This window comes from Microcystis aeruginosa NIES-843 (assembly GCF_000010625.1).
Classification (GTDB): Bacteria; Cyanobacteriota; Cyanobacteriia; order Cyanobacteriales; family Microcystaceae; genus Microcystis; species Microcystis aeruginosa.
In genome coordinates this window covers 3,657,672-3,715,342 of the sequence record NC_010296.1, presented here as the reverse complement: position 1 = coordinate 3,715,342, position 57,671 = coordinate 3,657,672, and the positions used below count along the sequence as shown (strand labels likewise).

Annotated in this window: 54 protein-coding genes, 1 tRNA gene and 7 pseudogenes (1 of these 62 only partly in view); 34 read left to right on the top strand and 28 right to left on the bottom strand. The window is 42.7% G+C overall.

Annotated elements, in window-relative coordinates; all coding sequences use genetic code 11:
- Window positions 1–95: 95 nt before the first annotated feature.
- From MAE_RS17515 to MAE_RS17480, 9 genes and pseudogenes are all read left to right on the top strand, one after another.
- The gene (locus MAE_RS17515) at window positions 96–341 is read left to right on the top strand and encodes a UPF0175 family protein (protein WP_002770883.1); all 246 of its coding nucleotides are present in this window, start codon (window positions 96–98) and stop codon (window positions 339–341) included.
- Window positions 338–823 (top strand): annotated as a pseudogene (locus MAE_RS32535) (DUF3368 domain-containing protein). The gene MAE_RS17515 and the pseudogene MAE_RS32535 overlap by 4 nt, the downstream one beginning before the upstream one ends.
- A 242-nt stretch (window positions 824–1,065) precedes the next feature.
- Window positions 1,066–1,928, top strand: a pseudogene (locus MAE_RS30230) (IS5 family transposase).
- A gap of 46 nt (window positions 1,929–1,974) precedes the next feature.
- Window positions 1,975–2,406 carry a DUF5615 family PIN-like protein gene (locus MAE_RS17500; protein WP_012266754.1) on the top strand — a complete coding sequence of 144 codons (432 nt, stop codon included), beginning with the start codon at window positions 1,975–1,977 and terminating at the stop codon, window positions 2,404–2,406.
- A 30-nt stretch (window positions 2,407–2,436) separates the two neighbouring features.
- A complete protein-coding gene (locus MAE_RS17495; RefSeq protein WP_002795799.1) occupies window positions 2,437–2,652 on the top strand; it encodes a hypothetical protein in 216 nt (71 codons plus the stop codon).
- A complete protein-coding gene (locus tag MAE_RS17490) occupies window positions 2,645–3,073 on the top strand; it encodes an aspartyl protease family protein (protein WP_002795800.1) in 429 nt (142 codons plus the stop codon). The genes MAE_RS17495 and MAE_RS17490 overlap by 8 nt, the downstream gene beginning before the upstream one ends.
- A 604-nt stretch (window positions 3,074–3,677) precedes the next feature.
- A complete protein-coding gene (locus tag MAE_RS17485) occupies window positions 3,678–3,986 on the top strand; it encodes a DUF2442 domain-containing protein (protein ID WP_002795801.1) in 309 nt (102 codons plus the stop codon).
- A gap of 288 nt (window positions 3,987–4,274) precedes the next feature.
- Window positions 4,275–4,403 carry a hypothetical protein gene (locus MAE_RS35810; RefSeq protein ID WP_269453929.1) on the top strand — a complete coding sequence of 43 codons (129 nt, stop codon included), beginning with the start codon at window positions 4,275–4,277 and terminating at the stop codon, window positions 4,401–4,403.
- Between the two features lie 7 nt (window positions 4,404–4,410).
- The gene (locus MAE_RS17480; protein ID WP_012266751.1) at window positions 4,411–4,818 is read left to right on the top strand and encodes a PIN domain-containing protein; all 408 of its coding nucleotides are present in this window, start codon (window positions 4,411–4,413) and stop codon (window positions 4,816–4,818) included.
- 155 nt (window positions 4,819–4,973) lie between these two features.
- On the opposite strand, the gene bioF is transcribed toward MAE_RS17480, so the two are convergent.
- Window positions 4,974–6,131, bottom strand: a complete 1,158-nt coding sequence (bioF, locus tag MAE_RS17475; RefSeq protein ID WP_002747137.1) for an 8-amino-7-oxononanoate synthase — start codon at window positions 6,129–6,131, stop codon at window positions 4,974–4,976.
- A gap of 90 nt (window positions 6,132–6,221) precedes the next feature.
- Here bioF and MAE_RS17470 point away from each other — a divergent pair, with 90 nt between their 5' ends.
- Window positions 6,222–7,409 (top strand): RNA-guided endonuclease InsQ/TnpB family protein, encoded by a 1,188-nt coding sequence (locus tag MAE_RS17470; RefSeq protein WP_012266750.1) that lies wholly within the window; start codon window positions 6,222–6,224, stop codon window positions 7,407–7,409.
- Between the two features lie 109 nt (window positions 7,410–7,518).
- Here MAE_RS17470 and MAE_RS17465 read toward each other — a convergent pair whose 3' ends face one another.
- Complete coding sequence (locus tag MAE_RS17465; RefSeq protein WP_012266749.1) at window positions 7,519–7,878, bottom strand: DUF6464 family protein; 360 nt, start codon at window positions 7,876–7,878, stop codon at window positions 7,519–7,521.
- Window positions 7,879–8,292: 414 nt separating this feature from the next.
- Here MAE_RS17465 and MAE_RS17460 point away from each other — a divergent pair, with 414 nt between their 5' ends.
- Together MAE_RS17460 and MAE_RS17455 are read left to right on the top strand one after the other, a co-directional pair.
- Window positions 8,293–8,841 carry an RDD family protein gene (locus MAE_RS17460; protein ID WP_012266748.1) on the top strand — a complete coding sequence of 183 codons (549 nt, stop codon included), beginning with the start codon at window positions 8,293–8,295 and terminating at the stop codon, window positions 8,839–8,841.
- Between the two features lie 207 nt (window positions 8,842–9,048).
- On the top strand, window positions 9,049–9,324 hold the full coding sequence (locus tag MAE_RS17455) for a hypothetical protein (protein WP_002795807.1): 276 nt from the start codon (window positions 9,049–9,051) through the stop codon (window positions 9,322–9,324).
- A gap of 602 nt (window positions 9,325–9,926) precedes the next feature.
- Here MAE_RS17455 and MAE_RS17450 read toward each other — a convergent pair.
- The 3 genes from MAE_RS17450 to MAE_RS17440 all read right to left on the bottom strand — a co-directional run bounded on the left by MAE_RS17450 (window position 9,927) and on the right by MAE_RS17440 (window position 11,366).
- Window positions 9,927–10,000: transfer RNA gene (locus MAE_RS17450), tRNA-Arg, on the bottom strand.
- A gap of 104 nt (window positions 10,001–10,104) precedes the next feature.
- Entirely contained in the window at window positions 10,105–10,281 is a 177-nt protein-coding gene (locus MAE_RS34160; RefSeq protein ID WP_012266744.1) for a hypothetical protein, read from the bottom strand.
- Between the two features lie 98 nt (window positions 10,282–10,379).
- Complete coding sequence (locus MAE_RS17440) at window positions 10,380–11,366, bottom strand: IS30-like element ISMae39 family transposase (RefSeq protein WP_012266743.1); 987 nt, start codon at window positions 11,364–11,366, stop codon at window positions 10,380–10,382.
- A gap of 87 nt (window positions 11,367–11,453) precedes the next feature.
- Here MAE_RS17440 and MAE_RS30215 point away from each other — a divergent pair, with 87 nt between their 5' ends.
- Together MAE_RS30215 and MAE_RS17430 are read left to right on the top strand one after the other, a co-directional pair.
- The gene (locus MAE_RS30215) at window positions 11,454–12,293 is read left to right on the top strand and encodes an IS630-like element ISMae21 family transposase (protein ID WP_080507013.1); all 840 of its coding nucleotides are present in this window, start codon (window positions 11,454–11,456) and stop codon (window positions 12,291–12,293) included.
- Window positions 12,294–12,549: 256 nt separating this feature from the next.
- Complete coding sequence (locus MAE_RS17430) at window positions 12,550–15,075, top strand: mannose-1-phosphate guanyltransferase (protein ID WP_012266741.1); 2,526 nt, start codon at window positions 12,550–12,552, stop codon at window positions 15,073–15,075.
- 79 nt (window positions 15,076–15,154) lie between these two features.
- On the opposite strand, the gene MAE_RS17425 is transcribed toward MAE_RS17430, so the two are convergent.
- Entirely contained in the window at window positions 15,155–16,537 is a 1,383-nt protein-coding gene (locus tag MAE_RS17425; RefSeq protein ID WP_012266740.1) for a flavin monoamine oxidase family protein, read from the bottom strand.
- A gap of 109 nt (window positions 16,538–16,646) precedes the next feature.
- Here MAE_RS17425 and MAE_RS17420 point away from each other — a divergent pair, with 109 nt between their 5' ends.
- Entirely contained in the window at window positions 16,647–17,495 is an 849-nt protein-coding gene (locus tag MAE_RS17420; RefSeq protein WP_012266739.1) for a M28 family metallopeptidase, read from the top strand.
- Between the two features lie 234 nt (window positions 17,496–17,729).
- Here MAE_RS17420 and MAE_RS17415 read toward each other — a convergent pair whose 3' ends face one another.
- The 4 genes from MAE_RS17415 to MAE_RS17400 form a co-directional block, all read right to left on the bottom strand.
- Window positions 17,730–18,146: a putative toxin-antitoxin system toxin component, PIN family gene (locus tag MAE_RS17415; RefSeq protein ID WP_012266738.1), complete on the bottom strand. Its 417-nt coding sequence runs from the start codon at window positions 18,144–18,146 to the stop codon at window positions 17,730–17,732.
- A complete protein-coding gene (locus MAE_RS17410; RefSeq protein WP_002799399.1) occupies window positions 18,136–18,372 on the bottom strand; it encodes a hypothetical protein in 237 nt (78 codons plus the stop codon). Before MAE_RS17410 ends, MAE_RS17415 begins: the two co-directional genes overlap by 11 nt.
- 451 nt (window positions 18,373–18,823) lie before the next feature.
- On the bottom strand, window positions 18,824–19,516 hold the full coding sequence (locus MAE_RS17405) for a helix-turn-helix domain-containing protein (protein WP_002795810.1): 693 nt from the start codon (window positions 19,514–19,516) through the stop codon (window positions 18,824–18,826).
- Between the two features lie 13 nt (window positions 19,517–19,529).
- Window positions 19,530–19,811, bottom strand: coding sequence for a ParB N-terminal domain-containing protein (locus tag MAE_RS17400; protein WP_041804185.1), 282 nt, complete (start codon window positions 19,809–19,811; stop codon window positions 19,530–19,532).
- A gap of 115 nt (window positions 19,812–19,926) precedes the next feature.
- Here MAE_RS17400 and MAE_RS17395 point away from each other — a divergent pair.
- Window positions 19,927–21,213 (top strand): annotated as a pseudogene (locus MAE_RS17395) (SWIM zinc finger family protein); the annotation flags it as partial.
- Between the two features lie 26 nt (window positions 21,214–21,239).
- On the opposite strand, the gene MAE_RS17390 reads toward MAE_RS17395, so the two are convergent.
- On the bottom strand, window positions 21,240–22,454 hold the full coding sequence (locus tag MAE_RS17390; RefSeq protein ID WP_012266735.1) for an ISL3-like element ISMae36 family transposase: 1,215 nt from the start codon (window positions 22,452–22,454) through the stop codon (window positions 21,240–21,242).
- A gap of 456 nt (window positions 22,455–22,910) precedes the next feature.
- Between MAE_RS17390 and MAE_RS17385 the strand changes: the two are divergent.
- The 3 genes and pseudogenes from MAE_RS17385 to MAE_RS30210 all read left to right on the top strand — a co-directional run.
- A pseudogene (locus tag MAE_RS17385) lies at window positions 22,911–23,315 on the top strand (hypothetical protein); the annotation flags it as partial.
- Between the two features lie 173 nt (window positions 23,316–23,488).
- A complete protein-coding gene (locus tag MAE_RS17380; RefSeq protein ID WP_012266733.1) occupies window positions 23,489–25,600 on the top strand; it encodes a TIGR00300 family protein in 2,112 nt (703 codons plus the stop codon).
- Window positions 25,601–26,276: 676 nt separating this feature from the next.
- Window positions 26,277–27,027 (top strand): annotated as a pseudogene (locus MAE_RS30210) (IS1 family transposase).
- A gap of 424 nt (window positions 27,028–27,451) precedes the next feature.
- Here the strand turns inward: MAE_RS30210 and MAE_RS32505 are convergent.
- A complete protein-coding gene (locus MAE_RS32505) occupies window positions 27,452–27,595 on the bottom strand; it encodes a hypothetical protein (RefSeq protein WP_231859644.1) in 144 nt (47 codons plus the stop codon).
- A 294-nt stretch (window positions 27,596–27,889) separates the two neighbouring features.
- On the opposite strand from MAE_RS32505, the gene MAE_RS17365 reads away from it, so the two are divergent.
- The 5 genes and pseudogenes from MAE_RS17365 to MAE_RS17350 all read left to right on the top strand — a co-directional run bounded on the left by MAE_RS17365 (window position 27,890) and on the right by MAE_RS17350 (window position 29,520).
- Window positions 27,890–28,111, top strand: coding sequence for a hypothetical protein (locus tag MAE_RS17365; RefSeq protein WP_002775979.1), 222 nt, complete (start codon window positions 27,890–27,892; stop codon window positions 28,109–28,111).
- Window positions 28,108–28,521 carry a type II toxin-antitoxin system VapC family toxin gene (locus tag MAE_RS17360; RefSeq protein WP_002780221.1) on the top strand — a complete coding sequence of 138 codons (414 nt, stop codon included), beginning with the start codon at window positions 28,108–28,110 and terminating at the stop codon, window positions 28,519–28,521. The genes MAE_RS17365 and MAE_RS17360 overlap by 4 nt, the downstream gene beginning before the upstream one ends.
- A pseudogene (locus MAE_RS36155) lies at window positions 28,500–28,671 on the top strand (tetratricopeptide repeat protein). Before MAE_RS17360 ends, MAE_RS36155 begins: the two are co-directional and overlap by 22 nt.
- A 331-nt stretch (window positions 28,672–29,002) precedes the next feature.
- Window positions 29,003–29,266: a type II toxin-antitoxin system Phd/YefM family antitoxin gene (locus MAE_RS17355; protein ID WP_002762167.1), complete on the top strand. Its 264-nt coding sequence runs from the start codon at window positions 29,003–29,005 to the stop codon at window positions 29,264–29,266.
- Complete coding sequence (locus MAE_RS17350) at window positions 29,266–29,520, top strand: type II toxin-antitoxin system RelE family toxin (RefSeq protein WP_012266729.1); 255 nt, start codon at window positions 29,266–29,268, stop codon at window positions 29,518–29,520. Before MAE_RS17355 ends, MAE_RS17350 begins: the two co-directional genes overlap by 1 nt.
- A gap of 219 nt (window positions 29,521–29,739) precedes the next feature.
- Here the strand turns inward: MAE_RS17350 and MAE_RS17345 are convergent, their stop codons facing one another.
- From MAE_RS17345 to MAE_RS17330, 4 genes are all read right to left on the bottom strand, one after another.
- On the bottom strand, window positions 29,740–29,964 hold the full coding sequence (locus tag MAE_RS17345) for a type II toxin-antitoxin system HicA family toxin (protein ID WP_012266728.1): 225 nt from the start codon (window positions 29,962–29,964) through the stop codon (window positions 29,740–29,742).
- Complete coding sequence (locus tag MAE_RS17340) at window positions 29,964–30,176, bottom strand: type II toxin-antitoxin system HicB family antitoxin (RefSeq protein ID WP_012266727.1); 213 nt, start codon at window positions 30,174–30,176, stop codon at window positions 29,964–29,966. Before MAE_RS17340 ends, MAE_RS17345 begins: the two co-directional genes overlap by 1 nt.
- A 366-nt stretch (window positions 30,177–30,542) precedes the next feature.
- Window positions 30,543–31,736, bottom strand: coding sequence for a Coenzyme F420 hydrogenase/dehydrogenase, beta subunit C-terminal domain (locus MAE_RS17335; protein WP_012266726.1), 1,194 nt, complete (start codon window positions 31,734–31,736; stop codon window positions 30,543–30,545).
- A gap of 115 nt (window positions 31,737–31,851) precedes the next feature.
- Entirely contained in the window at window positions 31,852–32,769 is a 918-nt protein-coding gene (locus tag MAE_RS17330) for a histone deacetylase family protein (RefSeq protein WP_012266725.1), read from the bottom strand.
- 160 nt (window positions 32,770–32,929) lie between these two features.
- Between MAE_RS17330 and MAE_RS17325 the strand changes: the two genes are divergently transcribed.
- Window positions 32,930–33,799: an alpha/beta fold hydrolase gene (locus MAE_RS17325; RefSeq protein WP_002797166.1), complete on the top strand. Its 870-nt coding sequence runs from the start codon at window positions 32,930–32,932 to the stop codon at window positions 33,797–33,799.
- A gap of 79 nt (window positions 33,800–33,878) precedes the next feature.
- Window positions 33,879–34,817, top strand: coding sequence for a glycosyltransferase family 2 protein (locus tag MAE_RS17320; protein WP_012266724.1), 939 nt, complete (start codon window positions 33,879–33,881; stop codon window positions 34,815–34,817).
- A gap of 64 nt (window positions 34,818–34,881) precedes the next feature.
- On the opposite strand, the gene MAE_RS30185 is transcribed toward MAE_RS17320, so the two are convergent.
- The 3 genes from MAE_RS30185 to MAE_RS17310 all read right to left on the bottom strand — a co-directional run bounded on the left by MAE_RS30185 (window position 34,882) and on the right by MAE_RS17310 (window position 38,128).
- Window positions 34,882–35,154 (bottom strand): hypothetical protein, encoded by a 273-nt coding sequence (locus MAE_RS30185; RefSeq protein WP_002797164.1) that lies wholly within the window; start codon window positions 35,152–35,154, stop codon window positions 34,882–34,884.
- On the bottom strand, window positions 35,093–36,517 hold the full coding sequence (locus MAE_RS17315; RefSeq protein WP_002797163.1) for an ammonium transporter: 1,425 nt from the start codon (window positions 36,515–36,517) through the stop codon (window positions 35,093–35,095). Before MAE_RS17315 ends, MAE_RS30185 begins: the two co-directional genes overlap by 62 nt.
- A gap of 174 nt (window positions 36,518–36,691) precedes the next feature.
- Window positions 36,692–38,128, bottom strand: coding sequence for an ammonium transporter (locus MAE_RS17310; protein ID WP_012266723.1), 1,437 nt, complete (start codon window positions 38,126–38,128; stop codon window positions 36,692–36,694).
- A 470-nt stretch (window positions 38,129–38,598) separates the two neighbouring features.
- Here MAE_RS17310 and ribD point away from each other — a divergent pair, with 470 nt between their 5' ends.
- The 4 genes from ribD (at window position 38,599) to MAE_RS17290 (ending at window position 44,179) form a co-directional block, all read left to right on the top strand.
- Window positions 38,599–39,696: a bifunctional diaminohydroxyphosphoribosylaminopyrimidine deaminase/5-amino-6-(5-phosphoribosylamino)uracil reductase RibD gene (ribD, locus tag MAE_RS17305; protein ID WP_012266722.1), complete on the top strand. Its 1,098-nt coding sequence runs from the start codon at window positions 38,599–38,601 to the stop codon at window positions 39,694–39,696.
- A gap of 259 nt (window positions 39,697–39,955) precedes the next feature.
- Window positions 39,956–41,929, top strand: a complete 1,974-nt coding sequence (gene htpG / locus MAE_RS17300) for a molecular chaperone HtpG (protein WP_012266721.1) — start codon at window positions 39,956–39,958, stop codon at window positions 41,927–41,929.
- 336 nt (window positions 41,930–42,265) lie between these two features.
- A complete protein-coding gene (locus MAE_RS17295; protein WP_012266720.1) occupies window positions 42,266–43,768 on the top strand; it encodes a DEAD/DEAH box helicase in 1,503 nt (500 codons plus the stop codon).
- Between the two features lie 60 nt (window positions 43,769–43,828).
- Window positions 43,829–44,179: a 4a-hydroxytetrahydrobiopterin dehydratase gene (locus tag MAE_RS17290; RefSeq protein WP_002744294.1), complete on the top strand. Its 351-nt coding sequence runs from the start codon at window positions 43,829–43,831 to the stop codon at window positions 44,177–44,179.
- Here the strand turns inward: MAE_RS17290 and MAE_RS17285 are convergent.
- Window positions 44,176–45,054, bottom strand: a complete 879-nt coding sequence (locus tag MAE_RS17285; protein WP_012266719.1) for an NAD(P)-dependent oxidoreductase — start codon at window positions 45,052–45,054, stop codon at window positions 44,176–44,178. The genes MAE_RS17290 and MAE_RS17285 overlap by 4 nt on opposite strands.
- On the opposite strand from MAE_RS17285, the gene MAE_RS35805 reads away from it, so the two are divergent.
- The gene (locus MAE_RS35805; RefSeq protein WP_269453928.1) at window positions 45,046–45,171 is read left to right on the top strand and encodes a hypothetical protein; all 126 of its coding nucleotides are present in this window, start codon (window positions 45,046–45,048) and stop codon (window positions 45,169–45,171) included. The two genes, MAE_RS17285 and MAE_RS35805, sit on opposite strands and share 9 nt — an antisense overlap.
- Window positions 45,172–45,240: 69 nt before the next feature.
- Here MAE_RS35805 and MAE_RS17280 read toward each other — a convergent pair whose 3' ends face one another.
- Window positions 45,241–47,205: a BRCT domain-containing protein gene (locus MAE_RS17280; protein ID WP_012266718.1), complete on the bottom strand. Its 1,965-nt coding sequence runs from the start codon at window positions 47,203–47,205 to the stop codon at window positions 45,241–45,243.
- Window positions 47,206–47,677: 472 nt separating this feature from the next.
- Between MAE_RS17280 and MAE_RS17270 the strand changes: the two genes are divergently transcribed.
- Entirely contained in the window at window positions 47,678–48,322 is a 645-nt protein-coding gene (locus tag MAE_RS17270; protein ID WP_041804184.1) for a DUF3782 domain-containing protein, read from the top strand.
- 105 nt (window positions 48,323–48,427) lie between these two features.
- Entirely contained in the window at window positions 48,428–48,577 is a 150-nt protein-coding gene (locus tag MAE_RS33855; RefSeq protein WP_162467768.1) for a hypothetical protein, read from the top strand.
- 134 nt (window positions 48,578–48,711) lie between these two features.
- Here MAE_RS33855 and MAE_RS17265 read toward each other — a convergent pair.
- From MAE_RS17265 to MAE_RS17235, 7 genes and pseudogenes are all read right to left on the bottom strand, one after another.
- Window positions 48,712–51,051 (bottom strand): annotated as a pseudogene (locus MAE_RS17265) (GUN4 domain-containing protein); the annotation flags it as partial.
- 237 nt (window positions 51,052–51,288) lie between these two features.
- Entirely contained in the window at window positions 51,289–52,146 is an 858-nt protein-coding gene (locus MAE_RS17260) for an IS5-like element ISMae4 family transposase (protein WP_012266714.1), read from the bottom strand.
- 108 nt (window positions 52,147–52,254) lie between these two features.
- Window positions 52,255–52,830 (bottom strand): hypothetical protein, encoded by a 576-nt coding sequence (locus MAE_RS17255; protein WP_012266713.1) that lies wholly within the window; start codon window positions 52,828–52,830, stop codon window positions 52,255–52,257.
- Entirely contained in the window at window positions 52,827–53,147 is a 321-nt protein-coding gene (locus MAE_RS17250; RefSeq protein WP_012266712.1) for a hypothetical protein, read from the bottom strand. The genes MAE_RS17255 and MAE_RS17250 overlap by 4 nt, the downstream gene beginning before the upstream one ends.
- Before the next feature lie 228 nt (window positions 53,148–53,375).
- Window positions 53,376–54,098 carry a restriction endonuclease subunit S gene (locus MAE_RS17245; RefSeq protein WP_002762203.1) on the bottom strand — a complete coding sequence of 241 codons (723 nt, stop codon included), beginning with the start codon at window positions 54,096–54,098 and terminating at the stop codon, window positions 53,376–53,378.
- A complete protein-coding gene (locus tag MAE_RS17240) occupies window positions 54,095–55,861 on the bottom strand; it encodes an N-6 DNA methylase (protein ID WP_012266711.1) in 1,767 nt (588 codons plus the stop codon). Before MAE_RS17240 ends, MAE_RS17245 begins: the two co-directional genes overlap by 4 nt.
- A 211-nt stretch (window positions 55,862–56,072) precedes the next feature.
- On the bottom strand, window positions 56,073–56,303 hold the full coding sequence (locus MAE_RS17235; protein ID WP_002762207.1) for a type II toxin-antitoxin system CcdA family antitoxin: 231 nt from the start codon (window positions 56,301–56,303) through the stop codon (window positions 56,073–56,075).
- A gap of 333 nt (window positions 56,304–56,636) precedes the next feature.
- Between MAE_RS17235 and lepA the strand changes: the two genes are divergently transcribed.
- Window positions 56,637–57,671, top strand: partial view of a translation elongation factor 4 gene (gene lepA / locus MAE_RS17230; RefSeq protein WP_002762209.1) — the 5' portion only. Its footprint extends 777 nt past the window's final position; the window shows 1,035 of its 1,812 coding nt (coding positions 1–1,035); it begins with the start codon at window positions 56,637–56,639; the stop codon falls past the right edge of the window.

The following is a 57,671-nucleotide window of genomic DNA, read 5'->3' as shown; positions in this document are numbered from 1 at the left end:
GATTGGAGAAATCATAAACCTCCCTCAAGGCACTAGACACAAGCGAGCTATCATAAAACCATCGCTGATTTGACAATCGCCAACCCCTAAAAATTATGAGCGTAGTTATTCCTAATGACATACTGACCGCATCAGGACTCTCCGAAGACGAGCTAAAACTAGAAATCGCCATCATGCTCTTTAAACAAGACAAAATCAGCATTGGCAAAGCCCGTCATCTTGCAGGCATGAACCTCCTCCAATTTCAACACGAACTTAATCTAAGAGAGATTTGTGTCCATTATGACCTTGAAGAATTAGAAGAAGATATCCAAACCTTACAAAAACTAGGCAGACTATGATCGTCGTGAGTGACACCTCACCCATTACCAACCTAGCCGCCGTTAACCAGTTAACCCTTTTGCATCAACTCTATGGAACAATTATCATTCCTCAAGCCGTTTATGACGAAATGGCGAGTTTAGGCTACGCCGTACCTGGCACGATTGAAATCATGACCTTATCTTGGATAGAAACACGGCCCGTCACCCAGCAAAACCAAGTTAATCAACTACTCAATAAATTAGACCGAGGAGAATCAGAAGGGATTATTTTAGCGCTATAATTAGGCGCAGATATATTAATTTTGGATGAAAGAAAAGGACGCAAAGTTGCACGATCTCTTGGGCTAAATATTACTGGAATATTGGGCGTTTTACTCGAAGCCAAGCAAAAAGAATTGATTATGAATATTAAACCTATTGTTGCTCAGCTAATCTTAAAAGCAGAATTCCGAATTAGCGAAACACTCTACAGAAAGGTTTTGACAATTGCGGGAGAATGATTCTATTGCAATATTTCAACCCATTTTACAAAGATTCTGGCTCTTCTGGTTTTCGTGTGTTAATTTTTGTTATGAATTAAAGCAAGCAAACAGTGCGATCGCCGATCTTGTAGGGTGCGTTCCCTAATGTGGCTCCCACTGCTTCACCGATCGATTTTTGGGGGAACGCACCATGCACATTAGATCTCTTGCATAAGTCTAGACAAAATAGGATAAAATAGTCCAAGAGTTAAGATTGAAAGATGACTTACGAACAAGTAAAAACTTTAAAGCCAACAGAGTTCAAACGCTTGTGTGGCGTGTATCCAGATACATTTAAGGATATGGTAACAGTCCTAAAGGCAGAAAAAGTTTGGCAAAAAAAGACAGTAGACCTAGCAAATTGAGTACGGAAGACCAACTACTAATAACACTAGAATATTGGCGAGAATATCGCACCTATTTTCATCTGGGAAATAGTTGGGGTATTAACGAATCAACGGCGTATAGAATTGTTAGGAAAGTCGAGAATATTCTCATCAAATCAGGTCTGTTTAATCTACTGGGAAAAAAAGCCCTATTAGAAAGTAATAGTGAAATAGAAGTAATAGTGGTGGATGTGTCAGAACAGGAGATAGAAAGACCCAAAAAAAACAGAAATCATGCTATAGTGGCAAGCAGGGATACCACACATTAAAGTCGCAAGTCGTTGCCGATCTCGCGCAGCGAGCGCGTTGCGACCAAAAAAGCGAGCAGGTAATCTGTGTCCGTTGTGAGAAAGGAAGAGTCCATGATTTTCGACTGTGGAAAGAGAGCAAAATAAGGTTAAATAAGGAATAGAAATATTAGGGGATAAAGGCTATCAAGGAATTCAGAAAATCCATCAAAACAGTCAAATTCCTCATAAAAAAAGAAAAAAGAAAAACTAAGTAAAGAGCAAAAAAAAGACAATCGTCAGTTATCACAACGGCGCATAGTTATAGAACATATTCATCGTCGTCTCAAAATATTTCGGATACTTTCATCAAGATACAGAAATCGCAGACGGCGATTTGGTCTGAGATTGAATTTGATTGCTGGTATCTACAATTACGAACTTCGTTACCGACAAAAGGATATATCTTGATTACTTTTGCAAGAGATCTAAAGTCTATGCTATTCCTGCTTAACTGATGCGTTTTCTAGCGAACGAAAATTTCCCCCTTGATGCGGTTGAAGCCCTACGACAAAAGGTCCATGATGTCCTGTGGATTAGGGTGGAATCCCCCGGAATCTCGGACCGGGAAGTTTTAAGTCGCGCCCAGGCAGAAAATCGTATTCTCTTGACATTTGATCAAGATTTTGGAGAACTCGCCTTTCGTTCAAGGTTGCCGGCCAGCGTTGGTATTATTTTGTTTAGAATAAGAGTACCTTCTGGATCTGTAGTCGCTGAGAAAGTTGCCAAGGTTATCTCATTGCGGGATGACTGGTATGGACACTTTACAGTTATTGAAGAAGACAAAATTAGAATGAGAGACTTAACGGTGCGATCGCCGATATTGTATCGTGTATGCTCAGCGAGCACGTCACTGCATCGGGTTGGGGCGATTAGAATAAAAGGGTAAACCTAGCTTGACAAGAGCATTTCATTTTATATGGTTTCATCAGAATTAATCTCGGCATTGAGAGAACTGGGTCGTTCAGATAAGTTTTATATCATGCAGCTCCTGATTTCAGAACTAGCCCAACAGGAGACAGATTTGATTAAACAGGGTCAGGCTTACCCAGTGTGGTCGCCCTATGATGCGGTTGAGGCAGCAGATACGATGTTAAAAGTGCTACAGGCTACCAAAGCTCAAGACCATGGGTAACGCTGAGCGATATCCATTTGTTTCTGGTGACGCGGCATTAGGTGAAGCCAGTTTTCGTCCGCATTTGCCTTTTACTCTGTTTTACAGACAAGCTTCTGTCACAGCATCCGGTCTATTGGACACTGGAGCAAGTGTAAACGTACTACCATATTCAGTAGGAGTCGAGCTTGGGTACGAATGGGATCGGCAAACAACAGCACTGAGTTTGACAGGAAATTTGGCTCAATATGAGGCGCGTGTCGTACTTGCTCAAGCGGTCGTTGGGCAATTTGATCCCGTGCAACTGGTATTTGCCTGGACACAAGCTACCAACGTGCCGCTTATCTTGGGGCAGGTGAACTTCTTTATGGAGTTTGATGTCTGCTTCTACCGTTCACAGCTAGAGTTTGCAGTTAGCCCCAAAGCTCCTGTTTCGGGATAGGTTGGTTGCTCTTGCCAGCCAGCTAACACTGCGTGGCAGCGGACGGGCGAAAGCCGCTTGTGTTGAGTTCGAGGGGATCTGCCGCCGCTGCACTTTACCGTTATGCCGCTTCATCTTTTGGCGGAGGTAGTGCGATGCCGAAGGCACTGCGTAGCAGTACGCTGATCTTGTAGCTTGGGTTGACGGCTGTTACCCAATTCCCTCAAAACCAAGATTAAATGCAGTAGGATAGACGTGGGATAGATTTTCTCTTATTGCCGTGAGCGAAACCCTCTATATTGAAACCAGTATTTTGGGTCATCTAACCGCAAGACCAACAGAAAACCTGATTCTTGCCGCCAACATTAAGTAGGTGGGTGGAATTAAATATAAGATGAACGTAGGTTGGGTTGAAGCATGAAACCCAACTCCCGATTATGTTACGCTACCGCCAACCCATCCTACAAATAATTGTGCCTCCCTACTTAAGATTACACAAGACTGGTGGGATGAGTATAGTAGTTCATTAGTTCTGTATGTTTCGGAAAAGGATTTAACCGCACCGAAATTAACCGCATTCAAAAACTTGTTCAAGAAAACCAAGAACAATTACTAGCAGGCTGGAATGACTTTTTTAACGAATGAAGTATTTGAAACATTGGCTATTCAGCAATTGGCCATCACAGATGACACACTCAGTGTAGATTTGTCTGATGGGCGCACTATATCTGTTCCCCTGGCATGGTATCCTCGGCTCCTGCATGGCTCAACTGAGAAGCGCAATGATTATCGCTTGCTCGCTGGTGGCAGTGGAATCCATTGGAATCAACTAGATGAAGACATTAGCACTAAAAACTTGATTCTTGGCCAACCATCAGGGGAAAGTCAAAAATCCTTGAAGCGTTGGTTAAATAATCGAGTAGCGACTGTCTAAGAAATCACTGCAGCCGACCTGTGTTATATTATTTTTGGATTAGCCAAAATCAATAGCGGCGGGTGAGTTCGGGCGTTACGCGGCAAGTCCTCGGTTAGGACAGTGGCTTGAAGTTGCTTGCGGGGCATTCATCGAAAATTTGGGTCTGAAACCCCGTCGTTCTACGACGGCTTTACTGTTAAATATTAGAACATTTACGAAATATATGCGGTTCTTCGGTTTGTGTTATGCAATGGACGGGAGTTATAAGGGATGAAACCATTATATAGAAAGACATTGCTTCGATTTTTGCCAATTGTTTTCAATCTAGAACGAGCTAATCAATTAAGTCTCTTGCCAGATAAGGATTTAGCCGATTTATGCCCCCTGATCGAACCATACCAAGTAACGAAGAACCAACTATATTATTGTCCTTGAGTAAAAAATGCAAGTTGTAGCCGTGCAAAGTATAATTTACGTCAATGATTCGCGTTATCCTAGTAAGCAGGCAATCGCAGCTTCTCTAGTAGCTAATCTGACAGAGGGAGTTTTAATTTGGCAGGTTGCCTGCGAATATTTAGCGGCAAGCCGCAAACTTGAGCCATTTGGGTATGACAGAGCGCAAGCCTATCAGTACATTCGAGATTTGCAACAGGTTTGGTACACAGCTTTGCCAACTTGGGCTGTGATTAATCGTGCTGAGGACTTGATCAGGCGTTTTAGTTTGTCTCATTGGGATTCGATGGTGGTTGCTGCTTGTTTGGAAGCAAACGTCGAAACTCTCTATACAGAAGACTTTGGGTATTCAGACATTGATGGGCTGAAAATTGTCAATCCTTTCAAGAGTCCCTAAACCCGCCGCAGCATAACAAGGCGCTGGAGCGGACGGTCGGGAGCTCCCAGTGGTGATGCTAAGGTTGTCTGCCGCCGCTGCACTTTACCGTTCCCCACTTCCCCAAACCCCACTTCCCCACACCCTGCTCCCTGCTCCCAGAAAAAACTTTTTCCCTATGTGGGGAAAGACTCGCCAATAGACTGGACAAGAACCTCTAGATGGGCGAGGCTATGGGTGGCCATGGCAGTAAACCGCAGACGACTGGTGGGAACGGTAGGAGGACGAATGGCGGGGGCAAAAATCCCTTTTTCTAGCAGTTTTTGCGATAATTCTAGGGCTTGACCCGGATTGGCTACCGGTAAACATAAAATCGCCGCTTCTGAAGGCAATATATTAAGATTATTTAATTTACTCTTGACAAAATTAATATTTTGGTGTAAGCGTTGGCGACGTTCCGGTTCCAGACGAATAATCTCTAAAGCCATTCTAGCAGCGGCGGTGTCGGCGGGGGATAAACCGGTAGTATAAATCCAGGTGGCGGCGCGATTGCGGATAAAATCGATAATTTTGGCGTTTCCGGTCACATATCCCCCTAAACTGCCCAAAGCTTTACTCAGGGTTCCCATCTGAATTAATTCCCGTCCCTGACAACCACAATATTCCACGCAACCTGTGCCATTTTCCCCCATAACCCCGGTAGCGTGGGCCTCATCCACCAAAACCATGCAATTATAAATCTCGGCTAGAGCGAGAATTCCCGCCAGGGGACAGATATCCCCATCCATACTAAACACTGTATCAGTGAGCAGTAAACAATGACGATAGTGATGACGGTGGGCTAATAACTGATTTTCTAAGTCTTCGAGACTATTGTGCCGGTATTCTTTCACCGTGGCACCGCTTAACTTGGCTCCATTTTTGAGGCTAGAGTGATTGTATTGATCGCCTAAAATCAGGTCTTTCTGCCCCACTAAACAGGTAATTGTCCCCAAATTGGCTAAATATCCCGAACTAAAAACGATCGCGTCTTCGCTATTTTTAAAGGATGCGATCGCTAATTCTAAGTCTCGATGAAGATCTCGGTGTCCACTTAATAGACGCGAGCCGGTGCTTCCAGTTCCATAGCGTTGTGTTGCTGCTATGGCTGCCGCGATCATTCTTTCATCGGCTGCTAATCCCAGATAATCATTACTGGCAAAATTAATCAGCGATCGACCCTCTAATTCTATAACGGCTCCGCCCCGGCCTTGAATGGTTTTAACCCTTCGATACCAATTGGCCCGATGGAGGGTTTTTAAGCTATCCTCGATCCAAGAGTAAGGATGATTCATCGAAAATTTGGGTCTGAAACCCCGTCGTTCTACGACGGCTTTACTGTTAAATATTAGAACATTTACGAAATATATGCTAGAATGTGAGACATGGAAAAAGCCTACTCGTTCCGATTTTACCCCACACCCGAACAAGAGTCGCTATTGCGGCGCACTTTGGGCTGTGTAAGATTGGTTTACAATAAGGCACTCCATCTCAGAACACAAGCTTGGTATGAAAGACAAGAAAGAGTAGGATATACTGAAACTTCTTCAATGTTGACCGAGTGGAAAAAGCAAGAAGAATTAGACTTTCTCAATGAAGTTAGCTGTGTACCTTTACAACAAGGCTTAAGACATTTACAAACAGCTTTTACTAATTTCTTTGCTGGTCGTACTAAGTATCCTAACTTTAAGAAAAAACATCAGGGAGGAAGTGCCGAATTTACCAAATCTGCTTTTAAGTTCAAAGACAAACAAATCTATTTAGCCAAATGCACAGAACCCTTACCTATTCGATGGTCAAGACAAATACCAGAAAGCTGTGAACCAAGCACAGTAACAGTCAGATTACATCCTTCTGGACGTTGGCATATCTCAATAAGATTTGATGACCCAACGATTAAGCCATTACCAGTAACAGATAAAGCCATCGGAATTGACTTAGGAATTAGTAGCCTCGTGATTACCAGCGATGGCGATAAAGTATCTAATCCCAAGCATTTTAAAAAGCATTATCGGAGACTGCGAAAGGCCCAAAAAAGCCTTTCTAGAAAACAGAAAGACTCAAAGAATCGAGAAAAGGCAAAAATCAAAGTAGCCAAAATTCACGCTCAAATCACCGATAGCAGGAAAGACCATTTACACAAGCTAACCACTCAATTAGTTCGTGAAAACCAAACGATTGTGGTTGAGAATTTAGCCGTCAAGAATATGGTCAAAAACCCCAAGTTATCTCAGGCAATATCTGACGTAAGCTGGGGAGAAATCACCCGACAATTAGCCTATAAATGCCGTTGGTATGGAAGAAATTACATCGAAATAGATAGATGGTTTCCTAGCTCTAAAAGGTGTAGTAATTGCGGGCATATTGTCGAAAAGATGCCGTTAAATATTCGAGAGTGGGATTGTCCAGACTGTGGGACACACCATGACCGAGATATTAACGCCAGTAAAAATATTTTGGCCGCAGGGCTTGCGGTGTCAGTCTGTAGAGCGACCATAAGACCAGAACAGAGTAAATCTGTTAAGGCAGGTGCGGAACCCCGCAAGGGAAAGAAGCAGAAACCTAAATCGTGAGGTTTGGGAATCACCGTCCGTTTACGGCGGTGAGGATGTCAAAGGCGATTGATCAATATAGTGGTTAGCTAGGGGAAAAATAGCCAGATTATTGCCGAAAAAGGCTCTTTTAAGGGTTAATAGCTTCGTAAAAACGACAATCTTGACAGGGACCTGGGGGGTTAATCGCACAGCGCAACAGTTCAGATCTGGCGTTAAAACGACAACTAGCATCCCCCATCACCCAACGTCCTTCAATCAAACTTTTTTCGTTAGGAGTGGGAGCAGTTTGTACATAAAGGGAAATTTTGCGTAAACAATAGCCACCAATCTTGTATTGATACTGGTGGTGACGTTCCAAAACTGCGTAGGTTTGTCCTTTTAAGGCCAAATAATTACCCGGTTGTGGCATCCAATCCAATTGGATCTCTCCCAAACTTTGCCGCGGATGGGTTAGAATAACCTCCGTTGTTAATGAATCTTGCTCCATGATTATCCCTGTATTCTGGGCTACCTTTGCTCAATGGTAGCTTAGATCTCCGAGTCGATTAATAATTATATCTCCTGCAAAAATCAAAAATCTTCGGTTAGGTAAGCAGACTCCCAGACAGAAGACTCCGAGACAGGGGGAGAAAAAAGACAAGGGACAACTATCCTAGAATTGCCAATTTCCCGATTAGAGTAGAAGATAAACCGCAGGATTTTTCCGAGAATTTACTTTAAATCTCTTGCATAATTAATTTTTCAGGGTTCAAAAACGGCAAAAATAAGGATTAAATGGGATAAAGTCTGTAAATAGACCATTTAACTGATTATCATTCATTCTTAATTCTCCTGACTACTGACTACTGGCTACTGACTCCTAACCCTAACAACAATTTTTGATTTTTACAAGAGATCTTTTATGGTTTACCCGATCCCACCTGAAGATAATCTACCGCAAAAATTTCCGAAAATTCCCTTAGATCGTCGTGCCTATGCTTTCCTGATCGACTTTGCCTCGATCTGGTTTTTAAGCTCCTTTGCTAACAGTTCGCCTGTACTACAATTTTTCCTTTTTCTCCTGATTTGGTGGTGTTTGCGGGTGTTATTGGTAGCGCAGAATCAGGGTCAGAGTTTAGGACGTTGGGCCCTGGATATGAAGATCATCGATCTACAACTTCAGCGTTTACCCGGAATTTTGGAGTTAAGCAAACGAGAGGCGATCGCTGGTGGCGGGGCAGCTTTAATGATGGTAGGGTTAAATACTTTTTTTGGCAATCCTTTAAGCTTGATTTTATTATCTTCGCCCCTTTTCGCCGATTGTGGTATGGCGATCGGTGATGAGCAATTGAACCGCGCTTTCCACGATCGCATCGGTGGCACGATTGTTATTCCCACCCGTCGGGGTTTTTCTCTCGATCTACGTTTAAGAAGGCTTTGGTATCAAATTAAGGGCAGAATGAGAAGATAAATAGCAGTTATCAGTGATCAGTGATCAGTTTTAAGTTTTGAGTGATACTAAATCCGGTTATTAAAAACTGGTTATTTATTCCCCCTTTTGCCTTTTGCCGTTCGGCTGTCCTGATATATAGCCTATACTCAACGGATTTAGTATTATTCCGCCATCCGACGGGCATCGGTGGGGGACAAGAAATTAGTCTATTAGGAGTTTACCAAAATGTCAGAAGACAGATTAGAGCGGATCGAGAAAATAGTGGAATCGAACGCTCGCGCTATTCAAGCCCTAGCTGATGCCGTCGCTAGTGACCGCGAAGAACGGAAACAGGAGAAAAAAGGGCTTTACGATTACCTAGCTCGAATAGCAAGCGCACAATCAGATTTTTATGAGACTCAAGCCGATTTTTACCGGCATCTAGAGAGAATGGATGATCGACACGCTCAAATGATTGAAATCATCCGACAGATTAACGAGAACAGAAGCGATCAAGCCTAACCTCTAGAAGTTGCCCGTAGCCGTGCCTACGGGCTTAATTAAGCCCGTAGATATTTTGCCCACATTCCGCACCCTGGTCGTTGAAATCAAAAGTTGCTCTAGCCCTTGTATAGTAAGACTTTTAGCGATTACTAAGAATTATGAAGTGTCACACTCTAGTCAGCGATCGCCAGCTTAATGAGAGTTTATCTCAATAATTTGGTATCAGAGCTATCAGATTTTTAGGGCTAATTGTGCATCTGCTGGGCAAACAAATTAGCCTGTAATTCAGAGCCGGCAATCGTTTTGACGATTTAGATAAAATTTTCAATGTGACACTTTAGGGTGCGGAATGTGGGATTTTGATAATGAACGCTATAGCAGTTTTCATCAGAATGAGGCATGGGCAAGGAGCTTAAGTCCTTTGTTGGCAAAACTGGTCGATACCTCAATAACGTGAAAAGCGCTATAAATAGCAGTTTCCCGGTCTCTTTTCACTGTTTAAGGAGGTTAAGTCCTTTGTTGGCAAAACTGGTCGATACCTCAATAACGTGAAAAGCGCTATAAATAGCAGTTTCCCAGTATCTTTTCACTGTTTACTGTTTACTGATCACTGAAAAAGGCGGGATCGGCCGGGATCGAACCGGCGGCCTAGCGCTTAGGAGGCACTCGCTCTATCCAACTGAGCTACGACCCCTTTTTTCCCTAACCATGATAAGCCATCCATGGCTAAACTGTTGATTGCCATCGACACCCAGCTACTTTCTGTTTTATGGCCACAACCTTGGCAGTATGTTAATTTTATTTGCCCTTGAGGGCTTTTTGAAAATTCTTGCGGTAGGCGGGATTAACAGCCAAAAGAAGCGGCCAGAACAGCGTTAGAGCTAAACGATTGGGTAAACTGGAACTAAAATTAGTGCTTCTGTATCCATTCCAGAATTTCCAACCACCGGCACCATAAACAATTATTATAGTCATTTCAAATAAGTGTGAGACGAGGGAAAAATAAGGTAAAATCAAGAGAAACGAGCAACCCATACAGAAAAATGTCTTATAGCCTAGACTTGAGGGCCAATTCAAGTCTGAATTGCATCACTGTCTGATCTACCTTTATAGAATACCTCATTCGGGGTACGATAGTCAAGACATTTTCGAGGACGATTGTTAATCAAGTTTACGGCTATTTCCACCTGCTCTGGCTTAACAATTTTAAAATTCGTTCCCTTGGGAAAAAATTGTCTTAATAGTCCATTAGTATGCTCGTTTAATCCCCTCTCCCAAGAATGATAAGGAGTAGCAAAATAAAAATCTGCTCCCAATTTCTGACTCAACTCTTGATGTCCACAAAATTCTTTGCCGTTGTCACAAGTAAAGGTTTTTCTTTTGTCAGGGTGAATCTCTTGAAAAAGTTTTTCTGTGACTCTATTGATTTCCGATGCGGTTTTGTTTTTGGCTAATCCTGCTACTAGAAATTTCGAGGCCTTGTCTACATGAGTAACGAGAACTCCTAGATGATTGCCTCCAATCATTGTGTCACTTTCCCAATGACCGATTTCAGTTTTCTGGTCAGCAATTACTGGTCGCTCGCTGATATCTACACGCCCTGGAATCCCTCCACGCTTACTTTTTGCTCCGCCTCGACTCTTTCTTTGACAAAGCCCCCGGCGTAAATATTTCTGGTACTCTCCACATCCGTGATAGTTCTGATAGATCATTTGATAGATGGTTTCGTGACTGAGAGATTCTTGACTGGCTCTTTTCAGACGACCTGCTATTTGTTCGGGACTATGATAATCTTTCAATCCTTCTTTGACCAACTCTAAGGCTGACTCGCTGACATTTTTAAAGGGTTGTTTGGCATTTTTTCGCCTTGTCTCGCTTTGAGCTTGTGCTGTGTCAGGTAGATAGCAGCCAAGGGAACTTTGATTCCTTTTTAATTCCCGTGATATTGTGCTTTGATGACATCCGAGCCAGACGGCCATTTGCCGTTGAGATAAATTTCCCTCCTGACTAAGTTGGTAGAGCAAGTTTCTTTGTTCTATGTTAAGATGTTGGTGGCTCATTTTTGGGTCTGATTTGTTTTTGTTAATGATCAGACAGTACCTGATGAGCCTTTCTTTGTCAACTCTTGAGGTTGATGCGTTTCATTTTTGAATTGGCGGAGAAAAAAAGTAATCGATTATGTAGAGAATGGGGGAAGCATAACCAAAGCCGCCGCTCTATTTAATATAGGAAGAGCGACGATATATAGATGGCTAGGTAGGGAAAAACTGGAAGCAACAAAGGTAAAACACCGTCAGAGAAAGCTGGACTGGAAAGCACTGTCAAAAGATGTCCAAGAAAATCCCGAGGCAAGATTAAGAGACAGAGCCGAGAAATTTGGAGTGAGACCAAGTGCCATTTGCTATGCCTTAAAAAACATGAAAGTTACCAGAAAAAAGAAGGAACTTCGTTATAGAGAAAGAAACCGAGAAGAAAGAATGAAATACTACAGAGTGCTGAGAGAATTGATTAAAATATATGGAAGTGAAAGCCTTGTATTTATTGATGAGTCAGGGTTTGAAGAATTTCAAGCCTGTTTTTATGCTTGGTCAAAAAAAGGGAAGAAAGTCTTTGGAGATAGACAAGGAAAACGAGGAAAAAGAGAGAACCTTGTCGCTGGTAGAAGAAAGGGAAAAAAAGACTTTATTGCACCGATGGTATTTACGAGAAGCCTGAATGCCGAAGGTTTTGAAGGGTGGTTATCTTTATATTTGTTGCCCTCTCTAACCATAACATCAGTATTAATTATGGATAATGCACCAATTCATCGGAAGACAGTCATTAAACAACTGGTAGAGGAAGCAGGTCATCAGGTCGTGTTTTTGCCAAAATACTCTCCTGATTTAAATGATATCGAACATGATTTTAGTGCATTAAAGAGGGCAAGAATGTATGCTCCTGTGGGGACACCCCTTGATGAAATTATTCGTACTTATTGTGTCGCCTAGTGTCTCGTTCTTATTTGAAATAACTATAAGATAAAAATAACCAGTCTCATGCCATCTCATCCTTGAATTTAGAGAATTCACATCTCCTATTTTAAGCTTTGGTTTTGCCGACTTGGGAAAAGAAAATATTGTTCTGAATCGGGGGGACGGTGTTAGAATGCCGGTTAGGAACTGGCTCGATCGAGGTCGGGAAACTAAAGCCAGAATTTGAAAAAACTATTTAAAAACGGCGAAAAGATAGCCTTGGGAGGAAATTATGCGAGCGGTATTAATGGCAGGTGGTTCAGGGACAAGATTACGTCCGCTTACTTGTGATCTTCCCAAACCGATGGTTCCGATTCTCAACCGTCCGATCGCCGAACATATTATTAATTTACTGCGAAAGCATGACATTACCGAAATTATCACCACCCTGCACTATCTCCCCGATGTCATGCGCGACTACTTTCAAGACGGCAGCGACTTTGGGGTAAAAATCACCTACGCTGTGGAGGAGGATCAACCCCTAGGCACCGCAGGATGTGTGAAAAATATTGCCGAATGGTTAGATGATACCTTTCTGGTGATTAGTGGCGATAGTATCACCGATTTTGACCTGCAAAAAGCGATCGCATTCCATAAAAGTAAAAACTCGAAAGCAACCCTCGTCCTGACGCGGGTTGCCAATCCGATCGAATTTGGGGTAGTGATTACCGACAAAGAAGGCAGAATTCGCCGTTTTATCGAAAAACCATCCACCAGCGAGATTTTTTCCGATACTGTCAACACCGGAACCTATATTCTCGAACCAGAAGTCCTTGATTATCTCCCCTACAAAGAAGAAGCCGACTTTTCTAAAGATTTGTTTCCGCTGCTGCTGCAAAGGGGCGAACCTATGTATGGTTATGTGGCCGATGGTTATTGGTGCGATGTCGGTCATCTGGAGGCCTACCGAGAAGCGCAATACGACGCTTTATCCGGCAAAGTTAACCTAGAATTTCCCTATCGAGAAAAATCCCCCGGGGTGTGGGTCGGTACTAATACCTATATCGATCCTAGCGCCCACATTGAGGCCCCGGCCATGATCGGCAATCATTGCCGCGTTGGTGCAAATGTTCTGATCGAGAGGGGTTCGGTTATCGGCGATAATGTCACCATCGGTGCTGGTTCCGATCTGAAACGTCCCATCCTCTGGAATGGTGTGGTGATCGGGGATGAGGTCAATTTAGCCGCTTGTACGATCGCTAGGGGAACCAGAATCGATCGACGGGCCCAGGTACACGAAGGTGCGGTGATCGGACAATTATCGATCGTGGGAGAAGAAGCGCAGATCAATTCCGGGGTCAGAGTCTGGCCGAGTAAACAGATCGAATCGGGAGCCATCCTCAATATTAACCTGATTTGGGGAAATACTGCCCATAAAAACCTCTTTGGTCAACGAGGAGTATCGGGCCTCGCTAACATCGATATCACGCCCGAATTCGCCGTTAAACTGGGGGCATCCTACGGTTCCATTCTGAAACCGGGGTCAACGGTAATCGTCTCCCGGGATCAACGTAGTGTCTCGCGCATGGTCAGTCGATCGCTGATTGCCGGTTTAATGTCCGTGGGAGTTAATATCCAAAACCTACAAGCGAATGCTTTACCGATTTCCAGGACTTTAGTGGCTAAATTAAACGTAGTCGGTGGCATTCACGTTCGTATTCATCCCGATCGCCCGGATTTTCTCTTAATCGAGTTTTTAGACGAAAAAGGGATTAATGTTTCCAAAGCGAGGGAAAAGAAAATCGAAGGGGCCTATTTCAAAGAAGATCTGCGACGGGTGGGAATGCAGGAAATCGGCAGTATGTCCTATCCGGCTGATATTCTCGATAATTACCGCAAAACCTTTGAAACTCAGCTAAATGTAGAGGCTATTCGCAATAGTGGTTCCAAAATCGTCATTGATTACGCCTACGGAGTCTCAGGGGCAATTTTACCAGAATTACTGGCCAAATTTGGCTGTGATGCCGTGGTTCTCAATGCCAGTTTACGTCAGAATGCCCTTTCCATGCAGGAAAGAGAGTTACTAATCCATCAATTGGGCCATGTGGTGGAGGCCCTGAAAGCGAACTTAGGGGTACAAGTTTCGGCCAACGGGGAACAATTAGTCCTCGTCGATGAGAGTGGTTTATCGATTCGCGGGGAACAATTAACTGCTCTAATGGTGAATACAATTCTGACCGCCCATCCTCGCGGTACAGTGGTAGTGCCGGTTCATGCTTCTAGTGCCGTGGAACAGATCGCACGTCGTCACGATGGCCGGGTGGTGCGGACAAAAGCCAGTCCTAGCGCTTTAATGGAAGGATGTCAAACCAATCCTAATGTGGTTTTAGGAGGCTCTGGGCAAACTGGCTTTATTTTTCCGCAATTACATCCCGGTTTCGATGCCATGTTCAGCGTGGCGAAACTTTTGGAGATGTTAACCATTCAGGAACGTTCTCTAGCTCAGGTGCGGGCCGAGTTACCGCGCATTTACAATAAGAATACGGCGGTGCGTTGTCCTTGGAAAGTCAAGGGATCCTTGATGCGCTATCTGGTGGAAACTCACGCTACCGATAATCTAGAGTTAATCGATGGGGTGAAGGTGATTAATCCCCTTAATGATGACTGGGTATTGATTTTACCCGATGCCGGAGAACCTTTAGTGCATATCTATGCTAACAGTGAGCAGCGGGAATGGGTCGATCGGACAATTAAAGAATATCGTCATCGTGTCCAATATTTCGTCGAACATTACCAGGGCGAAATAGTGATGATTTAGGATTTTTATGCCCTATTAGCCCCGAAACTTGACTATGATGACTTTTTTGACCTAAAAGGTGGCGTAGCCCTGTAGATGCTCATTTTTCCCGCAAAAGGAAGGCGATTCGATCGGCCGCCGCCTCACCGGTGCGGATCGCTCCCTCAAAAAATCCCGGCCAGCGATCGGCCATTTCTGTGCCGGCCCAGTGAATCGGTCCGACGGGAGTAAAAAGAGCCTCGCCGAAACTTGTCCAGACTCCGGGGGGCATAAAAGCGGAATATGCGCCACCAGTCCAGGGATCCCCGGGCCAATCCACCTCATCGTAACTGATCGGGAAAAGGGCCTCTTGGCCGAAATAAATAGCTAAATCCGAGAGGACGGCGGCACGGCGCGCCGGACTACTCATGGAGCGCCAACGACTATAGCGATCGCCAACCACAAAGGTGGCGATTACCCCGACGCCGGTTTCGGGATCGGAACTATCAGCACAGAGTTCCAACCATTGACAATTCCCCTGAGCAACTCCCGCTAGTCCCTGTTTTCGCCAGAAAGGTTGCTCGTAGGAAATCAGGATTTTAGCGCAGCATCCCATCGGTACTCGTTGGGTTAGTTGTTCTCGCTGGGGTGGCAGCGGGGGATGATAAATAATGCGGCCGGCAAGATGGGGCGGCATGGCAATGATGGCAAATTTGGCGGTAAAAGTGTTCTGGCTGGTTTCTACGGTCACGCCGGCCGAGTCGTAATTAAGGCGAAAAACCGGTTCCCCCAGTCGAATTCGCTCTCCTAACTCCGCCGCGATCTTGTCGGGAATTTGTCCCGCTCCGCCATGGATCAGTTCGGCTTCTGGATGTTCGGCCTGAGGGGCGCAATTTTGTCCCCAAAGAACGTGCAGTAGTGAGACTTGGTTGGGTTCGGCCGGCCCGAGAAAACCCACTGCACGCGCCATATAAGCAAAATACCATTGACCAAAATCTGTGCTGGTGTTTTCTTCAATCCACTGGGCAAAAGTTTTACTGTCTAGTTTTTTGGTGTGATCGTTGCTTTGGGGATAACCTGAAGGTAGGGTTTTGGTTAGTTCTTGAAAACGCGCCCATGCTGACATCGCATCTTGCCATTCTTCCGTGCCGATATCGGGTACTTCTCCCTCGTGGAAACCTTGAAAAAAACCATTGAATTCATAGCGTTTGTTGTTGAACACTAGGACAGTTTTTCCCTGATTGGGAGAGGGAAAACGACGTATTTTATACTCGTCGAGGAGAGCTAAAAAACGCTCTTGGGTTGGACCCACCCACTGACCACCTCGATCGATCCACTGTCCGGAGGGGAGATATTGACCAGACATTCTGCCACCGTAACGATTTCGCGCTTCGATTACCAGAACTTGATGACCTCGCCTCTGGAGATTACGCGCGGCGATTAATCCTGCTAATCCCGCCCCGACAACGATACAATCATAGCTAGTCCACTGGAGATTTGTCATGATTTTAGCTCCACAGAATATTTTATAATTAACAATTATTATTCTCCCCGATTTTTCCCTCAGTTTCTCTATCCATTGGCTCTTTTGATTAAATTATCTGCTGCTATCAATGTTTGATCTTCTTAGCGATCGCTTAAGCCAACACCTAGAACAAATTGTCCGAGAAAGAAACCCTTTTTTCTCTAGTCAAGGACATTTTTATGTGCGAGAATACCTGCGGCAAGAGTTAGGCAATTGGGGAAAAGTTGAATCACATTTTTTCTCATTTCAGGGAAAAGTTTACGAAAATTTAATCTTGGATTTGCCTAACAACAGTCAAAAACCTCCGATTTTAATTGGCGCTCATTATGACACGGTGCCGGGGTCGCCGGGGGCTGACGATAACGCCACGGGATTAGCGGTATTATTAGAATTAGCGAGGTTTTTTGGGGAGAATCAGGCTAATTATCCAATTCGTTTAATTGCCTTCGATCTAGAAGAATACGGATTACTGGGGAGCATTGCCTACGCGGAAAAATTAAAACAAACTAAGCAGGATTTAAGGTTAATGTTATCCTTAGAAATGCTCGGTTACTGTGATAAAAATCCCCATTCTCAAAAATATCCAGCTTTTCTAGAATATTTTTACCCCAACACTGGGGATTTTATCGCTTTGATTGGCAATCTCAAAACCCGCAAGGATTTAAATTTTCTCAGTCGAGTCATGAGAGAAAATCAGACTCCCTGCGAATGGTTGCCGGTAATTTTTGGAGGTTATATCGTCCCCGATACTCGACGCAGCGATCATTCTCCTTTTTGGAGTCGCGGTTATTCGGCAATTATGGTGACAGATACGGCTAATATGCGTAATCCCTATTATCATAGTTATCGGGATACAATCGCTACTTTGGATTTAAATTTCCTAACACGAGTCTGTCAAGGTCTCTGTTTTGGATTGCAATCTTTACCGATGAGATAAAAGTTAGCGTTAGCGTAACGCACCAATCCCAGTTAGAAACCCAACATTATTGACGACATTGGTGTGGTTGGGTTTCGCTCAAGCGTCACTAATATTTGACAGACAAAAGTTATTATTGCTCAACCCAACCTACTGCTTAAGTCACTTGTCTTGGCAAAATTAAAGTCTATCCCGTGTTTTTCCATATCGATGTTGTTCTTTCGATCATCTCACTCAAACTGGATTTTTTGTACTTCACCGCCGAACAATTTTTAAAAATTCCCTTGGTGTAACGATCTCTGTTTTCCCATAGCGTTGCAGTATAAGCAAATCATTGTCACCAGTAATGAGATAGCGTGCTTCCCCACTGGTTGCCAGATTTAGGAATTTATTATCGTCTCGATCTCGGCAAATTTCAGTGTGGTCAGTAGGTCTAATCAGCAGCGAAATTTCCAAAATTCTTACTAGCAGTTGTCGGCGCTGCTCCAGTGTAATGTACCTCTCGAACTTTGGGAGAAGAAGTTTTGTGACCAACTCGCCTATGGTTGCGGGACTTTGCAGAATAATAAAGTTATTAATCGCGTATTCTACAGCCAAAGCTGGTGTTGTCGTACTGCTTAAGGCGAAGCTTATAAAGACGTTCGTATCGATAACAATGGGTTCACGATTCATCTACTAAAAGCTCTTCCAACTTCTCATCAGTCAATCCCTGACTCTTGGCATAAGCACGAATTTCATTCACCACTTCCATCAAGGCTTGGGTGGTTTCCTCCTGTTCGTTTCCCGTCATCTCATGATTCTCGATTGTGAAATCGACACACGCATGAGCGGACAAACCTAACTGCTCGATCGCTGTGGGGATTTCGCTAATTTTAACGTTTCGGATCGTTGCTTTCATCGAAAATTTTGGGTCTGAAACCCCGTCGTAGAACGACGGCTTTACTGTTAAATATTAGCACATTTACGAAATATATGCTAAAATGTGAGGTTTAGTGCGGTTGGGTTTCGCTTAAGCGTCGCTAATAGTAGTATCCTAACATCGGCAACAAATAAACCTCCGCAAACCATCTGTAACCATTGCTGGCGAACAGAATTTCGTTGGACGATCAGTAATGTGGTCAAAACAGTCATCGTAGGGCGTTGACATATTTTTTTCTCCGAATCACTCATAATCTCATTTTAACCGTTCAGGGGGCGGTTATCAAGCCGCCATTAGTTTTGTAATGGGGATTTATGTCCCGCTCCAAAAACTTTTCGTCTTAAGGCGAGGTTTTAGACCCGATTTTTTCGATAAAAGCAGACCACGGGGGAATTTTTCACAGCACTAAAGCTCTGGAAGAATTATCACTTTAAGCGGTGACATTTTCTGTTTCTACTGGTTGAATTTCCGGCATTTCTACTTTAATTAAACTCACTCTAGCACGATAAAGTAGTTTTTCCCCATGACGATAGCCCCGATAACGCACTAGAACGGGTGTACCGATTGCTGCTTGACCATCGATCAATTGATGGATTTGCGGATCATAACTCACATGATCACCGACACTGTCAATTGGTTGCACTCCCCAGCGCTCCAGTAACTGCATAATCGGTTTAACTAGGGAGAGGATTTTGACGGCTGCTAGGTCGGGATTTTTGCGGGCAACGGCCTCGGCCGTGGGCCATTGAACTAACCAAGATTCGATCGCTTCGATGCTTTGACGTTGAAATTCTGCGGCTAATTCTTCTTTTTGCTTGTCTAATTTTTGCTGTAAATTTTGATACTCTTGTTCGAGAATTTTTGATTCCCCTGAACGATCCTCTGTCCCCATCGTCGGGATTTGAAAATGAGCGAGAAGATCGCTAACTGGCAGCTGCAGCGCATTAGCTAATTTCACCAAAGATTCAGAGGATAATTTGGCGATTAAACCATGGCGAACTCTCTGCAATTGCCAAGAAGATAGACCCGATAACCGACTCAATTCTTCCAGATTTTTACAGCCAATTTCTGCCATTAACTGCTCTAATTTTTGCCGATGATATTTATATAAGGACTCATTCATGGGACTTCTCAGCTTAAGCGATGTGTTTAGCTAAAACGGATTTAGGGGCGCGACGAACTCGACAGAGAATTGTTTCTTTACCGAGACGCTGATGAGCGGCAAAGCGATGGCAACCGGAAAAACCGTAGTAGTTACCATCCACCTCCAAAACATCGATCGGTTCTCGTAATCCCTCCTCAGCGATCGATTGCATCAACTGATTAACTTTTTCGGGATCGGTTTGTCGCGGTAAAGGACGACGAATTTGGGACAGAGGAATGTTTTTAATTTCCATACTGTCTTTACTATAGCACATTTAGGCTAAACTGAAGATAAGTTGACTCGGTTGCTGATGCAGTGGTCTGTCTCGGTGCTGGCAGTTTTCTTGACACAGACAAGATTTTATCACCCAATCCTCTCCTTTTCTGACTATGACTATTCCTCCTATCAATGAAAAAATTATCCAGCAAAATAGCACCAATGCTTCCTATCAGCGCGGTCAATATTATTACGATAGCGGTGCAGTTATTTCTCTTTGGCAACGGGGGCAAAACCTGCAAGCTTTAGTGAGTGGTAGTGAGGTTAAACCCTATCGAGTTTCCATAGATTTTAACCAAGAAAACCTTGAAAATGTCTCCTGTTACTGTCCCTACGATTACGAAGGTTGGTGTAAGCATATTGTAGCGGTTTTATTAACCTGTTCTCGTCAACCAGAATTAATTATTAAAAAAGCCTCCCTAGAGGAGTTATTGACACCAATCGATGAAAGTAAATTAAGAAAATTACTTAATCATTTAGTGGCTAAACACCCAGAAATTATCGAGACAATTGATAAGTTTTTATTGCCAGCTACCCCAGTTAATAAAGCGGCAGGGAAGATAACTATTAATGTCAAAGCTTATCGTAATACTGTCCGTAATGAACTGCGGCAATCCCTGCGAGCGATCAAAGAAGATTACTACGAAGAAGATCCAATTTCTAATGAAATTTATGCCCTAGTGGATGAGTCCCAAGATTATTATCAAAAGGGAGAACCGGATAATGCGATCGCTATTTTAGAAGCAATTATTAGCGCCTGTATCGAGGAATGGGATAATTTAGAAGATTACGGTGCTGTCAATGATGATTTAAGTGCCAGAATCGATCGAGTTTTAACTGGGGCAATTTTAAGTAAAGAATTTAATCCCCAAGAAAAGCAAGATTTAAGGGAAAAAATCGAGCAATGGCAGCATGAATGGAGTGCCGATTTTGAGATGAGTTTAGCGGCCTTACAACAGGGATGGGACGATGCAGTTTTAGAGAAGATTTTACGGGGAGAATCGGCTAATTTTTCAGAAATGTGGTCAGATAATATCCCCGATTATGCCCAAACATTAACTTCTATTCGCTTAGAAATTTTCGAGAAACAGGAAAAAGATCAGGAGTATTTGAATCTAGCTTTAGCTTCAGGACAAGTGGTAGAATACCTAACTAAGTTAGTCTATCTTGCTCGCATTGATGAAGCGATGGCAGCATCAAAAAACATGATAACTAAAAACGATGAAGCCTTCTTTTTTGCCAAAGCTTTACGCGATGAATCCGCACCAGAATCCGCTCTCATAATTGCTCGAACTGGTCTAAATTTCCCAGGTAATTATTATTATCAATTAGCTCTCTGGACAAGTGAACTAGCGCAATCTTTAGGGGATATAGATATAGCTTTGGCTGCTAGAATTAAGGGCTCTTCGTTACCCTTTATGCTAAATCAACATACAAGATGCCAAGATAACATACTTCTAACCCAAAAATTCCGAAAGTTTCTAAAGCCATAGCCTCTCCGTTTTATTAGTTTAAGTTTATTGTTGATTCCCTCGACCACCCCATTCGTTGTCCTTCGCTCAAAATAACTAATGATTTCTCCAAACCAGTTTCGGATTGTTTGACAACTCTTGGTAAAAACACTGGAGGATTTTGCCAACCATTCCGAGATGGATAGCAGTCCCTCTGTCGGATTCTTTGAGGTTTCATAAATCGTTCTTAATTCTTCCTTTAATTCCTGCATCTTTTTCAAATTTGGGAATTTTTCTTTGATAGCTTCTAGTTTAATTTTTTGGGGTTCCGTTAAATCTTCTTCATTTTTTAACAGGCTATATTTACTTCGCTTTAAAACTTCTAGCTTCGCTTCTTTTTCCGCTTTCTGTTTTTTATTTTTCTGCGCTTCTACGGCTCTTTTTTCCGCTCTTCTCTGTTCGTCTAACTCTTGATTAATTTGTTTCATTACATGGAATCTATCGGCGACTACTTCGGCCGATGGCATCAATTCTTTCACCAAATTTTTATAAGGCAACCAAAGGTCTATGCTCACTTCTTCAATTTGCTCTAACACCTCTTTTCCCCAGCCCGTAAGCGTTTCTCTCAACTCTTCTTGTGTTCGCTTCTCTAGAATAGCTATTAGTTTTCCCGTATCTAAATTTACTAAAACCGCACAGTAATTTTTTTGTCCTTTGACTAGAGCGATTTCATCAATTCCTAGTCTTTTTAATTCCGATAGGTCTGGCTCTGTAATTTCTTCGGCGATGTCCTCTATCATTCTTTGAATCTCTTCTTCCGTTACGTCATTTATTCGACTAACATTTAAAATATCTCCTTCTTTTAATTGTTCGAGTATATTTGCGGCTAGTCTTTTCGTATAGGTTCGTTTCTTGGCGACAAAATCTAACTCTTCGCTAAAGGGTCTCTGACAATTATCGCACTTAAATTGACGACGATTAATTTGTAGGTATACTGGTTGACCTGAGATTGGTAAATCTTTGACTAAATGTCGATGATTTTGGTGGAGTTTATCGCTCTCTAACCCACAACGAGGACAGGTTGCTTTTTGATTTTTCGATTCGATTCGGCAAACTATACCGATATTTTCTAGGTGTAGATAGCCTTGAATACAGGTTCCTTTTAGGTTCAAAAATTTGTCAAGTATCATAAGTAAAATAATCTCGTTTTTGGCTATTATATCAAATCTTAACTCAATTGTCTATCTTTTGGTATTAACCTGTTTGTGCCTTAAGTCCTTCCCTGTATGGATTTCAGCTACTTTTGAGCGTAGGCGCTCTCATCGAATTTTATTTTAAGTTAATTATTTGCATAACAATTCCCGAAGAGCCGAATTAAGGCATTTCAAGACCAACCTTCCTTTTCCCATTACCAAAAAATTGAGTCTTTAGCGGGGGAAGATTGGCCCGATTTAAAATGGCTCTTCGGTAATTGTTATGCAATGGACGGGGGTTATAAGGGATGGAACCCTTATATAGAAAGGCATTTAGCGATTTTTGTCAATTATTTTTGATCTAGAGCGAACTAATCAATTAAGTCTCTTACCAGATAAGGATTTAGTCGATTTATGACCCCCTATCGAACCATACCAAGTAACGAAGAACCTTTAAAATTAGACTTGTTAGATTACTTGCGCGAGTTTAGCGGTGGACGTTCCCTAGAGGCTAAAATTGATATATTTCTCCACGAAAATTTAGTTAGAGATGCAATTAAAGTCGTTTCTGATAATTCCTATGTGCAGTCTCACCTAATTTGGCGGATAATGGATGCGGCTGCTACCGTCGATCCTAACTGGGTGATCGAGCGCGCGTGTCCTCCTGCGGAAAAGATACTCGACGAAAAAAAGGCTGATCGCTACGAAGAAGCGATTAAATGGCTAAAAAAAGCTCGTAATGCCTTTTATATGTCGGGAAGACGGGAAGAATGGCAAACTTATCGGGAAAGTTTAATTAAGGAACACGGACGCAAATCGAAATTTATGGGGTTATTTAAATATCAGGATTTACAATAATTTAAGCTCCTAGCCGTCAGTTATCGGCTAAAATAAGGCTGTTTTTAGCTTGTAGAGCGGGAATTGTCCTAATCTTAGACCTAGTGATATTTCGGGGCAAAGTAGAGTATAATGGAAGATTGGTCTAAACTTATCTCCAGACTACTTATACTGAATATTCATTGTCAAAAAATATGACTGAAACTATTCGCTTTTTGATGTGTTCTCCCGATCATTACGATGTGGATTATGTGATTAATCCCTGGATGGAGGGCAACATTCACAAATCTTCCCAGGAAAAAGCTAGGCAACAATGGCAGCAGCTTTATCATGTTCTCAAAGATCGGGCGCTCGTGGATTTAGTCCCACCAGAAAAAGGCTGGCCCGACATGGTTTTTACCGCTAATGCAGGTTTAGTTCTGGAAAAAATAGTCGTTCTCAGTCGCTTTTTACACAAAGAAAGACAGGGAGAAGAACCCTATTTTAAGCAGTGGTTTGAAGATAACGGTTTTACGGTTCACGAACTGCCCAAAGATTTACCCTTTGAAGGTGCAGGAGACGCATTATTAGATCGGGAAGGACGTTGGTTATGGGCAGGATATGGCTTCAGAACTGAGTTAGATTCCCACCCTTTAATCGCTAAATGGCTCGATATAGAGGTTTTATCCCTACGTTTAATCGATGAACGTTTCTATCACCTTGATACCTGTTTTTGTCCCCTTAGTGGCGGTTATCTCCTCTACTATCCCGATGCTTTTGATGCCTATTCTAATCGGTTAATTGAGTTAAAAATTCCCGAAGAAAAACGCATTATCGTTGAAGAAGCCGATGCGGTTAACTTTGCTTGTAATGCTGTGAATATCGGTCAAGTAATCGTCATGAATAAAATTAGTGACGATTTACAATATAAGTTAGTGTCAAAAGGGTTTGAAGTGGTACAAACTCCCCTGACGGAGTTCTTAAAAGCAGGAGGAGCCGCTAAATGTTTAACCCTGCGTACCACCGAACCCTTAATTCCAGACCATCACGCAAATGTCACCATTGAAAGTCGCATTCTCCAGCTAGAAGGTCATCTGCTCGACGCGGGAATTATGAATAAAGCTCTCGATGTTGTGGTGGGAAATGGGGGCAGCTTCAAGGTTTTAAACTTCACCTTAGGGATTGAGCGCCAAAGTACCTCCTCGGCCGAAGTGCGCGTTTCTGCACCCTCTCACGAGGTAATGGAGGAGATCATGGTACAATTGATCGACCTCGGTGCGGCCGCTCGTCCCCAAGAAATCTGTGATGTCAATACCGCAGTGGTGGCACAAGATGGGGTCGCTCCCGATGATTTTTATGTCAGCACCATCTATCCCACGGAAGTGCGGGTTAGCTGTGAATGGGTGCGGGTGGAAAATCAACGCATGGATGCAGCCATCGTCGTCACTGAAAGTCCGGAAGGCAAAACGGCAAAATGTACTCTGCTGCGGGATTTAAAAGCTGGCGATCGCGTTATGGTGGGAGTTGAGGGCATCCGTACTATCCGACAGGCGGAATCCAGGGAACAACGCAACAGCACCCAGGAATTTACCTTTATGGGTGCGGGGGTTTCCAGCGAGCGCCGAGTCGAGTTAACCGTGGAGCAGATTGCCTGGGAAATGCGTAAAATTCGCGACCAGGGCGGTAAAGTCGCAGTAACGGCAGGTCCGGTGGTCATTCACACTGGAGGAGCGCAACATCTCTCCCGTTTAATCCGCGATGGTTACGTTCACGCTTTACTGGGGGGAAATGCGATCGCAGTTCACGACATGGAACAGGCGATCATGGGTACTTCTTTAGGGGTAGATATGCAGAAAGGCATCCCCGTGCGCGGTGGCCATCGTCACCACCTCAAGATTATCAACCTCATCCGTCGCCACGGCAGCATCGCCAAAGCTGTATCGGCCGGGGTATTGACAAAAGGCGTAATGTATGAATGCGTCAAGAATAATGTCCCCTTCAGTTTGGCCGGTTCAATTCGCGATGATGGTCCGCTTCCGGATACGGAGATGGATTTAATTAAAGCACAGGAAGAATATTCCCGCTTGATTCAAGGTGCAGACATGATTCTCATGCTCTCTAGTATGCTCCATTCCATCGGTGTGGGCAATATGACACCGGCGGGGGTGAAAATGGTCTGTGTTGATATTAACCCGGCCGTGGTGACAAAATTAAGCGATCGAGGTTCCGTAGAATCCGTCGGTATTGTCACCGATGTGGGTTTATTCCTGAGTCTGTTAACCCAACAGTTGGATAAGTTAACCCGTCCCTTGGTAGAAACGGTTTAAAACCAATACTCTAAAACATACAACTTATGAGCTTTGGGGGTATTTAAACCCCCTTTTTTGGTTTCTGTAGTTAACCCCTATCTCTATAGGTGAGTTAGCAATGGGTAACTAGAATCCCACATTCCGCACCCTAGTCGTTGAAATCAAAAGTTGCTCTAGCCCTTGTATAGTAAGACTTTTAGCGATTACTAAGAATTATGAAGTGTCACACTCTAGTCAGCGATCGCCAGCTTAATGAGAGTTGATCTCAATAATTTGGTATCAGAGCTATCAGATTTTTAGGGCTAATTGTGCATCTGCTGGGCAAACAAATTAGCCTGTAATTCAGAGCCGGCAATCGTTTTGACGATTTAGATAAAATTTTCAATGTGACACTTTAGGGTGCGGAATGTGGGTAGAATAATAAAGGAGAACCATTGCCGAAAAACGAGAACGCTATGCCAGAAGAAACCATTTGGATTATCACCGCAGAAGATACCCCCGTCACCCCCGATAAAGATGCGAAAAGAGGTAATGATTCGGTAGTAGTGGCGTAGCTCTCTTGCTTACCTGGTATGAATTGTGTAAAATATTTATTAATAAAAATAATTGGCTCGAATCAGTCTTTAAACCTCTAGCTTGATCATGACTTTTCTGATAAATATCTTTTTCTGGCTCCTGTCTGGCTTACTGAAATATCAGTCTAGCACCGAACAAAGTACCCCCTTCACCTCCGTTCCCCTGTCCTAATTGTGGTTCTCACCATACGATCAAGAATGGTTCTATTCATAATGGAAAACCCAAACGTCAAGGTAAAGAATGTGGTCGTCAGTTGGTGATCAATCCCACTAATAAAACCGTCTCTGACGAAACCAAACAATTAATTGATAAACTCTTGCTCGAACGAATTTCCTGACGAGGAATTGCTAGAGTAACAGGGGTAAGTTGGTCATGGTTACAAAATTATGTCAACAATAAACTGGCGGCTGTCCCCCGTCAAATAAAGGTTTCGGACAAACCAAAAGGTAAATTGGTTAGAGAATGTGATGAAATGTGGTCTTTTGTTTTTTCTAAGACGATAAAGGTCTATATTTGGCGGTTAATTGATAGAAATACAAGGGAAATTATTGGTTGCTATGCGCGGAGATAGGAGTCGTCAATCAGCCAAAAAACTTTGGGCTAGTTTACCAGGTGTTTACCGACAATGTGCAGTTGCTTACACAGACTTTTGGGAGTCATATAAGACAGTAATTCCCAGTAAACGTCATCGACCAGTCGGGAAAGAAACTGGTCAAACTAATCCTATTGAAAGATTAAATAATACCTTTCGACAAAGGATTTCTCGGTTGGTGAGAGAGAGTCTATCTTTCTCTAAAAAAATGGAGAATCACGTTGGGGCTGTTTGGTATTTTATCCATGACTACAATGCACACCTGGCAAAGGATTAAGCCGCCATCACTACTACAGAATCACCACCGAGATGAAGATTGATTGAATGAACCAATCCTAGTCAATCACATAATCACATCAATCATAGTTAAGACCATTGGAAAAGAGGGTCTGTAGGCGCACGGATTTTCCATTATAAATATAGTATCATGTCAAGTCGCCTTTGTCAAGAGAAATTTTGACAACATCCAGATTTAGTAAAACCTAGTTAGACGGCCAAAATTTCCGCTTTAACTTCAAGCTAACAATCCGTCCTCACGCACCACCATCGACTGTGGTTGATGTAATCATCTGATGGACTGTGATTAGGGAGCTAGTTAAGAGTGGATTAGAGATGAAGATGGATTGAATGAACCAATCATAGTTAAGAGCGTTGGAAAAGAGGGTCTGTAGGCGCACGGATTTCCCATTATGAATATAATATCATGTCAAGTCGCCTTTGTCAAGAGAAATTTTGACAACATCCAGATTTAGTAAAATGTAGTTAGACGGCAGAAATTTCCGCTTTAACTTCAAGCTAACAATCCGTCCTAACCCACCACCATCGACTGTGGTTGATGTAATCATCTGATGGACTGTGATTAGGGAGCTAGTTAAGAGTGGATTAGAGATGAAGATTGATTGATTGAATGAACGAATCATAGTCAATCAAATAATCACATCAATCATAGTTAAGACCGTTGGAAAAGAGGGTTCGTAGGCGCACGGATTTCCCATTATGAATACAGTATCCTGTCAAGTCGCCTTTGTCAAGAGAAATTTTGACAACATCCAGATTTAGTCGTAACGCATCACCTATCATTGACTATGATTGAATTAACCACTGATAACTGATACTGATAACTGATGACTGATAAAGCTATGACACTCAAAGAACAACTTATTAAAGAAATTGAAACAACTCCCATTTCTCTGCTGCCGGAAATCCTGCATTTTGTCCAATCTATAAAAACAAAACATCCAGACGTTGACTTTATGGAATTTGCTGGTATGGCAGCAGATATAGAAAATACTATGCAAGAGATTGTCGAAGAAGCAGAAGCTAATCGTCAACTCGATTTAAGACGGATAAATGACTTATGAAACAAGCATTACTTGATACCAATATCCTCTCTTATTTTTTACGAGGCAATCCCGCAGTAATTGAACAATTCCGCATCTATCGACAACACTATACTTATATATCGTTTTCAATCTTTACCTATTACGAGATTAAAAGTGGTTTATTGTATAAAGATGCACGAAATCAACAACAACAATTTGAACGTCTTGTAGAAGTCAGTGAAGTAATTGGTTATGATCGTGAAATTAGTGATATAGCTACTCAAATATACGTTAATCTTAGAATAAAAGGACAACTAATTACCCCGATTGATTTGTTTATTGCTGCGACTGCTATTTATTGTGATTATACTCTGATTACAGCTAACATTAAGCATTTTCAAAATATTCCCAATCTTAGTTATGAAAATTGGTATCTCTCAATAATTTAGGACTATTGTACCATTCCCAAGACAGGTACACAGAAGCGGAACCATCTAGAAGCGATTAATATTTTCAGGGAAGGATTAGGGGAAAATCATCCCCATACTCAAACGATTATGGAGAATATAAAACTATGTTGTCGCAACTCTGGCAAGTAGAATTAAGATAGAGTTTGAATGCTTTGGAAAATAGGGTCTGTAGGCGCACGGATTTTGCATTATGTATATAGTATCATGTCAAGTCGCCTTTGTCAAGAGAAATTTTAACAACATCCACAAAAACGTTATTGTAGGGGTAATTCATGAATTACCCCTACACCTATTACCTAGTCCAGTAACGCATCACCTATCATCGACTATGATTGAATTAATCACTGATGACTACAATGATGGATAATTATAGGAGGATGCTGTCTGGAGTGTGATTAGGTGAGATTGTTAAATCCCTACAATAATTTTTATTATTTCATCATCAAAAAAAGGATTAATTATGATCAAAAAAATTAAAATCGCCGATGCTCAAACCGATTTACCAAGTCTCGTTAAATCGGTTACGGAAGATAACAAAATTTATGCCATTGAGAATCAGGAGGATTCTGTAATTTTGATTTCTCAAAAAAACTATGAAAGTTTACAAGAAACCATCGAATTACTCTCTATTCCCGATTTAAGAGAAAGCTTACAACTATCTCTACAGCAAATTAATGAAAATGAAACCTATTCTTTCGAGGAAGTCTTGGGAGACATTGATTAATGGTTTATGAAGTCAGATTTACCAAAGAAGCAAAAAAAGATGTTGATAAGCTAACCCCTAAACTTAAGAAAAAACTGAAGTCAATTATCCAAGATACCCTGAGTATTTCTCCCTATAGTGGTAAAAAATTAGTAGGAGATTTAACGGGTTTCTATTCAATTCGCTTAAGTTATCAAGATAGAATACTTTACACCATTAATGATGAACAGAAGTTAATCTATATTCATCGTACTAAAACCCATTATGGGCAATAAACTAGACCTTGAAAATTCTTGAAAACTAGGGTCTGCAAGCGCACGGATTTTCCATTATGAATATAGTATCATGTCAAGTCGCCTTTGTCAAGAGAAATTTTGACAAAATCCAGAAAAACGTAGCAGAAAGATTGGATTGCATCTTTTTCTGATCTGACAAAGCCAGATTTTTTGTACTATATTTAGCAAGGGGACATTAAGCTTCAATCAAGATGGGAATTACAGCAGACGAATAAATTCTTCTTGTGTCAGTTCAGCATCGCGCAAAATTTTTAAGAGTAATCCTTTCCCGACAGTTTTCTCCCGATGAACCGGTACGGTGACAACTCTTCCATCTTCATGTTTTAAGCGCAGATGACTTCCTTTTTGTCGGATAGATTGAAACCCGATTTTAGTTAAAGCTTTGATAACTTCATCACCGGTTAATATCGGTAATTTTGGCATCAGATAGACAGCTTTTCAATTCCAACAAACTCCGACACATCTTCAGGATTGTCATCTTCCAAGCAAAGTTCAATCACTTCCCTGATATTCTTCATCAATTCATCAATCGTTTCCCCTTGACTGTAACAACCCCGAAGTTGAGGAACTTCCCCAACATAATATCCATCCTTATCTCGTTCAATGACAACATAAAACTCTCTTTGATGGTTCATGGTTCTCAATCCCTAAAAAAATTATCGCTATCTAAGCTTTTATTGGCGATTATTGAGACTTGAAAATAGGGTTTGTAGGCGCACAGATTTTCCATTATGAATATAGTATCATGTCAAGAGGCTTTTGTCAAGAGAAATTTTGACAACATCCAGATTTAGTCCTCACGCATCACCTATCATCGACTATGATTGAATTAATCACTGATAACTGATAGCTGATAACTGATAACTGATAACTGATAACTGATAACTGATAACTGATAAGAGATTGTCGAAGAAGGGGTGAACATTCGGGGGATAACCTATGGTTGAAACCGTAGATTTCCTATCCGAATGTTGCGCCCCTACTTTTTCAGCATACCCTAATTAATCGGGCAATTTATACTGTTCCACAATCTTTTTAGCATATTCAGGAACATGAGCCGCTAATTTTTCAGGATAATTACGTTTAACATAAAGGTAATTACGGGTAAAGTGAGAATCGATAGAAAAGCGAGCATATTCTAAACCTTTAGGCCCGATTTTTTCAATTACTACTCCCATCATTTTTGCCGCCCACATCGGCAAGGTTACACCTTTATCATAGGCAGGAATGCTATTTTGTACCGCCTGTTTTCTATCACCACTAGACATGACATCTTGGGTATCTAATTGGTCTTTAACTAACTCTAACATTTCCTTACCCGTATCATTACGAACGACAATCCATTGCCAGCCAAAAGGTGCGCCCATATAGCCCACAACTAAATCGGCAAGGGAGTTAACGTAATCAAAACAAGTCATACAGGAAGGAGCAAAAACATCCTTTAATTTATTAGTCTTTAAGCCAAAAAAGGGAACCATTTCGATCGAGCCGTCTTCGTGTTTAAAGTGTACCCGAAAATCCTGCATAAATTCGTAATGAACCACGGTTTCTGGGGAACGACTGGTAGTTTCTAGAAACTTTTGCAGTCCTGAGCGGGTGACATTATCGACGCAGGGAGTTCCTAAGACATATAATTTTTCCAAGCCTAATTTTTTTTCTACTGCTCTTAGGGCTTGAATTTGACAACCAACTCCGATAACTAATAACCGTTTCATGCCCGATTTTTCAATTTCTTCTAGGACTGATAAATTGGGAGAAAGAGTCGGTTTATTAACTTTAGCGGCGAGAATTTCTTCGGTGGTACGGGCGAGAATCGGTTGCGGTTGAAAGCGATCCTCGGCGGTATTCTGCACACAAACCACCCCTTCTACTAAACCACGATCGAGCATTTCACAGGCAATTGTACTGACGATTCCTGTCCATTGCGCCCCGGGAATAGCTTGTTTTTTCTTGGCAGCCATCATCTCTTGATGAACACCAAAATAGAGATCATTTTCCTGATTTAAGTCGCGACTTTTGCCGTGTGCTTCTGCTTCTAAATCGGCGATTTGTTGATTGAGAAAAGCACAAGCTTCTTTAACGTAGTGAATATAATAAGTGTCACAAAGTCCGCACTCGCTACACAATTCTTTGGCAGGACGACGACTATTAGGCTTGAGGGCTTTGGCTTTTAGGTGTGGCGCAAGCGAGTTCATAATCTTAAAAGGCAACTAGGTCAAGGGTTTTTTTCTATCGATCGTTTACCTTACCGCATTCCATCACTTTGTTACCAATCTTTTTAAAGAAATGTAACGATTACCCGGAATAGGATCAGAGCAAAGCTTCTAAGGTGGCGACGACGGAAGCCGCTAAAGCTTCTAAATCATAACCACCTTCTAAGCCGAAAAGCAGCGGTTTATTGAGAGTTAAGAGGTATTTGGTTAAAATTCCATAATCTTGTGGGTGTAAACAAATTCCCGCCAGAGGATCCGCTTGATTGGCATCATATCCAGCACTAACAATCACTAAATCCGGTTGAAAATTTTTCAGAAAAGGTATGACTTGCCCCTCAAAATGTTCTTGATAATCTTTAATCGTACTTCCCGCCGATAAGGGAATATTTAAAACATTATTAAACTCACCTGTTTCTCTCGCTTCTCCCGTGCCGGGATAAAAGGGGAATTGATGGAGGGAACAATAGGCAATCTGGGGATGATTTTCGACTATATCCTGGGTGCCATTGCCGTGATGTACGTCCCAATCGAGAATCGCTACTTTTTGCACTCTTTTGTTTTCTAAAGCATAATAGGCGGCAATAGCAGCATTAGAAAACAGACAGAAACCCATGCCATAATTAGAAGTGGCATGATGTCCTGGTGGACGGGCTAAAATAAAGGCAGGATCGCCAGTAGATAAGACTCGATCGACTCCATCTAACCAGCCACTAACCGCTAGTAACGCCACATCGTAACTACGCGCAGAAACGGGAGTATCTGCATCCAATCTTCCCCCACCCTGTTGACAAATTCGCCGCAATATATCAACATAATTTTGATTATGAACTTGTTTGATCAAAGGGAGTACTTCGTCACGAATTTCGAGCGGTGTCGGTAAATGCCATGTTAATTTTGACTGCCATTCTGTTTGTTTTAAAGCTCCGACAATTGCCGTTAAACGCGCCGCTTTTTCGGGATGGTAAATACCTGTATCGTGATCGAGAAATTCATCGGAATAGATAATCGAGATCATAATCAAATTACTGCTTAACTCGTTGATTTTTGAGCAACCCAATGGTTTTAATCTACCAGAAAAGCAGCGGCTTGAGCGGCTATAGTGAAAAAACTTTACTGATTGGGTCACTTTTGCCAGATGATGCAATTATCTTTCCCCAAAGTGACAGGAGGCAAAAATGCTGACAAATTTTCGGAAATTTCAGCTAGAAGTTAATGGCATTACTATCAATGGTGTCAAAGGTGGGCGCGGTTTTCCGCTGCTTTTGCTCCATGGTTATCCCCAAACCCATCAAATGTGGCATAAAATCGTCCCCCGATTAGGGGCTAATTTTACGGTTATCGCCACGGATCTGCGCGGCTACGGGGATAGCGATAAACCCTTACCCCTAGAGGATTCTAGCAATTATTGCAAGCGAGTCATGGCCCTCGATCAGGTGTTGCTGATGGAAAAATTGGGTTATCAGGAGTTTTATCTAATCGGCCACGATCGAGGGGCGCGAGTTTCCCACCGTCTCGCCCTTGATTTTCCCGAAAAGGTAAAAAAACTCGTTTTACTCGATATAGCCCCGACGCTGGCGATGTACGAGGCGACTGATAAAACTTTTGCCACTGCCTACTATCATTGGTTTTTCTTGATTCAGCCTTCCCCTTTTCCCGAAACCCTGATCGCCGCTAATCCCGATTATTATCTTCAACATTGCTTGCAAAGTTGGGGGCGAGATTTTAGCGCTTTTACAGAGGAAGCTTTGGGGGAATATCAGCGTTGTTTTCGAGATTTAAGGACAATAACCGCCACTTGTGCCGATTATCGGGCCGCCGCTACCATCGATTTAGAGCATGATCGTCAGGATTTAGACCGGAAAATTTCCTCTCCCCTCTTGGTTCTTTGGGGAGAAAAAGGTTTCATTGCACGTCAATACGATGTGATCGCTCTTTGGCAGCAGCGAGCTAATCAAGTCACTGGACAGGCGATCGCCAGCGGTCATTTTTTACCGGAAGAAGCACCGGAAGAGACGGGACAGGCGATCGAGGATTTTCTTCGCTAAGTAAAGAGATTGACGGCAGAATTCTCTGAGTTAGGAGTCAGATTTTTCAATCAATTACTGGTCAAATATTATTATGCAAATGCTAAAATATTCTCTGATCGTCCCCATCTATAACGAGGAAGAAACTATTGCCGAACTGTATCGCCGGGTGAGTGCCATCATGAATAATTTAGATGGGGCGGTAGAATTAATCCTAGTAAATGATGGTAGTAAAGATAGTTCCTTAAAACGGCTGCGAGAACTGCACAAAGCTGATTCACGAGTGTGTTATATCAGTTTCGCCCGCAATTTTGGTCATCAAGCGGCGGTAACTGCTGGACTTAATTTTTGCCGAGGACAAGTAATTATTGTTTTAGATGCCGACCTGCAAGATCCGCCCGAATTAATTCCCCAGATGATTGAAAAATGGCAAGAGGGGTATCAAGTAGTTTATGCCCAAAGAACCAAAAGAAAACAAGAAAGTTGGTTTAAAAAACTGACGGCCTATCTCTTTTATCGTTTGCTTAAAAGACTAGCAGATGTGGATATTCCCGCCGATACAGGAGACTTTTGTTTAATGGATCGTCAGGTAGTAGATCTATTAAATTCTCTCCCAGAAAGAAATCGTTATATTCGTGGGTTGCGCGCTTGGATTGGCTTTCCACAAACTGCGGTTAAATTTGAGCGGGATGCGCGCTTTGCCGGGGAAGTAAAATATACCTTTAGCAAATCATTATCTTTAGCTATTAATAGCCTAGTATCTTTTTCCCGTGTCCCCTTACGTTTTGCCACCTATCTAGGATTATTTTCTGCCCTGATATCTTTGATTATGGCTCTGTTAGTATTATATTGGCGTTTACAGCAACCGGACTCACCGATCACGGGTTTTGCCACGATTATGATCGCTATATTTTTTCTGGGTTCTGTGCAGCTAATTAGCATCGGAATACTAGGAGAATATATCGGCAGAATTTACGAGGAAGTTAAAGGCAGACCCACCTACACAATTACTGAGTTAGCTGGCTTACAAATTTCTTGATTATTGTCAGTAGGAATCGCTAATTTTTTGCTGTTTTGCCCATCTAGATAAAACTTGATCCTCCCTAGCGATCGCTATTCATGCGGCCTTGGCGGAGAGTTTTTGGGTCTTGGAGAATCTCTGGACAATAACGATCGAGCATTCTTGGCCAGCGACGGACAGGCTCACAATCCCCGGTGACAGAGACAAGACGACCAAAAACGGAATTTTTTAGCCCAGTTTCACAGAGACGAAATTTCGCCTCTGTTAGCCAGACTGATAGCTGATTGGAATCGCTAATAATTTTCTCGAGGATTTGTGGTCGGAGAATTTTCTTGGTAGGAAAAGCTGCTACCAAACTCGAATTCCTGTCCGTAGGCTTCCTCTCCGTGTTCAGGAACATCTAACCCTTCTGCTTCCGTATTCGGTTTAACCCGCAGCTCCATAAATAGACTGAGAACTTTCAGGATAACAAAAGTACCCACGGCAGCAAAGATATAAGTAGCGGCAACGCCAACAAATTGCGTCCACAGTAACCCCGGATTCCCAAAAAATAAACCATCATTTCCGACTGGATTAACTGCTTTTGTGGCAAAAAGCCCCGTAAGCAGCGCCCCTATTGTCCCGCCGACACCATGGACAGGATAGGTATCCAAAGAATCATCAAAGCGCAATTTTGCCCGCAGACTAACCGCAAAAAAACAGCTAAGGGCAGTGATCGAACCAATGAGAATCGCCCCGATCGGCAGCACATAACCGGCAGCGGGAGTAATACCCACTAATCCCCCTAAAAATCCACTAGCAATACCGATCGCCGTCGGTTTACCCCGTAAAATCCATTCTATAAGCATCCATGTCAAACCACCAGCCGAAGCGGCGATCGTGGTATTAACAAAAGCTGTGGCTGCCAGCGAACTAGAAGAAAGCGCGCTACCCCCATTAAAACCAAACCAACCAAACCAGAGTAAACCGATACCTAGGAGAACAAACGGCACATTATGGGGTGCATAGGTTTGGACACCAAAACTACGCCGCGGACCGATCATCCAGGCGGCCACCAGTGCGGAAATCCCGGAACTAATGTGAACAACGGTTCCACCAGCGAAATCCAGCGCCCCAGTGGCTGCCAACCAACCCTTACCCCAAACCCAGTGAGCTAGGGGAGAATAGATCAAGGTGGACCAAAGCAGTAAAAACCAAAAATAGGCTTTAAAGTTAACCCGTTCCACAATCGCACCCGAAATTAAAGCCGGGGTGATGATCGCAAACATCATCTGATAGACCATAAACACTTGATGGGGAACGGTGGGTGCATAACCGATATTGTCAGGTGCGGCGGCGGTGACACCGTTGAGAAAAATCCAATCTAGTCCCCCGATAAAAGCTTCAATTCCCTCGCCAAAACCACTTTTACCCGGGGTGACATCGAAAGCGAGACTATAACCCCAAAGCACCCAAGTTACACCGATGACACCCATGGCCACCAAACTCATCATCATGGTGTTGAGGACGTTACGCGAACGCACTAAACCCCCATAAAAAAAAGCCAGTCCGGGGGTCATTAATAAAACTAAAGCCGACGAGATCAGCATCCAAGCGGTATCTCCAGCACTAATCGGATTGGGGGGAGCGGCGGCGATGGTTTCCGCAAACACCGGGGCAACTCCGAAATTGAATCCTAGTCCCAGCAAAAGTATGGTTATTCCTACGATCTTTTTCATTGACGGTTGGTGGTTAGTAGCAAGATTAATTTTTTCTGTCTGGAAAGAGATAAAAACCGAAAGAGAAAAGGTTTAGAAGGCAATTATAGCCACCGATCGCATCGGGGCGAGGCCTTCTTCCTTTTCTCTTTAACTTTGTCGGGGATAGATTAATCTATCTTTACAAGGTTTAACCTAACGAGTGCTAGGCGTTTCCATGTCAACACTGGAAGCATAATGGCCACCAGCAACGATATCGGACTCCTTGACGAAACCGCTATAGGCTTCCATTCCGTGTTCACCCACATCCAGACCTTCCATTTCTTCTTCGGGAGTAACACGAATACCGAGGGTAGCCTTGAGGATTCTCCAAACAATACCACTAACAATCACGGTAAATGCCCCTACTGCCACAATCCCGATAATTTGGTTAATAAACAGTTGGAATTGACCGGTGATTAAACCCGCATCTTTGTTGAAGATACCGACGGCTAAAGTTCCCAACACACCACAGACGAGGTGAACGGAAGTGGCACCCACGGGGTCATCAATTTTCAGGTTATCGAAGAAAGACACCGAGTAAACCACGACTACACCGGCAATTAAACCGATGATTGCCGCCGACCAATAGGATACACCATCACAACCGGCAGTAACGGCTACTAAACCGGCGAGAATACCGTTAATAATCATCGAAAGGTCGGGTTTACCATCTTTCGCCCAAGCGGTAAAGGTAGCGGCAATGCCACCCGCAGCCCCGGCGAGGTTAGTGGTGACAGCGATATAGGGTACAGTTTCATTAACCGCTAAAGCAGAACCGGGGTTAAAACCGAACCAGCCAATCCAGAGAATTAAACAACCCAGGGTCGCAATACTCATGTTATGGCCGGGTAAGGCACTGGTGCGACCGTTGATGTATTTACCCATTCTCGGCCCGAGAATTGCCGCCCCGGTTAAAGCAGACCAACCACCCACCGAGTGAACCACCGTCGAACCGGCGAAGTCTTTAAAACCAAGGTCAGCTAACCAACCGCCACCCCAAACCCAGTGACCGGTGATCGGGTACATGATACCGACGATAATTAAGCTAAAAACGAGGAAATCGACGAATTTAATCCGTTCTGCCACGGCCCCAGATACAATGGTTGCCGCCGTTCCCGCGAAAGCGACTTGGAACAGGAAGAACACCGAAGTGGGCAAATATTTCGGCATGGCGTAGGTGGCAGGATCGCTACTGCTAAGGAACCAACCTCCTGTACCGAAAAATTCGTTACTGACAGACCCAAACATCAGGGAGAAACCGATCGCCCAAAATGATATGGTGGAGAGGGCGAAAACGATCAGGTTTTTGGCGAGAACGTTAACGGCATTTTTCTGGCGACAGAATCCCGTTTCTAGCATCGCAAAACCCGCGTTCATAAAGATCACGAGGATGGCGGCAATTAAAACCCAGATTGTATTGAGGGCGTTTTGGACATCTTCGGGGGTTAGGGGTTTCGCATCCTGGGCCTGTGCGGCCGCGTTCCAAACCACAAAAATAATCGCAGACAAGGGAACACAGGCTAACCAGACAGGGTTAATTTTCGGTAACAAACCGACAAGTTCCCCGGATTTTCGAGCAATTCGTTTCATCGTTAATTCGTTTACTTTGTTGAGTTAGTAGGTCGATTCATTACTATTGAAAATAATTACCGAGCAATTATGTCCGTTCAACCTCTAAATTCTAGGAACAGAGGTCAATCATTTCAGAAGACCAAACACCTAGGGATTTATCTTGATGTGTGAGTAGTCAATGTTTTTCGATCTTTGTTTTTTTGATCTGAGATTTCTGTATTCGTTGATACATTTCATGTTAAAATAATAGTATTAGAGAAGTAATCAATAATTCAGTTATCAGCTTTTTAGCTATCGGTCGTCAGTATTCAGGAGTCAGTATTCAGGAGTCAGTATTCAGGAGTCAGTATTCAGGAGATTATTTTTATTTATTTTCCCCATCTCCCCCCGCAACGCGCACGAAGTGGTCTCCCCCATCTCCCCCATCTCCCCCACCTCCCCATCTCCCAACTCCCAACTCCCATTCCCCTCATTTGGAGAAATAAACCATGGACCGGGCAACAGAATTCGATCGCACAATGATGCAAAGATGTCTAACCCTTGCTAGGCAAGCCTTGGGGCGGACTTCTCCTAATCCTTTGGTGGGTGCTGTGATCGTTCAAGAGGGGACAATTATCGGCGAAGGTTTTCACCCAGGGGCCGGACAACCCCATGCAGAAGTTTTCGCCCTGAGACAGGCAGCAGAAAAAGCTCGTGGTGCCACTTTATACGTCAATCTTGAACCCTGTAACCACTATGGACGTACTCCACCCTGTAGCGAGGCAATTGTGCAAGCAGGCATTAAAAAAGTGGTGGTAGGGATGATCGATCCTAATCCCCTGGTGGCGGGGAAAGGTATTCAAAGATTAGAATCGGCAGGCATCGAGACGCTGGTGGGAGTGGAGGAGTCCGAATGTCTTCAACTCAATCAGGGTTTTATCCATCGCATCACCGCTAAAAAACCCTTCGGTATCCTCAAATATGCCATGACTCTCGATGGCAAAATTGCCGCTACTAGCGGTCATAGCACATGGATTACTAGCCCCGCTTCTCGCCAAATAGTCCATCAACTGCGATCGGCCTGTGATGCGATTATCGTCGGCGGTAGCACTGTCCGTCAAGATAATCCCCACCTAACCACTCACGGCCTCTCCGATCATAATCCCCTGCGCGTGGTCATGACTCGATCGCTCGATTTACCCTCCTCCGCCCATCTTTGGGATACCAGTCAATTTCCCACGCTTCTTTACACACAAATTGATTCTAATGTCAAGCTTCAGCAACAATTATTAACAAAAGGCGTGGAAGTGATCGAACTCACCGAGGTGACACCCACTTTAGTGATGGAAAATCTTTATCAGAGGGGATTTTGTCAGGTTTTGTGGGAGTGCGGCGGCGGTTTAAGTGCAGCGGCGATCGCTGAGGGCATGGTACAAAAAATTATCGCTTTTATTGCGCCCAAAATCATCGGGGGAATCCAGGCACCCACGGCAGTGGGTGATTTAGGTTTCCAGTTAATGAGCCAAGCTTTACAGTTAAAAAATGTCACGGTTAATTATCTCAATCCCGATATTTTGATCGAGGGATATCTGCAAAGTGAACAGTAGAGCTACTGCAATTCCCCCTCAATCAGCAAATCTCAACCAACCGCTTGCAAAAGTCACAAAGTCATCAATAACCCCGATAATCTGGCAATTAACCCCGATTTTTGCGATCAAGTTCTAGAAATCGCCCCGCTGCCGTTAAATGCCTTTATCGGTACGGTTATCCCCCTAGAAGAAGTTGGGCAATCGCTCTGTGATCAATGGTGCCATTATCGAGCAAAATAAAAAAGTTAGAATAGTCAAACCCTTAGTGATTGAACGTATGACGGTACTCGAAAAAGGTAATATCACGATTCATACCGAGAATATCTTCCCTATTATCAAAAAATCTCTCTACACTGACCATGAAATTTTTCTACGGGAATTGATATCTAATAGTGTTGATGCCATCTCGAAATTAAAAATGGCTTCTTTAGCAGGAGAAGCAAGAGGAGAAGTCCCCGAACCAGAAATTAATCTCGCCATCGATAAAGAAAATCGTACCCTATCAATTACCGATAATGGCATCGGGATGACGGGGGAAGAAATCAAGAAATATATTAACCAAGTTGCCTTTTCCAGTGCGGAAGAATTTATCAATAAATACCAAAAATCAGCCAACGATTTAATCGGTCATTTTGGCCTAGGTTTCTATTCGGCTTTTATGGTGGCTAAAAAGGTAGAGATTGATACTCTTTCCTATCAAGAAGGTGCTACCCCTGTCCATTGGTCTTGTGATGGTTCTCCAGAGTTTGAATTAACCGATTCTTCCCGCAGCCAAATCGGCACGACTATTACCCTAACTTTGATGGATGAGGAAGGGGAATATTTAGAACCTGCCCGCATTCGCCAGTTAGTCAAAACCTACTCAGATTTTATGCTCGTTCCCATTAAAATTGATGGGGAAGTGATTAATCAACAACGGGCTTTATGGAAAGAATCTCCTCAAAATCTGACTAAAGAAGACTACCTAGAATTCTATCGTTATCTCTATCCTTTCCAAGAAGAACCTTTACTCTGGGTACATCTGAATACCGATTATCCTTTCTTGCTCAATGGCATTCTTTATTTTCCCAAACTAAGACCGGATGTGGATGTCTCAAAAGGACAATTAAAGTTATTCTGTAATCAGGTTTTTGTCAGCGATCATTGCGAGGAAATTATTCCCGATTTCCTGATGCCCTTGCGAGGAGTTATCGACAGTCCAGATATTCCTTTAAATGTGTCTCGAAGTGCTTTAACCAAAGATCGCACCGTTCGCCGTATTGCCGATTTTATTGCCAAAAAAATTGCTGATCGCCTCAAATCTCTATACAATGAAGACGCAAAAGAATATATTCGTTGTTGGGGAGATGTGGGAACCTTTATTAAATTTGGTTCCTTGAAAGAGGATAAATTTAAACAGCAGGTAGAAGATATTTTAATCTATCGGACTACCTACAAACCCCTAGAAACCCCAGTACAAGTGGCAGTGCAAACCGCCGAAGGTGACGCATGGCAAGAAGCAACGGCGAAAACTCCCCTAGAAGCGATCGAACAGGAAGGTTATACTACTCTCAAAGCCTACCTAGAACGCCATAAAGAACGCCACGAAAATCGAGTTTTTTACTGTACCGATCCTCGTAGTCAATCCACCTACGTTGAACTCTACAAAAATCAAGGTTTAGAAATCCTTTTCTTTGATTCTTTCATCGATACTAATTACTTTATTCCTTTCCTAGAAAGAGAATACTCCGATGTGAAATTCACCCGGGTTGATTCTGAATTAGACTCGACGCTGCTCGAACAGGATCAAGCTAGTGAAATTATCGATCCCGGTAGTAATAAAACCCGGGCTGAATTGATCAAAGAAATCTTCGCCAAAGCCCTCGATAATTCCCGCATCAATATCAAAACTGAAGCCTTGAAATCCGATGATCCCCAAGCTACTCCCCCGGCAATTGTCTTACTTCCAGAAGCGATGCGACGCTTACAGGAAATGACGGCAATGATGCAACAAAAAGCCATGGCTTTCCCCGAAGAACATATTCTGATGATTAATACTAATCATCCCCTAATTCAACAGATTATCCAGATTAGTCAGGGAAGTATTGTTACCGGTAGCGGCGAATCTCCATCGGCGCAATTAGCGAAAATGCTCTGTCAGCACGTTTATGATTTAGCTTTAATCGCTCAAAAAGGATTTGATGCCGAGGGAATGCAAGCTTTTGTGGAACGTTCCAATCGCGTTCTGACTAAGCTAACCGAAAAGATTTAATCTATTGCCAAACTTTAGCTGTTTCGATATGCTGAGAGTGTGTTAGTTCACACTCTTTTTTTAACCTGATCAATATGATCTAGCGATAAGCTATCTTGCCGCCGTCAGCCTTGAATCAGTTATCAGTTATCAGTTATCAGTTATCAGATGTAAGTTTTCAGTTCACTTATACTGTTTACTGTTTACTGTTTACTGTTTACTGATAAGTAGGGAGGCACAATTATTTGTAGGATGGGTTAGCGGTAGCGTAACATGAGCGGGCGTTGGGTTTCATGCTTCAACCCAACCTACGTTCGGTTTACTGATAACTGTTTACTGTTTACTGATAACTGAAAAATGCGCTTACCCACCCTCAAATATGAGCGAGGAACCTTAATTCTCCATCCACCACCAAAGGGGAAAAAATGGCTAGATTTTGCCACTTGGGATGATCGTATTGAAAGATTTCGCATTTTGGCCATTCATTATCGTCCTCTCGTGGAAACTCTACAGGAGGAGGGCATTAACTTCCAAGATGAAGCAAAAGCTTTCAACAATTTAGAATTAATTGCCAGTTTTGAACGGGAACCCTACCCCCACCAAACGGAAGCGTTAATCGCTTGGAAAAAATCCCAGAGAAGGGGTGTCATTGTCCTTCCCACCGCTGCCGGCAAAACCTATCTTGCCCAATTAGCTCTACAATCGACTCCCCGCAGTACCTTAATTATCGTGCCGACTATTGATTTAATGCACCAATGGTATGCCCAGATGTTGGCGGCTTTTCCCGATGCCGAGGTGGGATTATTAGGGGGAGGTTCTAAGGATAATAGTGCTATTTTAATCGCCACCTATCAAAGTGCGGCAATTTATTCAGAAACTCTTGGCAATCGTTACGCTTTTTTGATTTTTGATGAATGTCATCATTTACCATCGGATTTCTTTCGGAAAATAGCGGAAGATTCGATCGCACCCTATCGTTTAGGCTTAACAGCAACACCGGATCGCGGTGATGGTAGTCATCAGGATTTAGATTATCTTATTGGTGCAATTGTTTATCAAAAAAGTCCCCAAGACTTGTCAGGAAAAGCCCTAGCGGATCATGAAATAATTCAAATTAAAGTGAAACTATCTGCCAAAGAACAGGAAAAATATCAAGAAGCAATTAAAATTCGCAATGATTTTTTAAGAAGAAATAATCTCAGTTTGTCCGGTTTAGATGGTTGGCAAAATTTTGTCATGATTAGTGCCAGAAGTAGCGAAGGGCGCCGGGCCATGTTGGCCCACCGGGAGTCGAAGGAAATATCCTCCGGAACCCAGGGAAAATTGCGGGTTTTAGCCGAGTTAATCTGTGAACACCATCCGGAACCAATTTTAATTTTTACCAACGATAATGCCACAGTTTACCGCATTTCCGAGAGCTTTTTAATACCTGCCATAACCCATCAAACTCCCGTGAAAGAACGCCATGAAATCCTGACCCGTTTTCGTCAGGGAGAATACAAAATTCTGGTGACTTCCCATGTTCTTAATGAAGGGGTTGATGTGCCGGAAGCGCGCATCGCGATTATTTTATCGGGAACCGGTTCCACCAGGGAATATATTCAGCGTTTAGGACGGGTGTTAAGAAAAGGGCAACAAGAGGATAAACGGGCGATTTTGTATGAAGTGATAGCCGAAAATACCACGGAGGAAAAAACCTCCCAACGACGACGGGGAGAGCAGAAAAATAAAACTAGCTATAAAACCGGTAATCGACAATTGGAATTATTGCCTTCTCCTCCAAAAAAATCTTTTTCTTTCCCGAAAGCTGCCGAATCTTCTACTCCTTGGGTCAGTTCTCCAGAGTCAGAGGAAGAATAGAAAATTTCTCTGGGGGATTTTCCTCTATAATAAAGGTAAAAAATCTGGATTGATACCCCTATGACCGAACTTGCTCAACAAAAATGTCAACCTTATCAATCGGGTTCTTCTCCTATCACTGCCGAGGAAATTACCGCTTTACAGGCTAAAATTCCCGATTGGAATCTCTTAGAATACGAGGGTATTCCCCGTCTGCAAAAACTCTATAAATTTGCCAATTTTCAAGGGGCAATCGCCTTTACTAATGCCGTGGGAGAAGCGGCGGAAAAAGAAGGCCATCACCCCGCTTTATTGACAGAATGGGGTAAAGTTACCGTTTCTTGGTGGACCCATGACGTGGGGGGATTACATCAAAATGATTTCATCATGGCTGCCCGTACCGATGATATTTATCGCCAACAAAATGCTTAATCGTAGGCGCGAATCATCGCTTGGGTTCCCTGTTTAATTCCCTTGCCTTCGTCCAATTCCGCTACTACTTTAAATAGAGTTTCCGCTAAATCTGTCCCGGGCAGAATTTCCCCGGCTGTCTGGGCAGTTTCTTTGACTAATCGCAAATCTTTTAAAATATGTTCAATCATAAAAGCTGGCTGTAAATCTTGGGCGAGGATTTTTGGTCCCAAATTTTCTAAAGCCCAAGAACCCGCCGCCCCCGTTTTACAGACTTCTATGACTAAATTGGGGTCTAATCCTTGAATTTTTGCCATTTTTAGAGCCTCACACAGCGCCACCATGTGAACCGCCCCCAAGACTTGATTACAGAGTTTTACCGCTTGTCCGTTGCCGATTTCGCCACACCAGCGAATAGTTTTGCCCATGGCTTGAAAACAGGGCAGACAAGTCTGAAAATCCGCTTCTTTCCCTCCCACCATAATAGTTAAAGTGCCGTTTTTCGCCCCAATATCGCCCCCAGAGACGGGAGCATCGAGAAAACGGAGATTATTTTCCTCTAGCTTTTTACCAATCATCCTAGCGGCTTGAGAGCCAATGGTACTCATATCCACCACCAGAGTTCCCACCGCTGCCGATTCCATGACACCCCCCGGTCCTAAAATTACCGCTTCCACGTCAGGCACATCCCCGACGCAGGTAAAGACAATCTCGGCATCCCTGACGGCGGCGGCGATACTAGAACGAATGTTCGCACCAGCTGCCCCGGCAATGGTTATCCCCGGCCCCTCTGGGGTACGATTCCAAGCATTGACAGCAAAACCTCGACGGACAAGATTAACCGTCATCGGCGCTCCCATCACTCCTAATCCTAAAAAGGCAATTTTTTGACTCATAATTTTGGTAATCAAGGGAACAGGGTGTGGGGAAGTGGGGAAGTGGGGAAGTGGGGAAGTGGGGAAGTGGGGAAGTGGGGAAGTGGGGAAGTGGGGTGTATTTTCAGTGAACAGTAATCAGTAAACAGTGAACTGATAACTGATAACTGATAACTGATAACTGATAACTGATAACTGATAACTGTTTTAGGATTCTACCATTTGCAGAAATTGGGCTTCTGAAAGGGTTTTTATGCCTAATTTTTGAGCCTTTTTGAGTTTCTCACCGGGGGCTTTACCGAGGAGAATATAATCAGTGTTCGCACTGGGGGAACTGGTAACAGTACCACCGACATTAATAATCAATGATTTCGCTTTCTCGCGACTGATTTTGCTGAAGGTTCCTAGTATAACTACGCTTTTTCCCCTTAGGGTATTTTCGGCGGATTCTTGACTCGTTTGGACTATCTCCGCTGCGGGTTGCACTTCTAAACTCGTATCGGCAACCAGGATTTTTTCTGCTGCTACTACCGGAGTTTCCTCGGCAATCACCGGGGTGGTTTCCGGCTCTTCTACTACAGGAGTTTCACTAATAATTGCTTCTGGTTCATTAGTAATAATGGGAGCAGTTTGTCGAGAGAAATCGTCTCTTTCTTGTTGTAGGTTTTGAATTTTAACCACTAAAGCGGCGATTTCTTTTTGCTTAGTTGCTAACTCACCCTCAAACTTAATTTTTTCCTTATCTAAAGCTTTAGCTACCGTTTTTTGGGCTTCTAAATCTTGAGTTAGTTGGCGATTTTGTTGGCTTAATTCCTCGATATGACGGGAAGTTGTGGTTTCTAATTGGTCTTTTTCGGAACTTAACTGGTGTAGTTGAATCTCTAAATTAGAAATGTTTTCCCGATAGGTTTCTAGCTGTTGCGGTAACTGGGTTAATTCCTGTAATTGCCCTTCTAAATTAGCAATTGTTGCCTGAGAATCAGCCAATTGTTGCGGTAACTGGGTTAATTCCTGTAATTGCCCTTCTAAATCAGCAATTTTTGCCTGAGAATCAGCCAATTGTTGCGGTAACTGGGTTAATTCCTGTAATTGCCCTTCTAAATTAGCAATTGTTGCCTGAGAATCGGCCAATTGTTGCGGTAACTGGGTTAATTCCTGTAATTGCCCTTCTAAATTAGCAATTTTTTCGGCAGCAGTGCTTAATTCTGCCGATAATTCCCCTTTCTGGGCCGCTAAAGCTTGTAACTCCAGTTTAGCTGCTTCGAGATGAGCACCGAGACTGTCCTTTTCGGCGGTTATGGCTGTCACTTGAGCGACGGTTTCTTGGAGTTTTATAGTTAAATTGTCGCATTCTTGGCCTAAAGAGAGCGATCGAGTTTGACTTGCGGCTAAATCTTCGCTGAGAGACTTTTTTTCCTGTTCTAACCCGGTAATTTGACCCTGTAAGCTGGCTATTTCTTGCTGTCCTCGCTCATAATGTTCTGTTTGGTGAGCCAGATTCTGTTCTAAGGTTTGAATTTGACCTTGCAAGCTGGGAATTTGAGCGGCTAAATCGCTTAATTCTTGGTTTTTATACTCTAAATCGGCCACTTTTGCCCTTAATTCCTCGGCTTTTTCTAGCTCTTGCTGTAAGAGAGTTTTATCCTGTTCTAGGGTCTGAATTTGACTATAGAGAGAGGTGGTCTGTTTTTTGGTCAAATCAAATTGACGGTTAATTTCACCTTTTTGCTGCTCTAAAGTTTGAATCTGTGCCTCTAGGCTAGTAATTTGGGCTTTTTCTCCCTCTAATTGCTCCATCAGACCAGCTTTCTCCGCTTCTATTTCCTTAGCGGTGGTTTTCAGGTGTTCGATTTCACCCTCACCTATATGGACAGCTTGCTGGAGGGACTGGAGAGAATTTTCTAAATCCGTAGCTTTGTGCTGTAATTGGGCGGAATGTTGTTCTATGTGAATTATTTTGGCGTGCAGCTGCTGATTTTCGTCTTTTAACTCTGATTGCGCCACGTCTAAACCCTTGACTTGAGCCAACAAATCTGAGCTACTTTGCTGTAATTGCGCTTGTGCGGCTAAAAGGGCGGTATTTTTGCTGACGAGACCAGAGCGCGACCAGAGGAATAGTCCTCCGAAAACAGCACTTAAACCTAATCCTTCATAAATTAATTCGTTGAGCATATCTACCCTCCTAGACAAGCGAAAAACAGTCACCTAACCGAACTGATGCGGCAATTTTGGTTATAGACCTACATCTCTACTTATATCAGTTACGGGGTGCATTCGGGGGAAGGGCGGGGAAAAAGTCACTTCTTTCCTCCCGTTGTAAAAAGGTGATTTAGCTATTCGCGTTATGCTAATTTGTACCTGATCCCATTCTTGGGTGATTTCCAGGTTGATTTCTTCCTGATGATTAAAATAGTAGCCCATGGCCGCAGGAGCTATGGTTGATAATTATCCATTGTCAATTGCCTATTATCCATTAAAAACGCGATCGCCTTTTGACCTTTGACCCCTTCCCCTTGAACTGCGATCGCTGATTAGTTGATAGTCAATAATTGATTGAAAAAACACGGATGAGAAGCTAGGGACATTTTTTCTGGGCCAAGTCGCTAGAATGGGACTAGACTCCTCAAGCTTGAAGAATCTTCCTATGTCAGACGCTGTAACGATCGCCGATATTTACAAGTTATTTGAAAGAACTGAGGCCCAATTTGCCGAGTTTCAAAAGGAAGCTGATCGCCGCAGTGCCGAAGCCGATCGCCGCAGTGCCGAAGCTGATCGCCGCAGTGCCGAAGCTGATCGCCGCAGAGAGGAAGCTAATCGCACGATGGAAGAATTAAAAAAACAGGTACAAGAAACGACCAAAGCTGTTAATAACCTAACAACACGCTGGGGCAGATTCGTTGAAGAAATGGTAGAGCCTGCGGTTGTGCGTTTATTTCAGGAACGGGGCATTGATGTCACCCAAACGATGAGTCGCTTGAAAAGTAAGCGTTCTGGGGCGGCAATGGAGATTGATATTGTGGCGGTGAATGGGAGCGAGTTGGTGGCTGTGGAATGTAAATCTCGACTGTCGAGGGATGATGTAGATGATTTTGTCAGCCGATTACAGCGATTTAAGGTTGCTTTCCCCCAATTTCGAGAGTTTCGGGTTTATGGGGCAGTGGCAGGCATTGAAATTGATCAGGGGATAGATGTCTATGCCTATCGGCGCGGTTTGTTTGTGATTAAGCAGTCGGGGGAAACGGTTAAAATTATCAATGATACTCAGTTTCAACCTTTGGGTTTTGCTTAAGGTGTTTCATCTCTTTTTTAAGAAGGCGTAATTTTGCGATCGCCCTTTTAATTAATAATGAATAGTTGATAATGTAAACTGTCAGGAGTCATTTTGGAAACCATTATGGAAATAAAAAACATTAAACAAAAAGCCAGAAATTTAATCGATAAATTGCCAGAAATTCTACATGGGATGATTTGCAGTGAAGATTACCAAAAAGCGCAAGAAAGAACCACAAAGGCACAAAGAACACAAAGATTTTCTCACCCATAACTTTCTAGTAGGAACCATACTACAAAAACATCGGGCGAGTGGCTGACCCCTCGGTGACAGGTATCGAAAACCCAGAACCCGCATGGCTTCGTGGAAAATTACTCGTTAATAATTGTTCACAAAATCTTGTAACCCTATATGCTACAGTCCTTTAAGTCTTGACGCGAGAGAAGAGATCCAATACCCCTAGGATTCATCCCAGGATAAGCCAGCCTCCCATAAAAACCCCAGTAAACCTCACCCCAAATGTCCCAATAACGCAAATCTCCTCGGCAGTACATTAGTACGGGGAAGTGATTATAATGGGTTTCTGGAGTACGATATGCTACTTCCATATTGCCCAAATTAAACCATCGTTCTCCTTGTTTCCAACCTATGTAATCGCCAAAACTACCCCATACTTCCCGATTATATTCTTCTTTCCCCCCAAGGTCACGGTAAATTTTGGCCTGTCCTTTAATGCCAAATTTCCTTTCGCTGTAGTGCATCCAGAGACGGTCAATCTCATTAATTACCTCTAGCGATACTTCTTTAAAAAGATCATATATCTTATCAAAATTTTCTATAACCATCCACTGATACATAATGAAAGCGGTTTCGTAGTCGGCTTTTTTCCAATCCTTTTGCTCTAGGTACTTCTCTAGTTTTTGATAGATTTGCCCTTGGTTTTTTATGAGATATTCCCTTGATTTTCTCAGTTCTTTTTCGTAGGCGCGATCAGCCTCTTTGTGATATTGTACCGAGATCATCTTATCGAATTGTTCCCTAAACCTTTCAGGGTTTTCTATCTCTGCAAAAGCTAGACGAAAAATCTCTGCCCATCTTTCCTCGTTTTTGTTCTCTTTATTTCCCCATAATTCATATAATTTATCATGAGCTTTCCTAGATAATGAATAAACCTCTGTTGCGACCGGATGTTGGACAGAGGAAATAATATTAGGTAAAATTCGAGAGACACGATAAACTCGATCCTCTTCTTGAACTTCAGAACTAATCTCAATCAGCCCCAAATCTAACCCCCGTTTTAATTGTCCTTGGTAATTAGAAATGGAGCTACAAACAGCTTTTAAAGCTACCATCGGGACGGGTATCTCATAGATTAAACAATGACTAAGAACCTGCTGTAATGGCTGATCGATAAGCTGGTACAGTTCCTGCCAAATAATTTTATCTTTCCACAAATCGGGACTATTTTCTAGTTCAGCTAATTGAGCTTCTGCATCTTCTCTATCTAAAACATCATTATTGAGAAATTCTAGTAATCGAGGATTTCCATCGGCTAAATTCAACGCCCTTTCCCTGAGAGGTTCAGGAAGTTGATCCGGGGTAAAATTGGCTAGACGAGCGAGTTTTTTAGTCAGTTCGGCTTTTCTAAATGGTTCTAATCCCTGCAAGAAAAAAGCCTCTAATAAATCAGAATCGAACTCGTAGCGACAAGTAATCAGAATCCGATGGTCAGTTCCCGTTTCTTGGATTGCCGTGACTAATGCTGCTAAAATCGGGGCGACTGGAGCCTTAAGAATGTAGCGACCGTCACGGGGTTCAAGATTCCATTCAAAGTCATCAAGAATCAGAAGAAACGGTTTTTCTCCCAATTCAGCTAACCGAATGAATAGGTAAGATAATCGAGATTTAAGTTCAATTTGATTGTTTTCTAAATCAGCAATAAGTTCTCTAGTTTTAGGATTGATGAGTTTATCTTTTAACTTTCTTATCAAATAAACTTCATCAATTTGTCGCCACCAGAGAAGCTTTTCCGATTCAGGCAATCTCTCCCACAGTCGAGAGGCGATACTACTTTTTCCCCATCCTCCCATACCATGAATTAGTACCCCAACCTTTTCCCAATCCGTTTTCAGCGTTCGCAAACAATTCTGTAACTGGCGACGACGACCGACAAACTCTTCCCTTTTGACCACCCTAAGCCGATTTTCATCATCTCTAAATTCTCTGGTAATTGTCGGTTTTGGCAGTTGTGTGCGTTGCGGTGTCCTTAAGGGAGTTACTAGGGCTTGAGGTAGAGTGTTTCCTACATATAAGCGCAGTTTATGCCAATCCCTTGCTTGCTGGTCAATTAAGGCTCTATAGGTAGCAGATAGGGCCTCAATTACCGTTTCCCCTTGGGATAAATGTCCGTACAATTCCTTCGCTGCCACTGCTGCATCCGTATCTAGAACCCTTTCTCCCCAACCCAAAACAGCTTTTGCCCCCAAGTGCAAAAATTCTTCCGCCATGGAGGGAACTGCGCTGTCAGGAGCATAACCTGTACGGCAACCAGAGAGGAAAATTAAAGGCGGTAAAGAAGAACGATTGATCGCATCATAAATGGCATTGGTGTCGCTATCAACCTGGTTGCCATACTCATCCTCGGTGAGAAAGCAGGGTTTTCCGTCCTGATGAGTTGCATGACCTGTTAAGTGAAAGACATCAAAGTAGCCTTGGTCATATTCCCGAACTACATAGCCTAACTCATTAGAACTCTTGCAAATTAATTATATGTTATAATGATGGGTTAACTAATTTTCCCCAAAAAATTAGTTAATCAGTACATTTGTCCTGAATGAAAACTTGAAGTTTAACTTTTAACTCAAAACTCTTTAGAGCTGCTTTAATTTGGTTATCAAAACCTCTTTATTTAAGCGGCACAAACTATCTCAATTATAAAAATTGAGAATAAATTCTCCTTGACTTGATTAATCTTTAGGCAACTTTTAAGAAGCTGCTATACCTATCCCTAACTCACAGTTATAAATAGCCGCCAACAAGTTAACTCTTAAACTATATCTTCGACGACGATTCCGATATTTACAGGATAAGATTTTAAAGATTTTGAGTTTCCTATTTATAGGTTCAATGATAATCCTTTCTTTGGCTAAAGCCTTGTTATACTCTTTTTCTAACTCTGTTAATTTTCTATTTTTCGATTTCTTTTTCGGTGTATAACTATTACTATGGTATGCAGCTATTCCCTGATAACCACTGTCTTCTATGCTGGTAGTTAAAGGATGAAAACGAACTCGACTTTTTTTAAATAAACTAAAATCATGACCTCTACCTTTCCCACAAAAGACACAGATAATTTCCTTTGTATTTTGATCAGCTACTAATTGGGATTTTAAAGTATGATAACCTCTTTTACCCGAAAAAAAATCTTTCTGTTTCTTTTGGGGGCGTTCAATGGGAGTTTCCGTTACATCCATTACCGTTATGACCGGTATCTCTGCTTGATTGAGTAAAGCTTTTTTTCCTTTTAAACGGAAGTTTCCCGATTGTAAAAGCATTTTTTCCGTCTTATTTACAATCCGACATATAGTTGATTCTGATAGTTCCCAGCTTGTACCAATGTGAAAATATGTTCTATATTCTCGCCAATATTCTAACGTTACTAAAACTTGTTCTTCTATAGATAGTTTAGGTTTCGGTCCCCTTTTAGATGGTGAATTAGAGTCGGCTTCAACACTTTTTACTGATTCTACCATCTTTCTATAGGTTTGTTTATACACACCGAAACGGCGTTTGAATTGTTCATCTGATAAGTTTTGATAATCCATAATTTTGCTAATAAACATAGCAAAATTATAGATGATTTCCTGACCTAAGATCACATTTTATTCTTTTTTCCACTTCAATCTAAGAATTGAGAAAAAAGCAAAACCTTATATTATACCATAAAAAAATTATGCAAGAGGTCTATTTAAACAACCACTTTCTTCTACTCTCAAGTTCACCGGATTGCGCTGGGTGGCTCCTAAAATTTGCCCCTCTTCTGCTTCGTAATCTAAGACGGGTTCAACGCCTAGCGGAGAGGTAGCCATAAAGAGCAAGTTGAGGGGACGGTTTGGCGGCGGACTGACAATCTGATTCGGTCTATTATTGGAAAACCACCGCACGGGAATAATGGCAGGTCTTTTCTCTACCAAAAAACCCTGACCATCGTGTAGGAGTTCCCAGGGTAGATGGACTAATCTTTTGCTGGTGCTGATAGCCAGAACTATTTTCTCTCCCCGGTGGCTCTCTAATTCGTTCTGTAGAATGCGCTCCGTACCATCTAACCATCGGTACAAACCTTGTCCTGTTCTGGCGTGGTCTTCTGGTAAACGGGTATAGTAATCGGTGTCGGCCTTTTTACTTAGGTGGTCTATTTCACTCAAGCATCTTGTGTAGGTACGAGTCTGGTTGGGGTTATCCCAGAAAAATCGGAACTCAACGCTATTGCTACCCCTCTCCTGAAGATCAATATGCAGTATCCTCATGATTTTTCTTGTTCTAAGAGTTTTTGTAGTTGCTCTAGGGTAGCATCTTTGAGCAGCAGACGATCGCCGTTTTGGCTGACAATTAACACTCGTCCGATTTTCGGGGTTTCAGGAGAGTCAATTTTTCGCTTTAATTGGTACAATTTCTCAGCGATGGCGATTGTTCCGCTAATAATGCCGATGATGGTGGCGATGGTAGCAAGGGTTCCCTCTTTCTGCACTTCGGAGATAACTTCGTAGCTGCCTTGCACCCCTTCCATCTCGACGATATCCTGAGCAACTTTGATAGCATCGGCTCCTTGAATTTCTATCTGCATCAGTTTTGTTCCTCCTGTCAGTACCCAAGGAAAATGATCCTAAATCCGTTTATTAAAAACTGATTATCTATTCCCCCTTTTGCTTGTCCTGATATGTAGCCTATACTCAACGAATTTAGCACGAAACCCAACCAATGTCCTATTATCAAATAATTATAAATGATTTTGCCTGGTTATTGGATGGGGTGTTGGGTAACAGTCGTCAACCCAACCTACCTTCCGCGCTTTCTAGCTGTCGGTTCTAAGAGTTAGATTACCAAGTACAAGCTGAGCTAAGTCATCAGCTTTCTTTGATTGTTCTGCCGCCAATGTCCTTAGCGTAAACTCTTGTTCGACAGCATCTCCAATTTGTGTTTGAATCTCTTCTGGGGGAACAATTATTTGTAATTCTAGTAATCTAGACGGGCTAATTCTCTGTCGCCCCGTTGCACCAGTAACGTTTGCTGTCGCTTGTCGGGTAAAATGATCAGAACGTAAAGCCCGAAAAAGGTAATAAAGATTAATCTCGGCTTGTGATTTTTTTCGCAAAACAATAAATTCAGTTGAAGCTACTGCGTTAGTTACATCTTGAGTTACTAGCGCAATCTTTTTGTTGGCCAAGCTGGGCATGATCTTGGCGAAGAGAATGTCATTCTTTTGAAAGCGATGTTTTGTACTTCCAATCTCATTTCCTTGATTAAGTTTAAGAGTTAATATATAGCCATAAATATCATCTACTTCTCGTAAATCTATATATTCAAATATTTGACCAGCATATCTACTAGAGCGTGGATTAACGCTTCTTGATACAACATCTACAAAGTTTCCTAAAGGCTGCTGTTCAAACTCACCTATTTGCTCATGCAAATATTGTGTATAAGCTGCACCAGCATCAACTGTATCGATACTACGGGCTGATTCTTCAGTGATTGTTAATATTAAAGGGTCTGGTTTAATTAACTCGATAGTCATTGCAATTCTAGTTTTACTCTATGATAGGCTTCCGCGATAACAGGTAAATCATTGAGATCAGTTTCTCTATAATATTTTGAGGTAATGTCATAGCCAACGTGTTCTGCTTGTGCTAAAAAACGCTTTTTATTGTCTCCAGTAGTCTTCTTGAGATACAAAACACAGGTTCTAGCATTAGACCCCCCAAACGGCTTAAATGATCCGACAGGTAAGCTTATACAACCATGAATATGTGTACGAGATTTCACAAAGTTGCGAACTTCAGTCTCGGAAACTCCGCTGGCAACACCATGGGGCAAAATAACTAGCAAACGTCCAGTTTCAGGCTTTAATAGTCGAATTGCTCTCTCAAGAACCAAATAGTCTGAACCTTGAGCAGCTTTACCTCGTCCTAGATAATACCGGTTTAAAGTAGCAGAATCTTCATAGGGTATATTGAACGGGGGATTAATGAGAATTACATCAAACATTGCTGCGTTATTTTGCTCAATATTTAAAAAATCAGTTCTGCGTCCATCTGTATTCTCAAAAACATCTTCTCTAATTGAATCTCCTGTATAAATATGTTCATAGCCATCACCATGTAAAATCATATTTATTCGACATAAAGTGGCTAACCGAGGATTTATCTCAATTCCCCATAGATTATTCGTGACAAGATTACTAACTAAATGATCTTTTTCATCTTGGCTAGAATCAAGAAATCGAATTTTTTTGCGGACATTAATAAACGCTCTAATAAGAAAGCCACCACTTCCGCATGATAAATCAAGGACTTTTTCTCCAATTTTTATATCAGCTATCTCAACCATGAACTCAACTAATTGTCTTGGGGTTAAATACTGTCCTAAGTCCCCTCGGAGTGTTCCAGTAAGAAAGGCCTCATAAACAGAACCAACTACATCTCCTCCTGCTCCAGCCAAGCCAAGTGGTGTCTTAAAACCATAAAGACCAAAAGGCTCTAATTCACGAACAATTTTTTCAACAGTTTCGTTGCTTCTAATTTGAATTTGAGTTCCCGTAGGGAATACATTAAAAGTCTGTTTTGCGTCAGTAAACATTTGCTGTAAAGCAGCTAGAGGTCCACTGCCAAGAAGCCAGGAAGATGTAAAGCGATTGGGTGCAAGGCCTTCAGCATCTCTTTTCTCTTCGTTAAACTTACAAGTGAGAATTTTAGTTAGCTCATCAAATGCAGACTCGGCAATGAGTCCTTCTTTAGCTAACTCTTTTCGACATTCCCTAAATGCTATTTCTAAGTCACCTTTATTTTCAATAGTTACTAAAAGTCGCTCAGCAGCTTGTCGCTTTTCCAATTGAACTACATTGCTAGAGACAGTAAGTATTGTGCTTTCAAGCTCTTGCGGTTCAGGAACGGATTCTAATCCGCCAATATCGTCTCTATCCAAATAATAAATCTCCCAATCACGTCCATTAGTCAGAACTGCAATTGGTGTAGATGGTTCAAGAAGTTGAGCATAGGAAAGCGCTTGGTTAACATCCTCCTCGCTCAATCGATGCTGAATACGCTTGGTTTCAACCACAAGAGCCGGACGTTCCCCAATATAAACAACGATATCAGCTTGCTTTCTAAATCTATGTCCTGAAGTTCCAGTGATTGAGACTTTTCGACGTATCTGGTTCCTGTCGTAACCAAGCCTCATTATGAAAGGAATAACAACATTCTCAGCACAGTCGTCCTCAGAGTTCAACGGTGGTGCTTTGCGAAAAATGTCATCTAAGATAGCCTGTTTATTCAACGGCATAATAATCTATACACCTATGGGTTACACGACAACTAAGCCTACTGCAAACCAGAGCAGTAGGTAAATAGCTTAAACCGTTGCGTTGCTGTTACAGGCAATACTACTATTAACCAGCTTAGTTGGGGAAAAATCTCAATTACCATCAATGGTTGACCTAAGAAAATATTTCAGTCTCTCCGTCGGGAAATAACCTATTAGAGACTGAAAAATCTTAGTCATTCCATTCCCCTTTGGGTGGTACGGGGGGATTGCGTCGAAGATGACGGGTTAAGTCCTCATCCGGTTGTTTCTCTCCTCTTAGCCACTGTTTAATCGCTGTTTCGATAATGCGACTAGGATCGTTAGTCAGGTGTTTAATCTGTTCTAAAACTTCCGAGTCAAGGTGAATAGCGATTTCAACTTTCTCCGCCGTGCGCTGAGTCGGTGTAGCATTGTCGTTCATAAGCTCTATTAATGATTGCTATCTATCATTCTACCCGTCAGTCGAGGATTCTCATCCAAGAGTTTATCTATAGTAATCCGATTTGGACAAATCATAGAGCTTTTCCTTAGCCATTGCTCTTTCCCTGATTTTGTCCCCATAATCAAGCCTACCATAGTTTCCTGTGGATGCCGAGAGGGGAAGCCAAGGCCAAAACCCTGACTATACTTGCAGTTTAGCTTTTTTTACCTTTTACTTTTCGCTTTTGCTCCAGCCTTAGAGACTTTACCTCTACAATGAATTAAGGAATCTAAAATTTTATAAACCCCTGACTTTTGCCAACAGTGAACCACGATGACTGACGTTCCCGTTTCTCGCATTCGCAATTTTTCCATCATCGCTCATATCGATCATGGTAAATCAACTCTCGCCGATCGCCTCCTGCAAATTACGGGAACCGTAGCCCAACGGGAGATGAAAGAACAATTTCTCGATAATATGGACTTGGAACGGGAACGAGGTATCACCATCAAGTTACAGGCGGCACGCATGGATTATACCGCTAAGGATGGTCAAAAATACGTTCTTAATCTGATTGATACCCCCGGCCATGTGGATTTTTCCTACGAGGTTTCTCGGTCTCTAGCGGCGTGCGAGGGAGCTTTATTAGTTGTGGATGCGTCCCAAGGAGTAGAGGCGCAAACTTTAGCCAATGTTTACCTAGCACTGGAAAATAACCTCGAAATTATCCCAGTTTTAAATAAAATCGACCTACCCAGTGCCGAACCGGAACGAGTCGCGGCGGAAATCGAGGAAGTGGTGGGTTTAGACTGTAGTGAGGCGATTCGGGCCTCGGCTAAGGCTGGGATCGGTATTAATGATATTCTAGAGTCGATCGTCCAATTAGTTCCCCCTCCCCAAGATACCCTCGAAGAACCCTTCCGAGCTTTAATTTTTGATAGTTATTACGACGCTTATCGAGGAGTAATTGTCTATTTCCGCGTCATGGATGGTCGGGTGAAAAAGGGCGATAAAATTCGTTTTATGGCTTCTGGTAAAGAATTTGTGATCGATGAATTGGGAATTTTATCACCGCAACAGGTACAGGTAAATGAACTGCACGCGGGAGAAGTGGGTTATCTGGCAGCCGCGATTAAAACCGTCGCTGATGCCCGGGTGGGTGATACGATTACTCTAACCGCTAAACCAGCACAAGAGCCTTTACCCGGTTATACAGAAGCAAAACCGATGGTTTTCTGCGGATTATTCCCCACCGATGCTGATCAGTACGCCGATCTCAAAGATGCGCTGGAAAAGTTAAAATTAAACGATGCAGCTCTATCCTACGAACCGGAAACTTCTAGTGCCATGGGTTTTGGTTTCCGTTGC

Coding starts and splice junctions, on each gene's coding strand:
- MAE_RS17480 (WP_012266751.1), top strand. CDS start 4,411: ATGCAAGTTGTAGCCGTGCAAAGTATAATTTACGTCAATGATTCGCGT.
- MAE_RS17380 (WP_012266733.1), top strand. CDS start 23,489: ATGACTGAAACTATTCGCTTTTTGATGTGTTCTCCCGATCATTACGAT.
- MAE_RS17415 (WP_012266738.1), bottom strand. CDS start 18,146: ATGAATCGTGAACCCATTGTTATCGATACGAACGTCTTTATAAGCTTC.
- MAE_RS17430 (WP_012266741.1), top strand. CDS start 12,550: ATGCGAGCGGTATTAATGGCAGGTGGTTCAGGGACAAGATTACGTCCG.
- MAE_RS33855 (WP_162467768.1), top strand. CDS start 48,428: ATGGAAATAAAAAACATTAAACAAAAAGCCAGAAATTTAATCGATAAA.
- MAE_RS17315 (WP_002797163.1), bottom strand. CDS start 36,517: ATGAAAAAGATCGTAGGAATAACCATACTTTTGCTGGGACTAGGATTC.
- MAE_RS17250 (WP_012266712.1), bottom strand. CDS start 53,147: ATGCAGATAGAAATTCAAGGAGCCGATGCTATCAAAGTTGCTCAGGAT.
- MAE_RS17260 (WP_012266714.1), bottom strand. CDS start 52,146: ATGTTTATTAGCAAAATTATGGATTATCAAAACTTATCAGATGAACAA.
- MAE_RS17270 (WP_041804184.1), top strand. CDS start 47,678: ATGTCAGACGCTGTAACGATCGCCGATATTTACAAGTTATTTGAAAGA.
- MAE_RS17420 (WP_012266739.1), top strand. CDS start 16,647: ATGTTTGATCTTCTTAGCGATCGCTTAAGCCAACACCTAGAACAAATT.
- MAE_RS17255 (WP_012266713.1), bottom strand. CDS start 52,830: ATGAGGATACTGCATATTGATCTTCAGGAGAGGGGTAGCAATAGCGTT.
- MAE_RS17295 (WP_012266720.1), top strand. CDS start 42,266: ATGCGCTTACCCACCCTCAAATATGAGCGAGGAACCTTAATTCTCCAT.
- MAE_RS17470 (WP_012266750.1), top strand. CDS start 6,222: ATGGAAAAAGCCTACTCGTTCCGATTTTACCCCACACCCGAACAAGAG.
- MAE_RS17340 (WP_012266727.1), bottom strand. CDS start 30,176: ATGAACCATCAAAGAGAGTTTTATGTTGTCATTGAACGAGATAAGGAT.
- MAE_RS17310 (WP_012266723.1), bottom strand. CDS start 38,128: ATGAAACGAATTGCTCGAAAATCCGGGGAACTTGTCGGTTTGTTACCG.
- MAE_RS17485 (WP_002795801.1), top strand. CDS start 3,678: ATGACTTTTTTAACGAATGAAGTATTTGAAACATTGGCTATTCAGCAA.
- MAE_RS17285 (WP_012266719.1), bottom strand. CDS start 45,054: ATGAGTCAAAAAATTGCCTTTTTAGGATTAGGAGTGATGGGAGCGCCG.
- MAE_RS17330 (WP_012266725.1), bottom strand. CDS start 32,769: ATGATCTCGATTATCTATTCCGATGAATTTCTCGATCACGATACAGGT.
- MAE_RS17515 (WP_002770883.1), top strand. CDS start 96: ATGAGCGTAGTTATTCCTAATGACATACTGACCGCATCAGGACTCTCC.
- MAE_RS17410 (WP_002799399.1), bottom strand. CDS start 18,372: ATGAAAGCAACGATCCGAAACGTTAAAATTAGCGAAATCCCCACAGCG.
- MAE_RS17280 (WP_012266718.1), bottom strand. CDS start 47,205: ATGCTCAACGAATTAATTTATGAAGGATTAGGTTTAAGTGCTGTTTTC.
- MAE_RS17465 (WP_012266749.1), bottom strand. CDS start 7,878: ATGGAGCAAGATTCATTAACAACGGAGGTTATTCTAACCCATCCGCGG.
- MAE_RS17405 (WP_002795810.1), bottom strand. CDS start 19,516: ATGAATGAGTCCTTATATAAATATCATCGGCAAAAATTAGAGCAGTTA.
- MAE_RS17355 (WP_002762167.1), top strand. CDS start 29,003: ATGATCAAAAAAATTAAAATCGCCGATGCTCAAACCGATTTACCAAGT.
- MAE_RS17440 (WP_012266743.1), bottom strand. CDS start 11,366: ATGAGCCACCAACATCTTAACATAGAACAAAGAAACTTGCTCTACCAA.
- MAE_RS17455 (WP_002795807.1), top strand. CDS start 9,049: ATGTCAGAAGACAGATTAGAGCGGATCGAGAAAATAGTGGAATCGAAC.
- MAE_RS17490 (WP_002795800.1), top strand. CDS start 2,645: ATGGGTAACGCTGAGCGATATCCATTTGTTTCTGGTGACGCGGCATTA.
- MAE_RS17235 (WP_002762207.1), bottom strand. CDS start 56,303: ATGAACGACAATGCTACACCGACTCAGCGCACGGCGGAGAAAGTTGAA.
- MAE_RS17390 (WP_012266735.1), bottom strand. CDS start 22,454: ATGATACTTGACAAATTTTTGAACCTAAAAGGAACCTGTATTCAAGGC.
- MAE_RS17495 (WP_002795799.1), top strand. CDS start 2,437: ATGGTTTCATCAGAATTAATCTCGGCATTGAGAGAACTGGGTCGTTCA.
- MAE_RS17500 (WP_012266754.1), top strand. CDS start 1,975: ATGCGTTTTCTAGCGAACGAAAATTTCCCCCTTGATGCGGTTGAAGCC.
- MAE_RS17240 (WP_012266711.1), bottom strand. CDS start 55,861: ATGCCGTTGAATAAACAGGCTATCTTAGATGACATTTTTCGCAAAGCA.
- bioF (WP_002747137.1), bottom strand. CDS start 6,131: ATGAATCATCCTTACTCTTGGATCGAGGATAGCTTAAAAACCCTCCAT.
- MAE_RS17320 (WP_012266724.1), top strand. CDS start 33,879: ATGCTAAAATATTCTCTGATCGTCCCCATCTATAACGAGGAAGAAACT.
- MAE_RS17350 (WP_012266729.1), top strand. CDS start 29,266: ATGGTTTATGAAGTCAGATTTACCAAAGAAGCAAAAAAAGATGTTGAT.
- MAE_RS17345 (WP_012266728.1), bottom strand. CDS start 29,964: ATGCCAAAATTACCGATATTAACCGGTGATGAAGTTATCAAAGCTTTA.
- htpG (WP_012266721.1), top strand. CDS start 39,956: ATGACGGTACTCGAAAAAGGTAATATCACGATTCATACCGAGAATATC.
- MAE_RS17460 (WP_012266748.1), top strand. CDS start 8,293: ATGGTTTACCCGATCCCACCTGAAGATAATCTACCGCAAAAATTTCCG.
- ribD (WP_012266722.1), top strand. CDS start 38,599: ATGGACCGGGCAACAGAATTCGATCGCACAATGATGCAAAGATGTCTA.
- MAE_RS17325 (WP_002797166.1), top strand. CDS start 32,930: ATGCTGACAAATTTTCGGAAATTTCAGCTAGAAGTTAATGGCATTACT.
- MAE_RS17360 (WP_002780221.1), top strand. CDS start 28,108: ATGAAACAAGCATTACTTGATACCAATATCCTCTCTTATTTTTTACGA.
- MAE_RS17425 (WP_012266740.1), bottom strand. CDS start 16,537: ATGACAAATCTCCAGTGGACTAGCTATGATTGTATCGTTGTCGGGGCG.
- MAE_RS17245 (WP_002762203.1), bottom strand. CDS start 54,098: ATGACTATCGAGTTAATTAAACCAGACCCTTTAATATTAACAATCACT.
- MAE_RS34160 (WP_012266744.1), bottom strand. CDS start 10,281: ATGACTATAATAATTGTTTATGGTGCCGGTGGTTGGAAATTCTGGAAT.
- MAE_RS32505 (WP_231859644.1), bottom strand. CDS start 27,595: ATGATTACATCAACCACAGTCGATGGTGGTGGGTTAGGACGGATTGTT.
- MAE_RS17335 (WP_012266726.1), bottom strand. CDS start 31,736: ATGAACTCGCTTGCGCCACACCTAAAAGCCAAAGCCCTCAAGCCTAAT.
- MAE_RS17365 (WP_002775979.1), top strand. CDS start 27,890: ATGACACTCAAAGAACAACTTATTAAAGAAATTGAAACAACTCCCATT.
- MAE_RS17290 (WP_002744294.1), top strand. CDS start 43,829: ATGACCGAACTTGCTCAACAAAAATGTCAACCTTATCAATCGGGTTCT.
- MAE_RS17400 (WP_041804185.1), bottom strand. CDS start 19,811: ATGTGCTATAGTAAAGACAGTATGGAAATTAAAAACATTCCTCTGTCC.